Here is a 55305-nt window from a genome sequence, read left to right on the forward strand (position 1 = left end):
CGCTGTCCTATTATCCGCTGTCGCTGTGGCCGTGGGAGGAGGCGGTCAAGGCGGTCTATCAGGACCGCGTGGACGTGGTGTCCCTGTATGACAAGGTCGTCCGCTCGCCGTCGATGGAGATGCAGCTTCCCAGCGTGATTGCGCTGCGCAGCTATGTGGATCAGGACCGCAGCCCCGCCTTCACGCGCTTCAACGTCTTTCTGCGCGACGGCTTCGCCTGTCAGTACTGCGGTCAGTCGGCCGAACTGACCTTCGACCACGTCATCCCGCGCTCACAGGGCGGACGCACGACCTGGGACAATATCGTCGCGGCCTGCAGCCCCTGCAATCTGGCCAAGGGCGGACGAACGCCGCGCCAGGCGATGATGCCGATCCGCCGCGAACCCTATCGCCCCAACGCCTGGCAGCTACAGGACGCCGGCCGACGCTTCCCGCCGCACTATCTGCACCAGAGCTGGCTGGACTACCTTTATTGGGACATCGAGCTGGAGCCCTAGGGGCGCAGGACGGCGACGCCCGGGCGGCTGGTTTCGACGCGGCGACGGCGCAGGCGGCGATCCAGACGGTCGATCTCGGCCAGCGTCATGTCCGGATGGCGGCGGAAGGCCTGGCGCAACTGTTCGATCCGGCCGGGCGCCCAGGCGGCGGCGACGCCGGCCGCACCCGCCAGGAAATCGATGACGGAGACGCTTCGGCCGGTCAGGGCCTGAAGCAGTTCCGCCCCGAAGGCGGCGGCGATGACATAGAGGGCCAAGTCGTCGCGGCGCTGGTTCGGCGCGATCAGGAACAGGCCGTTGGCCACGCCATAGAAGGCGATGACGTGGGCGGCCTTGTCGTTCAGGCCGAAGACCTGTTCCAGACCCTGAAAGGGCCCCAGCATCAGGACGGCCATGCCCAAGGCCGCCAGGGCGAAGCCGAGGCGGGCGGCCATGACGATGCGACGGGGCGTGAACATGAGGCGGGTGTCCGTGACATTGATCCGCCGTCATCCTGCATCGCTGTCCGCCAAGATGCGGTGAAGCGACGTGCTGAACGCTTTACGAACAAACTATCGCAGGATCGCCCAATCCAGGGCGTGGACCCGGTCGCGTCCCAGGGCGGCGGCCATGGGCGGGGCGGCGAACAGGTCGGCGATGGCGGGATCGCGCACGTTCAACCCGCCGGTGAAGGCGCCGAAGGCCGGCAGGACGATGCGCGATCCGTCGGTGACGAAGCAAGGACGGCGCACGCCGCGTCCATAGGCGGCGACCTTGGCGGCGGGGTGAAGGTGGCCCGCGACCTCGCCACGACGATCGTCGTCGGCGCTCAGCGCCTCCGGTTCGTGGGTCAGACGCAGCGCGCCGAGCATCATGTCGCCGACGACCCGGCCGGGCAGGCGGGACGCCGTGTCCGCATCGCGAGCGAGCGCCTCGCGGTCGTGATTGCCTTCCAGCCACAGCCAGTCGCGCCCCGCCGCCAGCCGGTCCAGCCGCGCCCGGTCGTCGGCCGCCATGCGGGGAATGGCCTTGGTGTCATGGAAGCTGTCGCCCAGCAGCATGACTACGGCCGGGTTCAGCTCGACAATCTCGGCTTCCAGCCTGTCCAGCGTGGCGCGGCTGTCATAGGGCGGCAGAAGCTGGCCGCGCACGGCGAAGGCTGACCCCTTTTCCAGATGCAGATCCGCGACGATCAGGGCGCCGTGGGCCGGCACCCACATCGCTCCGGAACAGCGCAATACGCAGGCCTCGCCTGCGATCCGCACGCTCAGCGAACCGCAGATCTTGCGGGCCGGGGACAGGGTCTGGCGCAGGGCGGCGTTCATGCGGCACCCGACGGGCTGGGCGGCTCGGCGTCGTCCATGACCTCGGCGATCAGCAGGTCGGCGCTTTCGTCCAAGATCATTTCGGCGGCGTCTCCGCTGACCCGCTCGCGTCCGATCTGGACCAGAACGGGCACGCAGAACGGCGAGGCGCGGTTCAAGGGTTGGTGGCGGATGCGCCCCTCGATGCGCGCCAGCATCTGGCCCAGGCGCGCCACGTCCAGCAGGCCGGAGGCGGCGTCGGCGCGGGCGGTCTTGAGCAGCAGATGGTCAGGTTGGTGGCGGCGCAGCACGTCGTAGATCAGGTCGGTGGAGAAGGTCACCTGCCGGCCGGTCTTTTCGGCGCCGGGCTGGCGGCGCTCGATCAAGCCCGAGATCAGGGCGCAATTGCGGAAGGATCGCTTCATCATGAAGCTTTCCTCCAGCCAGGCTTCCAGATCGTCGCCCAGCATGTCCGGCTGGAACAGGGCGTCCAGATCGATCGTGTCCATCGGCTTGATCGACCAGATCGCCAGCGAATAGTCGGTCACGACAAAGCCCAGCGGCCCGACGCCCATCCGGTCCAGCCGCCTGGTCAGCAGCATGCACAGGGTGGTGTGGGCCAGATTGCCCTCGAACGGGTATGCGACCAGGAAATGCCGGCTGCCGCGCGGAAAGGTTTCCACCAGCATGGATTCGGCGTCGGGAATGACCGAGCGGGTTTCCTGCAACTCCAGCCATTCCTGCACGTCGGGCGGCAGGACACGCCAGTGGTCGCGGTCGTGGATCATCGTCCGCACCCGGTCGGCCAACGAGGTCGACAGCGGGAACTTCGATCCGCCCCATGACGGAATCTTGGGGTCGCTGTCATTGGCGTGGGTGACCAGGGCGTCGGTCCCGGTGATGCCCTGAAACGCCCAGGTCTGGCCGGCGAACTGGAAGGTGTCGCCGGGTGTCAGCTGTTCGAAATACCACTCCTCGGCCTCGCCCACCTTGCGGCCGCCGATCAGCTGGCGCGAGGCGCCGCCGCGACGGCTGGCGACGCGAACGTTCAGCGTTCCCGCCGAGACGATGGCGCCGACGTTCATGCGGTGCCGCTGGGCGATGTGCTGGTTGCGGACCTTCCAGCGGCCATCCGGCGTGCGCACGATCCGGGCGAACCGGTCGTAGGTGCGCAGCGCATAGCCGCCGGTGGCGACGAAATCGACCACCTCCTCGAACTGCTCCCAGGTCAGGTCGCGATAGGGGCCGCAGCCGGTGATCTCGTCATACAGGACCTGCATGTCGAACGGCTCGGAACAGGCGACGCCCATGACGTGCTGGGCCAAAGTGTCGAGCGTGCCGATGTGGACCGGCTCCCAGTCGAAGGCGTTGTCGGCGACGGCCTCGCGCGCCGCCTGGCACTCCAGCATCTCGAAACGGCTGGCGGGCACCAGAAGCGCACGCGACGGCTCGTCCAGCCGGTGGTTGGCGCGGCCGATCCGCTGGACCAGGCGGCTGGAGCCCTTGGGCGCCGCCATCTGGATGACCAGATCCACGTCGCCCCAGTCGATGCCCAGATCCAGCGTCGAGGTGCAGACCACGGCCCTGAGATCGCCGCGCGCCATGGCCGCCTCGATCTTGCGCCGCTGCTCGGCCGCCAGCGAGCCATGGTGCAGGCCGATAGGCAGGTTCTCGTCGTTGATGGCCCACAACTGCTGGAACACGAACTCCGACTGCCAGCGGGTGTTGACGAAGATCAGCGCCAGGGTCGAACGCTGGATGGCGGCATACACCTCAGGAATTGCGTGCTGGCCCGTGTGGCCCGCCCACGGCACCTTGCCCTCGGAGATCAGCACGTCGATGACCGCAGGCGCGCCGGGGTCGCCGCGGACGAGAGTCACCGCGTCAAGAACCCCTCCACCGCCTTCGGCGATCCCCCTCCCCATGGCATGGGGAGGAAACAGGTCGGCCAGAGTCTCCTCCCCGCTTTGCGGGGAGGGGGACCGCGAAGCGGGGGAGGGGGTCTTCGTCTCCGCATCGCCCGGCGCCAACCACCGCCGGATCAGATCGGGATCCTCGATGGTCGCGCTCAGCCCCACCCGTCGCATATCGGGCGCGAAGCTCTGCAAACGGCCCAGCCCGAGCGACAACAGGTCTCCGCGCTTGCCGCTCCAGATCGCATGGACCTCGTCCAGCACCACGCACTTCAGATCGGCGAAATAAGAACGGGCGCCTTCCCAGGCGCAGAACAGGGCCAACTGCTCGGGCGTGATCAGCAGGATGTCGGGCGGAAAATCACGCTGTCGCTGGCGTTTGGACTGTTTGGTGTCGCCGGTGCGCGTCTCGACGTGGATATTCAGCCCGATCTCGCGGATCGGGGTCATCAGATTGCGCTCGACGTCCGTCGTCAGGGCCTTCAGCGGCGACAGATAAAGCGTATGCACCCCCGACCCAGGCCCGGTCGTCGGCTTAGGTTCGCGCTCGGCCAGGTCGATCAGGCTGGGCAGAAACCCCGCCAGCGTCTTGCCCCCGCCTGTCGGCGCGACCAGCAGGGCGTGGCGGCCGGCCTCCCCCGCCGCAACCATCTCCAGCTGATGCCGCCGGGGCGACCAGCCGCGCGACGCGAACCAGTCGGCGAACAGGGGCGGAAGCGTTGCGGGAGCGGCGGCGGTCGTCACGGACGGGATATAGCATGTTCCCGTTCCGTTTCAGCCCCAGGCTCGCTATCTATCGGACGTGTCCGACGAATCCGTCATTTTCGAAACCCGCCTGAGCGGCGCCCAGCCGTGGGCGAACTTGCCGCCGGCGCTCGCCACGCCGCCGGGCGCCGGTGCGGTGTGCGATGAGGCGGGGGCCAGGAAGATCGGACGCGGGGCGGCCGAGGGGTTCTTCAGCACCGGCCCGGTGATGGCAGCGCATGCGTCGCTGACGGCGCGCCGGTTGGGGCTGACGCCGCCGCCGCGATCGACTGATCTGATGGACGTGCTGGAGCTTTACGCCTTCGTGCGGCCGGCGCGCTTCTGTGCGCCGTCGCCGACGGGGTTGGCGCTGTCGCTGGGATCGGCCGAGCCGAAATCGGCGGAGGAACAGGCGGCGGCCCTGCGCGAGGCCGCGGGACTGCTGCTGCGCGAACTGGCCGATCCGGCCTATGCCGAGCGCGAGGCGGCCTATGTCCTGGCGCTGACGATGCAGCGCGCCGGCTGGGCCTGGGGCGAGCGGGTGGTACAGGCGCTGGAGGCCGGTGGCGTGCGGGCGCGCCAGCATCGCGGGTCAGGGATGGATGTCTGGTCGCGGCTGACCGAATGGGAGGACGAGGCGCCGCGCGGCGAGGCGGGATCGGCGCCGGTCGACAGCGAGAGCGCGCGCATCCGGCTGGAGAAATTGCTTCAGGCCTCGGGTCTGGACGAGACGCGGCCGACCCAATCGGACTACGCCGCCGAGGCCGCCTTCGCCTTTTCGCCGAGGAATGAGGAGGGGCGGCCCCGCATGCTGCTGGCCGAGGCGGGGACCGGCACGGGCAAGACCCTGGGCTATCTGGCGCCCGCCTCCCTATGGGCCGAGCGGAACCAGGGAGCGGCGTGGATCTCGACCTATACCCGCGCGCTGCAACGCCAGATCGACCGTGAAAGCCATTCGCTGTGGCCCGATCCGGCCGAGCGCAAGAAGAAGGCGGTAATCCGCAAGGGGCGCGAGAACTATCTGTGCGTCCTTAATCTTCAGGACATGGTGCAGGCGGCCCAGCTGGGGAATGGCGACCTGATCGGCCTGGCGCTGGCCGGGCGTTGGGCCCTGCATACGCGCGACGGCGACATGACGGGCGGGGACTTTCCCGGCTGGCTGCCCGGCCTGTTCGCCATGCCGGCGGCCCATGCGGCGGGAGCGGCCAATCTGGTGGATCGGCGCGGCGAGTGCGTCCACGCCGCCTGTCCCCACTACCGCGCCTGTTTCGTCGAAAAGACCATCCGCGCCAGCCGCCGCGCTGATTTGGTCATCGCCAATCACGCCCTCGTTTTGACCCAAGCGGCGTTCGACGGCGCACGCTCTGCGCGGGGCCAGAAGTCGGACGGTGAGACGGCGGCGCTGAAGCGGATCGTCTTCGACGAGGGCCACCACCTGTTCGACGCCGCCGACAGCGCCTTTTCCGCCTGCTTGTCGGGCCAGGAGGCGGCCGAGCTGCGCCGCTGGATCCGGGGGCCGGAGGGGCGGGGGCGTCGCGGTCGCGGGCTGGAACAGCGGCTGGGCGACATGGTCAACGACAATGAGGCGGCGATGAAGGCGCTGCAGGACGCCATCCGCGCCTCGGCCGCCCTGCCGGGGGAAGGCGTGTCGGGCCGCGTTGCGCCAGCCTCGGGCGAGGTCAATCCGATCGGCCCGATCGAAGCCTTCCTGGCCGCCGCCCTGGACCAGCTGCGCGCCCGCACGGCGGAGACCAACACCTATGGCGGGCCCGAGTTCGGCATGGAGTGCGCGCTGAAGCCGGTGACCGATCCCGTCGCCGAAACGGCGCGTGCGGCGGCCCAGGCCCTGGCCGCCATAGAGGCGCCGTTGCTGGCCCTGTCGCGGCATCTGGAGGACATCCTCGACGACGAAGCGGCCGAGTTGGACGGATCGCAACGGTCGCGTATCGAGGGGGCGCTACGCGGGCTGGATCGGCGCGCGCGCATGACCCTGCCGGGGTGGCGGTCGATGCTGGCGGCGCTGGAAGATGGCAGCGATCAGCCCGATCCCGACTTCGTCGATTGGCTGTCGGCCGAGACGGCGTTCGGCCGCATCCACGACGTGGCCCTGCGTCGCCACTGGATCGACCCGACGGTTCCGCTGGAGGCCGCCGTGATCGTGCCGTCGCACGGGGTGCTGGTGACGTCGGCCACCCTGTCCGATCCCTTGCAGGAAGACCCTTTCGACCTGGCGCGGATGCGGACCGGCTCGGCGCGTCTGATCGAACCGCCCCGCACCCTGAAGGTCGAGAGCCCGTTCGATTATGCGGCCAACAGCCGGGTCATCGTCGTCAACGACCTGGTCAAGGACGATCCGCGCCAGACAGCGGCGGCGATGCGCGAACTGTTCCTGGCGGCGGGCGGCGGGGGCCTCGGCCTGTTCACCGCCATTCGCCGATTGAAGGCGGTCTATGAGCGGCTGGGGCCGGATCTGGCGAAGTCGGGCGTGCCTCTATATGCCCAGCACGTCGATCCGCTGGAGGTCGGGGCGCTGGTGGACATGTTCCGGGTCGAGGAGAATTCCTGCCTTTTGGGCACCGACGCCGTGCGCGACGGGGTTGACGTGCCTGGACGGTCGCTGCGGGTGCTCGCCTTCGACCGTGTGCCTTGGCCGCGCCCGGATTTGCTGCACAAAGCGCGGCGCGAACGGTTGGGAGGGAAGGGTTATGACGATGCGCTGGCCCGCGCCCGCATCGCCCAGGCGTTCGGCCGGCTGATCCGGCGCGGCGACGATAAGGGGGTGTTCCTGATGCTGGACGCCGCCACCCCCACCCGCCTGTTCGCCAGCCTGCCGCCAGGGACCGAGGTCCAGCGCATGGGCCTGGCCGATGCGGTCGAGCTGACCCGCAGTTTCCTGAACCCCGAGACGACTTAGGATGTCCAAGACCACGCCCGCGACCGTCGCCCTGACCAAGGCCGGCGTCGCCTTCGCTCTGTTTCCCTACGACTATGATCCCGACGCGCCGCGCGTGGGATTGCAGGCCGCCGAGGCGCTGGGCGTGGCGCCTGAACAGGTGTTCAAGACCCTGATGGTCCTGATCGACGGCGCTCCGGCCTGCGTCATCGTGCCGTCCGACTGCGAGGTCAGCATGAAGAAGCTGGCGGCGGTGCTGGGGGCCAAGTCGGCCCAGATGATGAAGCCTGCCGACGCCGAACGGCTGACAGGCTACAAGGTCGGCGGGGTCAGCCCGTTCGGCCAGCGAAAGGCCGTCCCCACCGCGATGGACGAAACCGCCATCCTGTTCGATCAGATCCTGATCAACGGCGGCCAGCGGGGGCTTCTGCTGGGGCTGGCGCCGGAGGATGCGCGGCGGGCGGCGAAGGCGGTGCTGGCTGACCTGACCGCCTAGAAGGGCGAGGTGCGGCGCGCTATAGGTCCGGCATGACCGACGCCTCGACGACCAAGCGACACAGCCGCAAGGGCCTGTATGCGCCCTTCATCCTGGTGCTGATCGCGCTGGCGGCCTGGACCGGATGGTGGATCTTCCTGACGCGCCAGATCGATACGCGGCTTGAGGCCCAGGTCCAGACCCTGCGTCAGGACGGCTGGGACATCCGCTTCGCCGACAAATCCATCAAGGGCTGGCCGTTTCGCACCCATGTAGCGTTGACGAACCTGATCGTTCAGGCGCCGTCGGGCCATGCGATCAAGGCGACCGAACTGGCCGCGGAGGCCAACGCCTATCAGCCGACCAAATGGGTGGTGGTGGCTCCGCAAGGCCTGATGCTGACCCGCGCCGGCAAGGGCGAGGTTGCGGTCAAGGGCGACGCCATCCGCATGAGCGCCAGCGGCATCGATCAGCGCTGGCCCAATCTGGCGCTGGAGATGGTCAATCCGGTCTTCACGGCCCAGACCGGCGCCGAACCCTTCCCCATCGCTCGCGCGGCGCGGATCGAATTCTATGCTCGGCCGCATCTGGAAGGTTCGAGCGCGCCGACCGACGACGTCGATGTCATGTTCCGGCTGGTGGACGGGCAGGGGCGGGCGGACGGCCCCGTCGAAGGCTTCGCCCAGGACGGCCGCCTGACGACACAGCTGGAGGCCGAGATCGGCCAGGCCAGCCTGCTGAAGACTGGCGGCGATGCTGCGGGCGTCTTCTCCGCCTGGACAAAGGCGGGCGGAACCTTCCGCAATGTGCGCGGCGATCTGCAGGCCGGCGACAGCCGCGCAACCCTCTTCAGCGATGTCTTGCGAGCCGATGCGAACGGCCGGCTGACCGGCCAGGTCCAGCTCCAGGCGCAAAAGCCTCTGCCCGCCCTGGCCGGCCTGATGGCGACGCGTCAGGGGCCGGTGAATCGCATCGGTGCGGCAGGGGCCGCCGCCGCAGCGGGCGCCGCCGAGGCGACGGGTAAGGAGCAGCTGCCGCTGACGCTGGTCTTCCGCGACGGCCGCACCTGGCTCGGCCCCTTCCCGCTGGCCCCGGCGCCGAAGCTGTTCTAATGGCCCTGCTGGACGAGCCCGAAGCCGACGACGTCCTGCTGGCGCTGGATCGCGCCCTGGTCGAGGCGGTGCGGGCGCGGGTCGCCGCCGGTCCGCGCGACCGAGCCGACGCCTCGGCCATCGCCCTGCGTCAACTGTTAGACGGCGCCTCGCCCGATGAGGGTGCGGCGGTCAAGGCGGTGTGGGGCCGGATCGAGGTAGCGACCGGACCCGCGCTGGTCGTCTGTGGCGGCGTGGCCCAGGCCCTGGCCACGGACCGCTATGGCCTGCGGTCGCGGCCTATGTCCGCCGACGAGGCGTTGAAGGCGGCAGAGGCCGGCTCGCGCGCCGTGATCGACCTGTCGCCCGACCGGCCGTGGTGGGGCCGCCTGCTGGCGCGGCCTGAACTGAAGATCGTCGCCGCCCTGCCGGACGACCGGCGCGGCCGGCCCCAGGCCTTCGTCGTGTGCAAGGAGATGTCCGGCCCCACGGGCGACGACCGCAGCTTCTGGGTCACCGACAGCGGCTGGTCCGAGACCAAGATCGTGGACGCCCTGGGTGACGCGGGACTGGTCGCAGATCCGCTGGCGGCGGCGGGCGGGTTGAAGCTGTTCATGCTGACGGGCTATGTGCAGGTCGACGACGGGCGGCTGAAGAGCGCGCCCGGACGAATGAGCGGCGTGATCGGCGCCGCCCCCATCTTCTGAGATCAAGGCTTTCCATGACCGACGCGACCGCGCCACACGGCCCTGCCCCCAAGCCCGGCATCCTCGACATCGCCCCCTATGTCGGCGGCAAGTCGTCCATCGCCGGCGTCGCCGAGCCGATGAAGCTGTCGTCCAACGAGAACATGCTGGGCGCGGGCGAAAAGGCGCGTGCGGCCTATGAGATGGCAGTCAAGAATATCCACATCTATCCCGACGGCCGGGCGACCAAGCTGCGGAACGCGGTATCGGAACTGCACGGGCTGGAGCCTGACAGGCTGATCTTCGGCAACGGCTCGGACGAGGTCTTCGCCCTGTTGAACCAGACCTATCTGACGGCGGGCGACAACATCGTCTGCGGCCAGTACGGCTTTCTCGCCTACCGCATCAGCGCTTTGGGTTGCGAAGCCCAGGTCAAGCTGGCTCCCGAGCCGAACTTCAAGGCCGAGGTCGATTCGCTTCTGGCCCAGGTCGATGACCGGACCAAGATCGTCTATGTCTCCAATCCGTCGAACCCGACCGGCAGCTACAATACGGGCGAAGAAATCCGTCGCCTGCACGCCGCCCTGCCGGCCCACGTCATCCTGGTCGTGGACGAGGCCTATGCGGAATATGTGACCGAGGCCGACTGGGAAACCGCCTTCCCGCTGGCCAAGGACGCCGAGAACATCGTCGTCACCCGCACCTTCTCCAAGATCCATGGCCTGGGCGGTTTGCGCATCGGTTTCGGCTATGCGCCGCTGAAAGTCGCCGAGGCCATCGACCGCATTCGGCTGCCGTTCAACGTCTCGGTGCCGGGGCTTGAGGCCGCGACGGCCGCCCTGTCGGACGAGGCGCACCAGACGGCGTCGCGCGATCTGATCTCGAACTGGAAGCCGCGCCTGACCCAGGCCCTGCGCGGCTTTGGGCTGAACGTCCTGCCCAGCGCCGGCAACTTCGTGCTGGTGTTGTTCGACAGCGCCGAGCGCGCCGCCGCCGCCAACGACTATCTGAACACCAAGGGCATCATCGTCCGCCCTGTCGGCGGCTACGGCCTGCCTCAGGCTCTGCGCATCACCATCGGCACCGAAGACCAGAACCGCGCCGTCATCGATGCGCTGAGTGAGTTCGCGGCCACCTGATCAAAGGGCAAGAAGCGGCGGCCGCATTCGCAGCCGCCGCATTGCTATCAGCCGCCGAAGCGACGGGCGATGAAGACGCCGGTGCGGACGGCGTCGTCGCTTTGCGACAGGGGGCTGTCGGCCACGTCACCGAGGCGGCGTTCATAGTTAAGCAAGGCCCCGGCGCCCCAATTGTCGCCGACCGGGACCAGCAGGACCAGGCTGGCGCCCGCGCCCTGAAGCCCGCCGCCGGGGGAATAGGCGCTGATGCCGTTGGCGGCCGCCTCGGCGGTGCTGACGCCATAGTAGGCATCGGCCAGTTTGGAATCGCCGCCGCGCACATAGACCGAGGCGTTCAGCAGGCCGACCGACGTCACGCGCTGATGACCGACGGAGGCATAGTATTCCGTGCCCTCGCTGACGTCGGACACGTCGCGGCTGATCCGACCGCCGACGACCACATTGCCGGGCAGACGCTTGTAGGCGTAAGCGGCCAGGTCGGCGCCGAAGCCCGGACGATCCAGCGTCAGGCCTTCGATATCATCGGCCGAGAAGCGCGGGCGCAGTTGCAGGCCGGCGCGGAAGTCGTCGGTCTTGATCGCGTTCCAGCCCAGGCCGTCGATCGGGTTCAGATAGACCAAGTCGCGATAATTGGCCGAAACCCACGGAGCGACCGTCGTCTTGGAGCCCGTGTCGCCGTTGGAGTCATTGCGATAGAGGACGCCCGCGCCGAGATCGACGGTCCAGTTCTGGGGGGCGGGCCTGATCTGCTCGTAGGGTTGCGACTGGGCCAAGGCGGAGCCGGCGACAGCGGCGAAGGCGACGGAGAGCAGAAGGGGGCGAAGCATCGGGCGTTTCCATGAATGGCGCCCGAGCGGGGAGGTCAGGCCGGTTCAGAATGCGCAAGCTGGGCCTTCGGCTCCAGCAGCGCCAACGACGCCGTCTCTATGCGACTTTCCAGCAACGCCATCATCGCGCCGCGCTTCAGCTGGGCCGGAATCGGCTCAAGGAATTCGAAAACGACCGTGCCGGGATACCGGCGGAAACCATGAGCCGGCCAGTGGACGCCAGAGTTGGTGGCGACGGGCCAGCAGGGGCCTTCCAGATCGCGATAGATGGCGGCGACGCCGGGCTTGTAGTCGCCTGGCACGCCCGGATCGTTGCGCGTGCCCTCGGGGAAGATGACGATCTGGCGGCCTTCGGACAGGCGGTCGCGCGCCTGTCGCGTCATGTCCTTCAGCGCCTTGGCGTGGCCCGCGCGATCCACGGCGATCATCTTGGCCTTCCAGGCGAACCAGCCGAAGAAAGGCAGGGGCATCAGCTCCTTCTTCATCACGAAACAGGCGTCGGGCAGGACGGCCAGCAGGGCCACGATGTCCAGCATCCCCTGGTGTTTGGACGCGATCAGGGCGGCGCCGGACGGGGCGTGCTCCAAACCGCGCACCTCGACCTTGACCCCCGCGATCCAGCGCAGGCCGAACAGGACGATCTTCGCCCACAGCTTGCACACGCCCTGTACATAGCGGTGCGGCAGCAGCAGGACCGGCGACAGGCCGATGGCGATGATCGGCATCGACAGATAGAGCCAGGCGGTGAAGATCAGGGAACGCAGGGTGTTCACTTAGGACGCGGCCTTTTCGTCAGGGGCGGTTTCGCTCTCCGCCGGTACGGCGGCGGGCCGGTCGCGGGTGATGCGGCGCACGCCCTCACGCCCCAGGACGGCGAGGTATTTCATATATTCCAGCGTCATCCGACGCGCGGTCACCGCCGCCCGCCACCAGCGCGCATTGTCCAGCGACGGGGTGGAGATGGCGTAGGGCGTCAGTTTCACGCCCGGCAGCTGGCCCCGGATTTCGACCAGCGAACGCGGCATATGATAGTCGGAGGTCACGACGATCAGGCTGCGATAGCCCTTGGCGCGGCTCCAGGCGGCGATCTCCTGGGCGTTGCCGACGGTGTCCTCGGCCTCGAAACCCAGATCGACGCAGCAGTTGAACAGGCGGCTGGAGCCGGGGGTCAGCTCGCGCAGCTCCTGACGGCGCACCTCGCGATTGACGCCGGAGATCAGCACCCGCTCGCCCTTGCCCTGTTCCAGCAGGCGGATGGCGGTGTTGACCCGTTCGGACGACGGACCGGTCAGGGCCACGATGGCGTCGGCGCGGGCGGGGTCGTCGGCCGGCGTCAGTTCGCGCACCCGGTGGGCGAAGGCGAACAGGCCGACCAGCCAGATCAGACCGGCGATGAAGATGACGCTCAACAGTCTCATGCGCCCCCTCCCTCTGTCGGCCGTCCTGAAGCCAGCATTCGCATGGCGGCGAATCTCGCCGCGAGAACCGCAACCGTAGCCGCGAGCAGCGGGCAAGGCGAGAGCAACGCCAGGTCGCTCCAGCTGATCGGCAGGGCCGCCGTCAGGCCGCCCGATCCGCCGATGAACCGCAGGAGGATCAGAAGAACCGCCGCCAGTCCGGCGCCGATCGCGCCCGCGCCAGCCGCCATCAGGCCGAACCGCCGCTGGAACAGCCAGGCGATGGCGCCGTCTGTCGCGCCGTTCAGGCTCAGGGTCTCGATCACGCCTTGACCGGCCGCCAAGCCTGCCCGGGTCGCATATGCGATAGCGGCGGCCGCCGCGAAGGCGACGGCCAGGAAGGCGGCGCCGGCCAGGACCGTGATCATGCCGGCGGACCGCTCGACCTCGCCGCGCCACAGGCTGTGATCGTCCACCGTGGCGTCCAGTCCGGCCTCGGCCAGGGCGCGGCTCAGGGTGACGGCGCTGGCGGGGGCGTCGCGGTTCAGCCGCACGGTCACCAGATGAGGCAGGGGCAGGTCGGGCAGGACCGCGTCGCCCAGCCAGGGGCGCAGCAGGTCCTCGGCCGCCTTGCGGCTCAGGGCGGCGGCCTCCTCCACCCCATCGACGCCCGACAGGGTCTCGGCCGCGCGGGCGGCGGCGGTGTCGCCGGTTTCGCCGACGCGGGGGCGGACCTGGACGGTGGCCTCGGCGCCCAGCTGTCGGGCCCAGCCGTGCGCGGCGCGGTCGGCGGCCGAGGCGGCGACGGCGGCGAGGCAGGCCAAAAAGCACAGGACGGCGATGACGGTCATCAGCCACGGCTCGCCGGCCGCGGCGGGCGGCAGCAGGCCGGGCCGGCGGCTGGAGAGGCTGAAGTCGGACAGGCGGATCATGCGGCGGCCCGCGAGGGTTCGCCGAGCCGTCCGGCCTCCAGCCTCAAGACGCGCGCGCCCGACCGCTGGGCTAGAGCCTCGTCATGGCTGGCGATCAGGACGGTGGCCCCCAGCTTGTTCAGCGACTGGAACAGCCGCAGCAGCTTGTCGGCCATGACGGCGTCCACGCTGCCGGTCGGTTCGTCCGCCACGATCAGGCCGGGGCGGGTGATGACGGCGCGGGCGATGGCTAACCGCTGCTTCTCGCCGCCGGACAGGGCGGGGGGACGGGCCTCCATCCGGCGACCCAGGCCCACCCATTTCAGCATCTCGCGCACGTCGTCGGCGTACTCGGCCTCGGACCCGCCCGCGAGACGTAAGGGCAGGGCGACGTTGTCGAAGGCCGACAGGTGGTCCAGCAGGCGGAAATCCTGGAACACCACGCCCATCCGCCGCCGAAAGGCCGGGATGTCGCGACGATCGATCCGCGTGACATCCGATCCGAACAGGCGGAGGGTTCCCGTTCGGGGTTGGTCCGCCAGCGTCAGCAGACGCAGCAATGAAGACTTTCCGGCCCCGGACGGCCCGGTAAGAAAGTGGAAAGAGCCGCGCGGCAAAATGAGGTTAACGTCCCGCAGCACGTCGGGCGCGCCGACATAGCCGAAGCCGACGCCGGACAGGCGAACGGTCTCGGTCATAGCGGCGGGTTCGGCAGGCGAGGACGGCATGGTATGTGTTTCAGGAACAGGGCGCGGCGTCGCGCCTTACGGGAGGGGGCGACAGCCTCGCAGTCAGCCACATGATACTGACCTGCCCCGCCTGCGCCACCAGCTATTTCATTCGTGACGAAGCCGTAGGCCCCGAAGGCCGCAAGGTGCGCTGCCAATCGTGCGGCGAAGTCTGGCGCGCCACGCCCGACGAGCCGCTGGAACTGACCTTGGCGCCCGACCCGGCGGTCGCCGCCGCCGCCACGCCTGCAACCCCGCCCGAACCCGATCCCGCACCGACCGCCGCCAGCCTGGCCGAAACGCCGGCGCCGGAGTTGCCCCGGGCGTTCCGCGCTCGCGCCGATCGCCAGAAGAAGCTGCGCCGCGCCGCCACCCAGGGCGTGATCTGGGCGGGTCTGGCCAGCGTCTTCATCGGCCTGATCGTTTCGGCCTTCCTGTTCCGTGTCGAGATCGTTCAGGCCTTCCCCCGAGCCGCTTCGGCCTACAAATTCTTCGGCGCGCCGGTCAATCCGGTCGGGTTGGACTTCGAAGCCCTCACGGCCAAGGCTGCGCCGAACCATCCCGGCATGGTCGTGGTGTCCGGCGCCATCCGCAATGTGCGCGACGTAGAGATCGTCTCGCCGCCGATTCGCGTGGCGCTGCTGGACGCCGCCGGCGCCGAGGTCGGGTTTAAGATCGTAAAGATCGACGCGGCGCCGATCCTGCCGGGCAAGGTCCAGGGCTTCGCCGCCCTGATCCCCGATCCGGGCGGCCACGGGGCCGGGATCGGCGTCGACTTCGCGCCGGCCAGCCCGGCGCCTGCCAAACCCCCAGCTGAACACGGCGGACATGATGCGAAGGCCGCGCCCGCGCACGCAGCGCAGCCCGCCGCCGAAACCTCGCAGGGGCTGCGCTCGGCGACGGCGCCCGGCGCCGAGGCGCCGAACACGGCCGCGCCGATCGACGCGCGGCCGGTCGGGGCTGTGGACAAGGGGCATGGTGAGGCGGTATCGGCCTCGCATCATGGCTGATCCCTCCCCGACGCCGACCGTTCTTCTGTCCGAGGCCGAGGTGGCGCGCATCGTCGCCGACCTGGCCCAGCGCATCGCGCCCGTCATCGACGACGACACGGTCGCCGCCGTGCTGCTGACCGGCGGCCTGTGGTTCGCGGCCGACCTGACCCGCGCCCTGTCGCGCGTTGGCCGCAACGTCCGTTTCGACGCCCTGTGGCTGGCCTCCTATGGCGACGAGCAGACCAGCCGGGGCCGGATCGACGTCTATGCGCCGTTCCAGCGCCCGATCGCGGGACGCCGCGTCCTGATACTGGACGACGTGTTCGACACCGGCCTGTCGCTGGCCGAAGCGGTGCGCATCGCCAAGGACGCCGGCGCGTCCGAAGTCCTGACCTGCGTGTTCGCCAGGAAGCCCTGGCCCAAGCCCCGCGCGCCCGAGCCGGACTTCGTCGGTTGGGAGGCGCCGAACCGCTTCCTGGTCGGTTATGGCCTGGACCACGCCGGCACGCTGAGGGGCCTGCCGGACATCTGCGCCCTGGACTGAGTTTCAGACGCGGCGACAGCGGGGATAATCCGTCCGGGGCTGAATTTCGGCCCGGTTCGGCGTTGACTCTCCGACACCCTTCCGTATATGTCGCCGCTCTTCGCCGCCGGGGCCCTCTCCGGGGGCGTATCTTTTTTTGCGTTTGCGCTGAGGCTTCAACATGTACGCGGTGATCAAGACCGGCGGCAAGCAGTACCGGGTCCAACCGGGCGACACCATCGTCGTCGAAAAGCTCGACGGCGACGCCGGCGCTGAGCTGAAGTTCGACAGCGTCCTGATGCTGGGCGGCGACAAGGGCGTGACCCTGGGCGCCCCCCTGATCGACGGCGCCTTCGTCGGCGCGACCCTGGTCGAGACCCGCAAGGGTGAGAAGATCAAGATCTTCAAGAAGACCCGTCGCCAGGGCTATCGCCGCACGAACGGCCATCGCCAGATGGAATCGGTCCTGCGCATCACCGGCATCGAAGGCGCCGGCGAGACCGCCAAGTGGGACGGCAAGGTCGATCTGACCACCAAGGCCGAGATCAACCTGCGCGCTCGCAACCTGGCCGCTCGTGACGCCACCTCCTCGCTGGGTTCGACCGAGACGGTCGTGACCGACGTGGACGGCGCCGAGGTCAAGGGCGTCGTGGTCGAGAGCTCGGCTCCCGCCAAGAAGGCTCCGGCCAAGAAGAAGGCCGCGCCCAAGGCTGAAGCCGCCGGCGACGAAGCCTAAGACATTCACCGGCGCCTCGGCGCCAGACCTAAGTTACGGACGCGCTCAAGTAGGCCGAAAGGCCGGTAGCGCACCAAGAAAGTACGGAGCGGCAAGATGGCTCACAAGAAATCCGGTGGTTCGTCGCGTAACGGTCGCGACTCTGAGTCGAAGCGCCTTGGCGTGAAGAAGTATGGCGGCGAGCGCGTGCTGGCCGGCAACATCATCGTGCGCCAACGCGGCACCACCTTCCACGCCGGTGAGAACATGGGCATGGGCCGCGACCACACCCTGTTCGCCCTGACGAACGGCGCTGTGAAATTCACCACCAAACGTGGCGGCCGTTGTTACGTGTCGATCCTCGCGGCCAATGACGACGCCGCTCAGGCGATGGCCGCCGAGTAACGCAGTCTGGACCTTCCCGGATCGCGTTGCTCCTGCCAGCAGCCGATCCGGACCAGGGATGATAATCCGCGGGGAGTCTGGATCACCAGGCTCCCCGTTTGCGTTTCCCCGCCTCGAAGACCGTCCGAGCCCTTTAAGGAGATGGTCGACAATCCGAGGCAACGCCCATGTGCGTCATCGAAACCTCTCCTGTCGTCGAGACCCGGCGCCTGATCCTGCGCGCGCCCGCGCCCCAAGATGCGCCGCGCATCGCCGCCCTGGCCAACGACCTGGACATCGCGCGCATGACCAAGCGGATGCCGCATCCGTTCCAGATGCGCGACGCCGACGACTTCGTGCTGCAGGTGGCCTCGCAGGATCCCAGGCGAGCCAACACCTTCGTCATCGACCATGAGGACGTGGGGCCCATTGGCGTTATCGGCCTGTTCGAGGGCGAGGACCGGGTGCCGGAAACCGGATACTGGATCGGGCGTGAATACTGGGGTCGGGGCTTCGCCACCGAGGCGCTGGACGCCGCCCTGGTCTGGGCCAGCCGCAAGTGGAAGCGTCGGGCGCTGGTCGCAGGGCATTTTGCCGACAATCCGGCCTCTGGCCGCGTGCTGGAAAAGGCCGGCTTTCTCTACACCGGCGAGACGCGCCGGGCGTGGAGCCGGGCGCGTCGGGCTGAGGCGGATACGCGCATGATGGTGTGGCTGGCCTGACGGCCAGCCCGCAGGATCAGCCGCCCGCCAGGGCGGGGCCATAGACGGCCGCGACGGCGACGGCGCCCACCACCAGCATGGCGCCCGCGCCGGCGATGAAGGTGGCGATGGTCTTGGACCGGCGACGCCGCATGCCGCCCGCCTTGTATTTGCGGATGATGACCGACGGCCCTCGCGTAAAGGCCTCGGATCCTATGATATTGTGTTGGGACAAGAAAAAAGCTCCCCGAACTCTCGCACAGAAGCAGCGATCAGTCCGGGGCGCTCGTGGTCAGAAGATGGCGATCCGCGTTACCGGGGTCGCATCTTCGTGAGAAGGGGTATGCGGGTCACAGGGTGACGGAGACGACCCGGCCGCCGCGCGTCTGCACCGACTGCATCAGCACCAAGGGCGCGTCGCCCGAGGTGACCGGCACGATCAGGAACCAGCCGCCGTCAGGCAGGCCGTCGAAGCGGAAACGGCCGTTCTCGCACCGCTCGGAGCGGACATAGTTGCGATAGTCGGCGTTGGCGTCGGCGACGGTGCGGGCGCGGACGACGGCGGCAGGCACGGCTGCGCGCTGGGTCGAACCGTACAGGGTGCGAATGCGGGCGCGGGTGTAGGGGGTGTCCGGCGTCAGGCCGACACTGGCGACGCAATCGAAGGCCTTGCCGTCCCGGGCGAAGGCGATCTGGCCCTGGATGCTGTTGCGGCCGGGCATTTGGGACCAGCCGAAATCGGCCTCGTTGAAGGCGGCGGGGCCCCCGTTCGGCAGGCCGCCGCCGGCAGTGGGCGCACAGGCGGAGAGGGCTGCGGCGGTCAGGGCGAGAGCCAGGCCAGGGGCGGCGAACGAACGGATCGACATGGGGCTTCCTCCGGGATTTCGGGGTCGTGGGGGACGACTTCCCCCACTATCGCACGACAGGCCGGGCGACTTCCACGCTCAAGATTCCCCCTCTGGACCCGGACCCGACAACGCGCGAAACAGGCCCGACAACGCGCCCAGTCGTCGAGGCGCGACAGCTCGGAAACGCCCCGCATGACCGTCACCTTCGCCGATATCCAAGCCGCGCGCACCCGGATCGCCGGCGCGGTCGACCGTACCCCGACCCGCTATTCCAGGAAGCTGTCGCAGCTGACGGGGGCCGAGGTCTGGGTGAAGTTCGACAATCTGCAATTCACCGGCAGCTTCAAGGAGCGCGGCGCCCTGAACCGGCTGCTGATGCTGAGTCCCGAGGAGATGAAGCGCGGCGTGGTGGCCGCCAGCGCCGGCAACCACGCCCAGGCCCTGGCCTATCACGGCGGACGGCTGGGCGTGCCGGTGACCATCGTCATGCCCGAGGGCACGCCCTTCGCCAAGATCAACGGCACCCGCTCGCACGGGGCTACCGTGGTGATCGAGGGGCTGGACTTCACCGGTTCGACCGAGGCGGCCAAGCGGCTGGAAGCGGAAAAGGGCTATGTCTTCGTCTCGGCCTTTGACGACGAAGGCATCGTGGCGGGCCAGGGGGTCTGCGCGATCGAGCTTCTGGAGGATGCGCCCGAGGTTGAGGCCCTGATCATCCCCATCGGCGGCGGCGGGCTGATTGCGGGCTGCGCCATCGCGGCCAAGGTGATGAAGCCGGACATCAAGGTCTTCGGCGTCGAGGCCGCCCGCTATCCCTCCTTCACCGCCAAACGGGCGGGCCAGCCGCCGGTCTGCACCGGCCAGACCATCGCCGAGGGCATCGCCATCAAGGCCGTTGGCGACATTCCCTTCGCCTTGGCCGACCCGCTGGTGGACGAGGTCTTCGTCTGCGAGGAAGCCGACTTCGAACGGGCCGTCGCCACCTATGTCACCTATGAGAAGACGGTGTCCGAAGGCGCGGGCGCCGGCGGTCTGGCGGCCCTTCTGGCCTATCCCGACCGGTTCAAGGGGATGAAGGTCGGGCTGGAGCTGTGCGGCGGAAACATCGATGCGCGGATGCTGGCGGTCGTCTTAAACCGCGAGATGGTCCGTGAGCGGAGATTGATCGTCTATCGCATTCTGGGCGACGACCGGCCGGGCATGTTGTCGGCCATGGCGGCGGTGATCGGCGGTCTGGGCGGCAACATCATCGACGTGGTCCACAACCGCCTGGCGCTGGACGTGCCGGCCAAGGGCGCCGAGTTCGACATCATGGTCGAAACGCGCGATAGCGCCCACGCCGACGAGATCGGCGAGGCCTTGAAGGAACGCGGCTATGAACTTCGGATGGGGTAAGGCGGCAATCGTCGCGGCCTTCTTGCTGTCGGGCTGCGGCCAGGCCGAGCCGGTCGATCCGAACGCGGGCAAGGCCGAGGCGGCCGCCTTCATGGCCAAGAACGCCAAGGAAGAGGGCGTCCAGACCCTGCCCAGCGGCCTGCAATACAAGGTGGTGCAGGCAGGACCGGCCGGCGGTGTCAGCCCGGACCGCAACGACCTGGTCAAGGTCGATTACGAGGGCAAGCTGGTCGACAACAGCGTGTTCGACAGCTCCTTCGCACGCGGCGCGCCGGCGGTGTTCACGCCCGAGGAGGTCGTCAAGGGCTGGACCGAGGCGCTGCAAAAGATGCGCGTCGGCGACGAATGGCTGCTCTATGTCCCGCCGGAGCTGGGCTATGGCGAGCGCAGCAGCCCCAAGATCCCGGCGAATTCGGTGCTGATCTTCCGGCTGAAACTGCTGGACGTGGCCAAGGTGCCGGGCGGCGGATCGGGCGTCGGCACGGCGATGGGGTGACGGCTGCCGTCTCCTCCCTGCGACGCGGGGAGGTGGCGCGGCGCTTCTTTAGCGCCGTGACGGAGGGGGTCTCCACCGCATCGCAGGCGCCTGTGGGGCGTCGAGAGCCCCTCCACCCCTTCGGGGTCCCCCTCCCCATTCCATGGGGAGGAGACGAAAAGTGCACTGCGAATTTTTTGAGTGCACTTTCGTGCAGATTTTTGCGAGCGGTTTGCAGTTCTCCGGCGAATGTCAAAGACCAGGCGGGCAGTATAGCTCAGCGCGCGAGGGCGGCAGGGTAGCGGTCGCTGGTCGTCTTCAGGGCTTTGAAATCGCTGCGGTTCGTTATGGCGGTTATGCGGGTTGAGCGGTTTCGGACCGTCGCCATTCGGCCATAACCTGAGGGTCGGTCTCGGCCGTTGCGCCGGCCAAGGCCGCGAACTCGCCGGACGGCGTCAGTTGCGACAGCGCCCAGACGGCGGCGCCGCGCACCAGGGGCGAGGGGTCGGTCAGCAGGGCTTTCGTCGGGGCGATCAGGCTTTCGTCACCCGAGTTACCCACGGCGTAGAGGACGTTCCTGAGGAAGCGATCACGGCCGATCCGCTTGACCGGGCTCTTGGTGAACAGGGCTCGGAAGGCGGCGTCGTCGAGCGCCAGCAGGTCGTGCAGGCGCGGGCTTTCCAAGGCTTCCCGCGGCAGCAGGCGAATTTCGCGGGCTTCCTGCGCGAACTTGTTCCACGGGCAGACCGCCAGACAGTCGTCGCAGCCATAGATGCGCGATCCGGTCAGGGTGCGGAACTCGACCGGCCAAGGGCCCGCGAACTCGATGGTCAGGTAGGACAGGCAGCGCCGGGCGTCGAGCTGGAACGGGGCGGGGAAGGCGTTCGTCGGGCAGGCGTCGAGACAGGCGGTGCAGCGGCCGCAGTGTTCGGTCTCGGCCGCGTCGGGCTCGATCTCGGCGGCGGTCAGGATGGTGCCCAGAAACAGCCAGTTGCCGTGGGTGCGGCTGAGCAGATTGGTGTGTTTGCCCTGCCAGCCCAGGCCGGCGCGCTGGGCCAACGGCTTTTCCATCAGGGGGGCGGTGTCGACGAAGACCTTGATGTCGGCGCCGTTGCGGGCCGCGATCTGACCCGCCAGCTGTTTCAGCCGGCCCTTGATGACCTCATGATAGTCGTCGCCGCGCGCATAGACCGAGATGTAGCCGGATGACCGGTCGGCCAGCTGATCCAGCGGGTTCTGCTCAGGGCCGTAGTTCATGCCCAGGACGATGGCGGTCCTGGCCTCGTCCCACATGACGGTCGGATGCTGGCGGCGATCCAGCGTCGTTTCCATCCATTCCATGTCGCCATGCCGACCCTCGTCCACGAAATGACGCAGCCGCTCGCCCGCCGGCCAGGCGTCGACCGCCGAGGCGAACCGGCAGACATCGAAGCCCAGCTCGGCCGCGCGCTGGCGGATGAAGGTTTTCAGGCGGTCGGACACGGGGCGGGGGATAGCACGTATTTTCGTCACCGCCCGACGCAAAGGGCAAACGCTTCTCCCTCCCCGTCCGGAGAGGGTCGTCGCGCAGCGACGGGGTGGGGGCGGCCCGGCTGGGCCGCACGTACTTGGAATGAAGACATATCGTGGGACGTCGCCTTGCCGCCCCCACCCGACCTCGCTGCGCTCGGCCACCCTCCCCGGACGGGGAGGGAAAAGATTTGCGCTATCGCCTCAAAAATCCAGATCCGCGTACCAGGCCGAGGGCGGCACGCCGACGAAGCGATCGCCGAGCAGGGGGCGGAAGCAGGGGCGGGATTTGAGCTTGGAGTACCAGGTCTTCAGACCGGGCCAGGTCTTCCACTGGATTTCGCCGAAATAGTCCAGCACCGACAGGTGGGCGGCGGCGATCAGATCGGCCTGGGACAGGCGGCGGCCGGCCAGCCAGTCGCGCGCGGCGACCAGGTCCTCCAGCATAGCGAGGTGGGATTTCAGGGCGTCGCGCCCGTCGCGCAGGGCGCGGGCCTCGGGCGGCCCCAGCTTCAGCAGTGGTTTTTCCATCCGCTCGTGCAGCAGAACGGCGTCGACTTCGTCCATGAAGCGGCGCTCGAACCAGCCGGTCAGACGGCGCGCCTCGGCCCGTTCGGCCAGATCGGCGGGCAGCAGCACCGGCCCCTTCTGCTGATCCTCGATCCACCCCAGGATGGCGGGCAGTTCGCACAGCACCAGCGGACGGCCGCGATCCATCGTCTGGATCACCGGCGGCAGGCCGGACGGATTGAAGTCATTGACCGGGCAATCGTCCTCCCACGGACGGACCGGGGTGTCGGTCCATTCGATCCGCGCCTCTCCCAGCGCCAGTCGCGCGGCGCGCGAGGCGGGCTGGAAGGCGAAGTGGAAGAGAACGCAAGGGTCGGCCATCTGCGGTTGATGCGCCCGGACCCGTTAATGCGCGTTTACTGCATTGAAATTGGACGCAAGGTCAGGACCATGGCCCCTTGGGCGCTGGGCCGGTCGGCGCGGGCGCGGTTTGCGGCTCGGCGGGAGCCGCGGCCGGGATCGCAGGCTGCGGACGGGCGTGGCCGCGCGGGTCGGCGTGGATGAGGATGTCGGCGGTGGGATATTGGGCCAGCACCCGGTTCTCGGCGGCGACGACGATGGCGTGGGCGGCGTCCAGCGTCTGGTGCGCGTCCAGGTCGACATGCATCTGGACCATCATCACCTGACCGGACATGCGGGTGCGCAGCTGGTGCACGCCGAAGACCTGGGAGTCGGCGAGGACGGCCTTGGTGATGGCGGCGCGGTCGGCCTCGGGCACGGCGCGGTCCAGCAGGTGATCGGCGGCGGCCTTCAACATGCCGGTCGCGCCCCAGAACAGCCAGACGGCGACGACGATGCCCGCCGCCGCATCCAGCCCCGGAGCGCCCAGGAAGGCGCCTGAAATCACGCCGATCAGCACCACGACGTTGGCGGCGAGGTCCGCCGCATAGTGGGCGCGGTCGCCGGCGACGGCGACGGAGCCGGTCTTCTTCAGCGTCTGCGTCTGCATCCACACCAGCCAGGCCGTGATGACGATGGTGGCGACCACGATCCCGCTTGCCCACGCGCCGGCGGTTACGGGACGGGGGTCGAAGATGCGCTGCACCCCCTCCCAGGCGATGAACAGGGCCGAGGCGAAGACCAGCCCGGCCTGGACCAGGGCGGACAGGGCCTCGCCCTTGCCGTGGCCATAGCGGTGGTTTTCGTCGGCCGGGGCGGCGGCCCAGCGCACGGCGAAGAAGGTGGTCAGGGACGCCGCCAGATCCAGCACCGAATCCGCCAGGGTCGCCAGGATGGAGACCGAGCCTGAGGCGCCGAGCGCGAACGCCTTCATCGCGATCAGCACCACCGCGACCCCGACAGACAGGCGGGTGATGCGGCGCGTGGCCAGATGGGCGTCGTCAAGCGAGGCGGGGGCGGGGGCGGGCGTCGTCATTATCGGCTTCTTCTCGCGCAATCGTGGCTGAAAGCCAACCGCTGGCCCAAACGGGTCGTTCCGTCAGAAACGATCATGCTCTAGGGGGAAGGCATCCGGGCGCGGCGCGTTCCGGGCGCATTGGTTTTCGAGGGTCTCATGTCGGACTGGCTTGCCGCCATTATTCTGGGTCTGGTCGAGGGGCTGACCGAGTTCATTCCGGTCTCGTCCACCGGCCATATGCTGCTGCTGGGCCATTTCATGGGCTTCGAGAGCGCGGGCAAGACCTTCGAGATCGTGATCCAGCTGGGCGCATTGCTGGCCATCGTCAGCGTTTACTTCAAGAAGCTGTGGACCCTGGCGACGCGCTGGCCCTTCGACGCCGAGGCGCGCCGGTTCCTGATCGGGCTGCTGGTCGCCTTCGCGCCCGCCGTCGTGATCGGTTTCCTGGCCTATGACTTTATCAAGACCGTGCTGTTCGAGACGCCGCAGGTGGTGTGCATCGCCCTGATCGTCGGCGGGGTGATCCTGCTGCTGCTGGACCGGATGGACAAGAAGCCCAAGTGGCTGGACGCCGAGGCTTATCCGATGCGCATCTATTTCCTGATCGGCCTGTTCCAGTGCCTGGCCATGATCCCCGGCGTGTCGCGCTCCGGCGCCACCATCGCCGGCGGACTGCTGCTGAAGACCGACAAGCGGTCGGCGGCTGAGTTCAGCTTCTTCCTGGCCCTGCCCACCATGGGGGCGGCGGTGGCCTATGACCTGCTGAAGAACCACAAGACGCTGGATTTCAGCGACATCGGCCTGATCGTCGTGGGCTTCGTCGTGGCCTTCATCTCGGCCCTGGCCGTGGTGCGGTTCCTGCTGGATTTCGTATCCAAGCGCGGCTTCGGCGTCTTCGCCTGGTGGCGGATCGTGGTCGGGGTCGTGGGTCTGGTGCTGTTGCAGGCGGGGTTCTGAGACCATGACCACGCTTCTGTACGGCCGCCCGCCGGTCGTCTTCGATCCGCCCGGCGACGCAATCCAGACCTCGCCCCTGATTCCGGACTCGGCTGCGCTGGAGGCGCAGGAACCGAGCTCGGCCGACAGCGTCATGATCTACGCCCCGCCCGGCGTGCTGGAGCGGCGCTATGTGCTGGCCCTGGCGCTGAAGGCGCTGAAGGTCGGCGGACGGCTGGACGTCATGGCGCCCAAGGACAAGGGCGGATCGCGCCTGGCCAAGGAGTTGAAGGCGTTTGGGGTCGAGGTCGCCGAGACGGCCAAGGCGCACCATCGCCGCTGCATCGTCATTCGGCCCGAAACGGTCGAGGGGCTGGACGAAGCCATCGCCGCGGGCGAGCCGCAGATCGTGCCGGGGCTGGAGGCCTGGTCGCAGCCCGGCGTGTTCGCCTGGGACCGGATCGATCCGGGCTCGGCGCTGCTGGCCGAACATCTGCCGGCGATGAAGGGCGAGGGGGTCGATCTGGGCTGCGGCTACGGCGCGCTGTCGATCGTGGTGCTGCGCTCTCCCGCCGTGAGCAAACTGAAGATGGTCGATCTGGATCGCCGCGCCATCCAGGCCGCTCGACGCAATATCGAGGACGACCGCGCCAAGGTCTGGTGGTCGGACGCCCGCACCCTGGAAGCCAAGGGCGACAAGGATTTCGTCGTCAGCAATCCGCCCTTCCACGACGGTGGGGCCGAGGACCGGCGGTTGGGTCAGGCCTTTATCCGCAAGGCGGCCGAGCTGCTCAAAAAGGGCGGCGTCGCCTGGGTCGTCGCCAACCGGCACCTTCCCTATGAGGCCGAGTTGAACACGGCGTTCAAGCGGGTGCGGCTTGTCGCCGAGGCGGGCGGCTACAAGCTGTTTGAGGCGGTGAAGTGACCGCGCTCAAGCAGTCCGAAGGGCGGTAGCGCATGAAGAAAACCCCGACGTCGAGGGTCGATCGTCTGCTGGGCTCGATGGGCTATGGATCACGCGCCGAAATGGCGCGGATGGCCAAGGCGGGCGGCATCGTGCTGGACGGGGCGGACCTGACGGACGTGTCCAAACGCATTGCGGTGACGCCGGACCTGCCCACGCGAATGGAGATCGACGGCGAGCCGCTGGACCCCGTGCAAGGGCTGGTGATCCTGCTGAACAAGCCGCTGGGCATGACCTGCTCGCACAAGGAAGAGGGGGCGCTGGTCTATGACATCCTGCCGGGACGGTGGCGGGCGCGCGATCCCGCCATCTCGACCATCGGACGTCTGGACAAGCAGACGACGGGCCTGCTGCTGCTGACCGACGACGGCGATCTGCTGCACCGGGTGATTTCGCCCAAACGCCATGTGGCCAAGGTTTACCGGGCGGGTCTGGCGCGACCGCTGACGGGCACGGAAGGCGCGCTGTTCGCCTCGGGCGAGCTGGTGCTGGAGGGCGAGGACAAGCCGTTGGCGTCGGCGGTGCTGGAGGTGGTGTCGCCGACCGAGGCCCTGCTGACGGTGACGGAGGGCCGCTATCACCAGGTGCGCCGGATGTTCGCCGCCGCCGGCAACCACGTCGAGACCCTGCATCGCGAACGGCTGGGCGGACTGGTCCTACCCGCCGATCTGGCGCCCGGTCAGTGGCGCCTCGCGACGGCGGATGAGGTCGCCTCGATTTTCACGACGCCCGAGAGCCTGGGTTGAAGCTCTTGACGCCTGCGGGATCGAACGCGCAGGTCGAGGGATGACCACTAAGATCAAGATCTGCGGCCTGACCACGCCGGACACGCTGGATGCCGCGCTGGATGCTGGGGCGGATTTCGTCGGCTTCGTGATGGTCAAGGCCAGTCCGCGGTACGCGGGGCCGGCCTTGGCGAAGCGGCTGGTGGATCGGGCGCGCGGCCGAGCGAAAACCGTATTGTTGTTTGCCGACATGGTCGGTCCTGAGATGGACGATCTGGTTCATGATCTTCGGCCCGACATGATCCAGCTGCATGGTCGCGAAACGCCGCTTCAGGTTCGCAACGCACGGGCCGACTGGGAAATTCCAGTGATCAAGGCGGTGGGGGTGGCCGGCGCAGAGGACTTGGTCGGACTGGAAGCGATGGAAGCGTCGGCAGACCACCTGCTGCTGGACGCCAAAGCGCCCAAGGGAGCCTTCTACAGTGGAGGGCATGGGTTGGCTTTCGACTGGACCCTGCTGGCGGACCGGGCGTTTCGCCATCCGTGGTTCCTGGCGGGCGGTCTCAACCCGGACAATGTGGCCGAGGCGCTGAGGATTACGGCTGCGCCCATGGTCGATGTGTCCTCTGGCGTCGAAAGCGCGCCGGGTGTTAAGGACGCCGACCGGATCGCGACCTTCATCCAAAACGCGCGCCGGTCGTAATTGCGACGCCTCTCCGCGTGAAAGTCGAAACCGTGAACGCCCAAACTCCCATCGTGGCCCCCATCCAAGCCGCCGATTCCGCCCAGCCGCTGTCGAACGCCTACGCCTGGCCGGATGCGCAGGGTCGCTTCGGTCCGTATGGCGGTCAGTTTGTGGCCGAGACCTTGATGCCGCTGATCCACGAGCTGGACGCGGCCTATATGGCGGCCAAGGCGGACCCCAGCTTCCAGGCCGAGCTGGACAGCTTTCTGACCCACTATGTCGGTCGCGAAAGCCCGCTGTATTTCGCCGAGCGCCTGACCGAACATTTCGGCGGCGCCAACATCTGGCTGAAGCGCGAGGACCTGAACCACACGGGCGCGCACAAGATCAACAACTGCATGGGCCAGATCCTGCTGGCCCGTCGCATGGGCAAGACCCGCATCATCGCCGAGACCGGCGCGGGTCAGCACGGCGTGGCGTCGGCGACCGTGTCGGCGCGCTTTGGGTTGCCCTGCACCGTCTATATGGGCGCGGTGGACGTAGAGCGGCAGCAGCCGAACGTGTTCCGCATGCGTCTGCTGGGTTCGGAGGTCTTCTCGGTCACGGCCGGCGCCGCGACCTTGAAGGACGCGATGAACGAGGCGATGCGCGACTGGGTCACCAACGTCTCGGACACCTATTACATCATCGGCACGGCGGCGGGTCCGCACCCCTATCCGGCCATGGTGCGCGATTTCCAGTCGGTGATCGGCAAGGAGATCAAGAGCCAGTCGATGGCCCGGATGGGCAAGCTGCCCGAAGCGGTGGTCGCTTGCATCGGCGGTGGCTCGAACGCCATCGGCGCCTTCCACCCCTTCATCGAGGACGAGAGCGTGCGCCTGATCGGCGTCGAAGCGGCCGGCCATGGTCTGGATACGCCGGATCACGCGGCCTCGCTGAAGGGCGGGCGGTCGGGCGTGCTGCACGGCAATCGGACCTATTTGCTTCAGGACGAGGACGGCAACATCGTCGAGGGGCACTCGATCTCGGCCGGGCTGGATTATCCGGGCATCGGGCCAGAACACGCCTGGTTGCACGACATCGGCCGGGCCGAATACCGCTCGGCGACAGACAATGAGGCGCTGGAAGCGTTCCAGCTGTGCTCCAAGTTGGAAGGCATCATTCCGGCGCTGGAGCCGGCCCACGCCCTGGCGCGGACGGGCGAAGTGGCGCGCGAAGTCGGCAAGGGCGGCGACGTCGTCCTGCTGATGTCGGGGCGCGGCGACAAGGACATCTTCCAGGTCGCCAAACATCTGGGAGTGAACCTGTGATCCATACTCTTGTTGCGGCGACCGCCGTCCTGAGCCTGTCCGCCGCCGTTGTGCAGGCCCAGACGCCTAGCCCGACACCGGCCCCCTCTGCGCCGCAAGGCGGTCCGGCCGACGTTGGCCTGCTGCCGGGCGCGGAGCTGTCGCCCGATTGCGGAGGGCTGAACAATCTGACGGGGCGGGCCTGGTGCGTGACCGCGCAGCTGGGCCAGATCGGCGCTCTGGCCGACGCCTATATCGCCGATCTGGAAACCAAGAACTGGCTGGCCGCCGGCGGCGACGACAACCGCGTCGTCTTCATCAAGCGCCGCGAGGCCGGCGGCTGCGACGGCATGCAGATGGTCGCCTTCTACGACACCACCAAGACCGCCGTCGCCGAACTGCCTGGCTATCTGGGCTTCGCCACCATTCCGGGCGACGTGTGCGCGGCTGCCGCGGCCGCGACACCGCCTGCCGCCGCCGGATCTCCGCAACAATGACCACCGCCCGTATCGACGCGCGCTTCAAGGCGCTGAAGGCCGAGGGCCGTGCGGCCTTCATTCCTTACGTCATGGGCGGCGATCCGTCGCGCGAAGACGCGCTGGCGATCCTGAACGGCCTGCCGGCTGCGGGCGCGGACATCATCGAACTGGGCTTTCCGTTCAGCGATCCGATGGCCGAGGGGCCGCCGATCCAGCGGGCGGCGATCCGGGGCATGGCGGCGGGGTTCGGCCTGCGCTCGACCATGGATCTGGCCAAGGAATTCCGTAAGGGCGACGACGCCACGCCCATCGTGCTGATGGGCTATCTGAACCCGATCGAGAGCTTGGGCTATGACGCCTTCGCCGCCTATGCCGCCGACTGCGGCATCGACGGGCTGATCGTGGTGGATTGTCCGCCGGAAGAGGCCGGGCCACTGATCGAGGCGCTGGACAAGGTGTCGATCTCGCTGATCCGCCTGGCGACGCCGACCTCGGATGACGACCGGCTGAAGATCGTTGTCCAGGGCACCTCGGGCTTTGTCTATTATGTCGCCGTCGCGGGCGTGACGGGCGTCAAGGAAGCGAACGCGGATGTCGTGGCGCCGGCCGTGGAGCGGGTGCGCAAGGCCTCGGGCCTGCCGGTCGCGGTCGGCTTCGGGGTCAAGACGCCTGAACGGGCCGCCGAGATCGCCCGCGTCGCCGATGCGGTGGTCGTCGGCTCGGCCCTGGTGGACGAGGTGGCGGCGGCGCTGGAGACGAACGAACCCGTCGCGGCGCGCGTTCTGGCCCGGGTGAAGGCGCTGGGCGATGCGGTTCGATCCGTCGCCGCTAGTGCTTCCGTGGCGGAAACCGTCTAAGAGCGCGCGGATGAACGACAAGACCAAGCCTCAGGAAAAGCGCGGCGGCTGGCTGAGCCGCTTTGCGCCCGGCGTCCGCAAGATCGTGTCGCGCCGCGACACCCCGGACAATCTCTGGGTCAAGGATCCCGACAGCGGCGAGATGCTGTATCGCTCGGACCTGGAGGCCGCCCTCTGGGTGACGCCGTCGGGCCGGCATATGCGCATCGATGCGCCGACGCGCCTGAAGGCCACCTTTGACGGCGGCGTCTTCCAGGCCATCGACACGCCGGACGTGCCGGAAGATCCGCTGAAATTCTCGGACGGCAAATCCTACAAGGATCGCCTGAACGCCGCGCGCAAGGCCGCGGGCCGCAAGGACACCATGGCCATCGGCTATGGTTCGGTCGGCGGTCAGGACGCGGTCGTGATCGTTCAGGATTTCACCTTCATGGGCGGGTCGCTGGGCATGGCGGCGGGCGAAGCCTTCATCAAGGCGGCGCGCGAGGCGGTGAGCCGCAAGGTTCCGCTGGTCTGTTTCACCGCCGCCGGCGGCGCGCGGATGCAGGAGGGCGCCCTGTCGCTGATGCAGATGGCGCGCACCACCCTGGCAATCGAAGAGCTGAAGGACGCCAGACTGCCTTACGCCGTGGTCCTAACGGACCCGACGACGGGCGGGGTGACGGCCTCCTACGCCATGCTGGGCGATGTGCATCTGGCCGAGCCGGGGGCCCTGATCGGCTTCGCCGGACCGCGCGTGATCGAGGCGACCATCCGCGAGAAACTTCCGCCCGGCTTCCAGCGCGCCGAATACCTGCAGGAGAAGGGCATGGTGGACCGGGTCGTGACCCGCGCCGATCTGCCGCGCACCCTGGGTCAAATCCTGTCCATGCTGATGGACGGCGCCCGCGCCGCCGCCTGAGACCGTCTGAAGGGCCAGTCGATCGCGGTCGAGGCCCACAGGCACCACCAGACGATGACCGGCTGAAACAGCAGGCGCGGGCCGTGATAGGCCCAGCCTAACACTGCGCCCGACGTCATAAAATTCACGGCATGCTGGATGTTGGCCGGATAGACGCAGATGGCGTAGGCGGCCAGCGCCCAGCCCGCCGCAATCCGCAGGCGCGGGATCATCAAACCCGCCGCGCCCAGCAGTTCGGCGATCCCCGTCAGGGCCACGACCAGGGCCGGCTGCGGAACCCACGCCGGCGTGATCCGCACGAAAGGGCTCGGGACCATAAGGTGCAGCACCCCTGCGCCCAGGAAGGCGGCCACGAGGACGAGGCGAGCCGCCGTTCTGATCTGCGGCCTGGAAGTCATGTCGCGGTTCTCGAAATCAGGGGGTAAAGGAGGCGGATGGATCCCGTCTCCGAACGACTACGCGCGCGCCACCCCCAGCGGATCGACCTTTCGTTGGAAAGAATGCGCGTGCTGTGCGCGGCCCTTGGCGATCCGCAGCACAAGCTTCCGCCGGTGATCCATGTGGCGGGCACCAACGGCAAGGGGTCGACCGTGGCCCTTATCCGCGCCATCGCCGAGGCGGCGGGGTTGAAGGTACACGCCTACACCTCGCCCCATCTGGTGCGGTTCAATGAACGGATCCGGCTGGCCGGAACGCTGATCGAGGACGACTATCTGAACGCGATCCTAGACCGGATCGAGGCGATCATGGCCAAGACGGACAGCGAGGCCACGGTGTTCGAAAGCACCACCGCCGCCGCCTTCCTGGCCATGTCCGAGACGCCCGCCGACCTGGCCATCATCGAAGTGGGTCTCGGCGGGGTGCTGGACGCGACCAATGTGATCGAGCGGCCGCTGCTCAGCGTCATCGCCCCGATCGACTACGACCATGCGGAGTTCCTTGGCACGGATCTGGCCGCCATCGCCTCGGAAAAGGCGGGTGTGCTGAAGGCTGGAGCGCCGGCCGTGATCGCGCGCCAGAAGGAAGAGGCGATGGCCGCCATCGAACGGCGCGCCGCCGACGTCCATGCGCGGCTGACCGTGCTGGGAGTCGACTTCGACGCCTGGGCCGAGCGGGGCGGTCTGGCGTTCCAGACGGCCGAACTGTTCATGGACCTGCCGGCGCCGGCTCTGGCAGGCGCGCATCAGATCGACAATGCGGCCCTGGCCGTGGCGGCGGCGGTCGAGCTGGACCTGCCCGAGGCCGCGATCGCCGAGGGGCTGAAGCGCGTGCGCTGGCCCGCGCGTCTGCAACGGATTTCGGCGGGGCCATACGGCGCTGCTGCCAAGGCGGCGGAGGCGGAGCTGTGGCTGGACGGGGGGCATAATCCCCATGCGGCGCGGGCGCTGGCGGCGTTTCTGGCCGAGCGTCAGGCGCGGGCGCCGCGTCCACTGGCTCTGATCTTCGGCATGTTGAATAACAAGGACGCGGGCGGTTTCTTCGCTGCGCTGAAGGACAGCCAGGCCACCGTCTTCACCGTCGGCTTCGACGGGGCTGCAGCCGAGCCGTCGGCCCTGGCGGCCGTGGCGCGCGGGCATGGTCTGGCGGCGACGCCTGCGGGATCGGTTTCTGAGGCGCTGGACCTGGCGCTACGCCTGGGCGCGGGCCGTGTCGCCATCTGCGGATCGCTGTATCTGGCCGGCGAGGTCTTGGGCGCCAGCGAGGAAACCTGGCCGGTCTAGCGCGTCATCCAGGGCTTGGACTTGCCGGCGGCGATGCGGGCGGCCTGTTCGCGCTGGAAGCGACCGCCGCGCGGCGGCTTGGCGCGCGCATCCAGCCTGGCGTTTTTCAGGCGCAGGGCCTTCTGGACCGGGGTCTCGCCGGGGATGTCGTCAGCCGGGTTCGGGGTGTCTTCGTCGCTCATGGCGCCATCCTAGCATGAAAAACGCCCGCCGGTCGGACCGGCGGGCGCTTGATCTGACAGGGTCGAAAGGGCTCAGGCCTTGACGCCGGCCTCGGCGAGCCATTCGACGATCTTGCCCTTGGGCATGGCGCCGACCTTCATCGAAGCCATCTGGCCGTCCTTGAATAGCATCAGGGTCGGAATGCCTTTCACGCCCAGCTTGGACGGAGTCATGGGGCTGTCGTCGATGTTGATTTTGGCCACGGTGACCTGACCGCCCAGTTCGTCGGCGATCTGTTCCAGCGCCGGGCCGATCTGTTTGCAGGGGCCGCACCATTCGGCCCAGAAGTCGACCAGGACGGGGGTCGAGGATTTCAGGACGTCGGCGTCAAAGCTCTCGTCGGTGACTTTTACAGTCGCCATGAATGGCTCCTTGGGCGCTTCGCTCGGCGCGCGGCGCCTCGCTGCATGAGCGCGTGTTGGTGTTGGCCGGATGTGTCCGGGTTCGATGGCAGATGTGGGAGCGAATCGCGGGCAATTCAACTGCCCGCGAGCGCCGCCGCCAGCAGGGTTTCCGGAATGGGCATCAGCTTGGGGCCGTCGGTCCAGACCAGGGCGGCCTCGACCGGGCGATCGGGATAGAGGCGCTTCAGCACGGCGACATAGACGGCGGCCTGCAGCACATAGGCGGGATCGACCGCCTCGACGGCGTCTGGCGCAGGGCGGTTGGTCTTGTAATCGACGACCAGAACCTTCTCGGGCGTGACCACCAGCCGGTCGATGCGGCCGTTGATGGCGACGCCGGGCGGCAGGTCGGGCGTTGATCCCGTCAGGGCGACCTCGGCGCGGGAGCCGGGACCGAAGACGGGGGCGAAGCGGGCGTCGTCCAGCACGGAGAAGGCGGCGGCGATCATCTCGGCGCGCTGGGCCTCGTCCAGATCGGTCTCGCGCGCCAGAAGGCGCCGGGCGGCGTCCGGGCGGTCGGCGGGCGCGATCTCGGGCAGGCGTTCCAGCAGCCGGTGGATCAGGTCGCCGCGCCGGAACCGGCCCAGCGCGGCACCGCCCGCCTCGGTCCTGGCCAGGGGCGAGGGGGCGGGAATGCGGATCGCGCCGCCCTCCATCCGCGACGGCGAGGCGAAGCGGGCGGCGGCGTCGGCCGGCGGCGGCGAGGCGGCCCAGGCGGGCAGGGCGGCGGCGAGCCGGATTTCATCGGCGGCGACCGGGCGACGCTCGGGATCGACGCCATAGCGACGCACGCCGTTGTCGATTTCGCGCACCTGATCGCCCAGGCGGTCGAAGGTTTCCGAGAGGATCGACCACCAACTGCCGGCCTCGGCCCCCCGGCTTGAGGCGCGGCCCATGACGATGACGCGGTCCCGCGCGCGGGTCAGGGCGACATAGAGCAGGCGCAGGGTCTCGTCGTCGGTGCGGGCCTGGCGTGCGGCGCGGGCGTCGGCCGAGGCCGGGCAATCGTCCTTCGCCGAGCCGGGCGCCATCAGCCAGGCCTCGCCTTCGCCCTCCGGCGTAACGGCGGGCATCAGGGACGGACCTTGCGCCTTCGCCTTCATGGTGGTGTCGGGCAGGATGACGATGGACGCCTCCAGACCCTTGGCGCCGTGGACGGTCATGACGCGGACCTCGCCGCGCGCGCCTTCCAGTTCGCGCTTCACCTCGACGTCGGCGGCCTCCAGCTGCGCGACGCAGGTCTCCAGATCGATCGCGCCCCGGTTCTCGGCGGCCAGCACCTGGTTCAGGGTCTCGTCGATGGCTTCTTCCGCCTCGCGGCCCAGCCGGGCCAGGATGCGGGCGCGGCCCGACCGCCCCGTATCGTCCACCCGGTTCAGGGCCTGGGAGAAGAAGGCGAAGGGATCGCCGCCGCGCGCGCCGATGGCGGCCTGCAGCGCATCGCGCGCGCGAGTCCATTCGGGGCGTTCGTGCGCCCGGTCGCGCAGGTCGCGCCACAGCTGGCCGGCCTTGCGGTCTTCGCGCCCGGCCAGCGCGTAGAGGCCGTCCTCGTCCACATCGCACAGCGGGCTGCGCAGCACCTCGGCTAACGACAGGTCGTCGTCGGGGAAGAGGGCGAAACGCGCCAGCGAGATCAGGTCGTCGAAGACGATATGGCTGGACAGCTTCAGCCGGTCCGCCCCGGCGACCGGCAGGCCTTCGGTCTTCAACGCGCGGATGATCTCTTCAAAGGTGGCGTCGCGGCGGCGGACCAGGATGATGTAGTCGCCGTATCCGGCGGGACGCAGGTCCCGCGTGCTGCGATCAAAGACGGCGACGCCGCTTTCGACCTGGCGGCGGATCTCGCGGGCCAGGTCGCGGGCCAGGCGCTTGCGGGCGCTGCCGGCGCTTTCCTGATCGACGGGATCGTCCCAGGCGTCGGTTTCTGGCGCGGGTTCGTCCAGGAACAGGGGCCACAGGTCGATGGCGCCGTGCTGGCCGATGCGGGCGGGCAGGTGTCGGGCGATGTCGCCCTGCGGGCCGGTCAGGGCGCGGGTGCGGTCGGGGTTGGCGAAGACGGCGTCGACGAAGGCCAGCACCTCTTCGGTCGAGCGGTAGGAGGTGTTCAGTTCCGGCCCGGCGAACGGTTCGCCGGCGCCCTCGGCCAGAGCAAGGAAGGCGCCGCGTTCCTGGCGCAGCCGTTCGGGCCGGGCGCCCTGGAAGGAATAGATCGACTGCTTCTCGTCGCCGACGGCGAAGACGGTGCGGCCGGACTTTTCGCCGGAGTAGAACTCGCCGGTCAGGGCGCGGACGATGGCCCATTGTTCGGGGGCGGTGTCTTGGGCTTCATCGATCAGAACGTGATCGACCCCGCCGTCCAGCTTGTACAGCACCCATGCGGCGGCCCCGCTTTGGGTCAGCAGGGCGGCGGCGCGCGCGACCAGGTCGGGGAAGTCCAGCGCCCCGCGCTGGGCCTTGGCGGCTTCGTAGAAGGCGGCGTGAGCGCGGGCCAGGGTCAGGACCTTGACCGTATCGTCGGCGACCTTGGCCTTGCGCAGGGCCTCGCGCGTGGCGAGGAATTTGGTCTGGAGGTCCAGCAGCCAGCCGACTGCCCCTTGGGGCGCCGACTTGGTGCCCATTTTGGCGCAGGGGTCGCCCTTCTCTGTGCAAAAGACTTTCGAGAGAGCCGAGAAACCAGCGTAAGGGGGAGCGGCGACGCTCATAGCGGCGGCGGTTTGCTGGTCCTTGGTCGATCCGGTCGCCATGGCCTCGGCCATGCGGTTCCATTCGCCGGGATCGATGAAGGCGACGAAGTCGCGCTCCAGGTCCTCCGGGCTGCGATCGCGTTCGGCGCCGGTCAAGAACCAGGGATCGGGCGCGGTTCCCGCCTCGGCCCGGTCGATATAGTCCAGCAGATCGGCGCGCTTGGCCTCGATCATCGACAGCAGGGCCTGGAACCGCTGCCAGTCCAGCTCGACGGCAAAATGGCTGTAGGCCTGGCCGATGGGGCCGTCCGGATCGGCGACGGCGGCGCGGGCCAGATCTTCGCGCGCGGCGTGGCTGAGGGCGGTCGCGGCCTGGTCCTCCAGCACGGTGAAGCGGGGCGAGACCCCGGCCTCCAGCGGGAACCGGCGCAGCAGCTTTTCGCAAAAGGCGTGGATGGTCTGGATCTTCAGGCCGCCCGGCGTCTCCAGCGCTCGGGCGAACAGCTTGCGGGCGCGGGACAGGGCGGCGTGATCCATCGCCTGCGGGTCGCCGTCGTCCAGCCGGGCCAGTTCGCGCGACAGGGCGGCGTCGTCCAGCACGGCCCAGCCGCCCAGCTGGTCGAACAGTCGGGCCTGCATCTCGGCGGCGGCGGCCTTGGTGTAGGTGACGCAAAGGATAGCGCCGGGATCGACCTGATCCAGCAGCAGCCGCGCCACCCGGTTGACCAGTGTGGTGGTCTTGCCCGAGCCGGCGTTGGCGGTGACGAAGACGGTCAGGCGCGGATCGGCCGCGATGATCTGAGGGGAGGGGGCGGTCATTCGCTGTCCTCGCCGTCGCCGATCACAGACCATTCCCAGACGCGGGCCAGATGATCGTAGTTGCCGCCCTGATTGCCCATGAACTGAGGCGCGGCCCAGGACACGTAAGGCGTATTCTCGTCGTCGAAGCGGGCGACGCGGCGCTTCAGCCCGTCCAGCGCAGCCTGCGCCAGGTCGGCGGCCTCAAGACCCGAGGCGCGGGTGACGACTTCGCCCGCCGTTTTTCGCCCGACCACGCGGACATAGGTGAGTTCGTCGGGCGTGACCGGGCCGTTGGTGTCCTTGAACCCGCCGTCGGCCAGGATGGCGGCAGTCAGGGTCAGTTGCGGGGCGAAGCCGGACTTGACCTGTTTGGCGGACGGCGCCGCACCGGTCTTGAAGTCCATGACCGCCGCGCCGTCCGACGCCAGTTCGATGCGGTCGGCGAAGGCCTTGACGGTGAAGGGGCCGGCTGGGGCGTCGAAGGTCATCGTCCCCTGCTGTTCCACCAGGATATCGACGCCGCGCGCCCGACGCCGTCGCTCGAACTCGGTCAGCCAGCGGGCGCAGTTGCGGGCCAGCGGCGCCTCGCGGGCCATGGCCGCATCCTCGAACCCGCGTGCGCCCAGTTCGCGCAGCAGATGGTCGTGCAGGATGGCCTCGCAATCGTCGGGCAGGTCGTTCGGCCAGTCCAGCGTCAGCCGCTCGATGGCGGCGTGGACGGCGTTGCCGCGCGCCAGCGCTTCGGCAGACGCGCCGGGCCGCTCCATCGCCTCCAGCCCCAGCACCCACAGGGCGTAGATGGCGTAGGGGTCGCGCACCCAGCGTTCGATGCGGGTGACGTAGAGGCTGCGCGGACGGCGATGCACGGGCGGGCGCGGCTCTGGGCGTTTGGCGAACTGCGGCGGGCCGGGCGGCGGCGCATCCAGGGCGCGGGCCCAGTCGATGACGGCGGCCGGGCGGGCGATGGCGACGGGCGTTTCGACAGCGTTCGCGCCGCGCGTCAGCATCTCCAGTCGCCACAACCAGCGCGAGCGGACGGCGGGCTGGCCGCCGCGCCGCTCGCTGTGGATCAGGATGACTTCATCGGCGCAGGCGGCCTGGACAAAGTCCTGCGCCGTCTGGCCCAGGCGGCGTTCGGGCGGGGGCAGGCCCAGAGCCTTGCGCATCGGGCGCGACAGGAAGGGATCGGTCGGGGCCGCCTGGGGCCAGACGCCCTCCTCCAGCCCGGCCAGAATCATCCGGTCCGCCCTGACCAGACGCGCTTCGATAGCGCCGAGAATGCGCAGCGACGGATGTGTCGCCCCGCCGGTCCGCACGACGTTTTCCTTGACCAAGGACGTGACCAGTTCGGCCAGTTCCGCGCGGCGGATGCGGCCAAGCGACGCCCCGCCGTCGATCAGGCCGGACAACAGGGCGGCGGCGGCCTCGCCGTCGGGGCCGGCCCAGGCGTTCTGGCCGGCCAGGGTTTCGATCAGCCGGGTCAGGGCCGAGGCGGCGACGTGCAGACCCGCATCGGGGGTGAACACGGCGGTCGCGGCCTCGACGGCGGCCTGAAGCTGATCGACCAGGCGGGTCGCGGCCGACAGCCGGACCTGTTTCCATTCCGGCGGCGCCTTGCCGCGCCGGTCGGGCTGCACCGCTTCCAGCAGACGGCGATGGATGGCGGCGAAGTCGCGTGGACGGGGGCCGCGCAGGGCGTGTTCCTCCAACGCGGCGACGGCTGCCGCTTGAGAGGCGTCGCCCAGGTCGAACCGGACCAGCGGATGTTTGACGACGGCCAGCAGCAGATGCGGCTGGACCGGATCGGCGATCCAGCGGGCGCACAGATCGACCAGGGCGCCGGCGGGCAGGCGCGACAGAGGGGCGCCGGCGGACGAATCGGGGATGACGCCCCAGCGCTCCAGCCGGGCGGTAACGCGACGGCCCAGGGCCTGATCTGGCGTGACCAAGGCGCAGGTCTTGCCCGGCGTTTCCAACGTCTCGCGCATCATCAGGGCGATGGCGGCGGCGGCCTCTTCCTCGGCGCGGACGGTCAATAGGGACAGGCCCTGAAGCCCTTCGGCGATGGGGTCGCGCGCCTCGCTGCGCGCGGCGGCGGATGAGCGGATGTCGCGGATGGCGCGGCGCCAGTCGTCGGTAGCCTCGGCGGGACGCAGGGCCTCGTTGAACAACCGCTGGCGCGCCAGTCCGCGCGCCTCGACGGCCGCGGGAACGGCGGGACGGAACCAGGGGCGGACGCTCTCGCGCGCGATCTCGCAGCGGTCCAGCAGCCGCTTCATCGCGCTTTGCGGATGCTGTTTGTCCAGCCGGTCCCAGACGCCGGCGTCCAGATCCAGGTCGAGGCCGGGCAGGACGACGCAGCCCAGCGGCGCCCGGGCCACGGCCTTCAGCACGTCGCCGGCGGCGGGGACGGTGCCGGTCGAACCGGCGGCGATGACGGGCTGGCGCGGCGGCTCGCGGTCCCACAGGTCGGCGAGGCGGCGCAGCAGGGTCGCGCGACGCCAGGCCGGATCGACCAGACCCAGTTCGGCCAGACGCTTCGGCCAGGCCTCGACCGCCAGACCCAGAAACTCGGCCGACCGTTCCCAGTGTTCGGCCATTTCGCCGTCGACCAGTGTGGCGATCCGCTCCGGGTTCTGAACCTCTTCCAGTTGGCAGGAATCGAGGAAGCCGCCCAGCGCATCGGCCAGATCCAGCGCGCGCATCGGGCTCAGGAACGCATCGAACTGTTCGACGATCATCCGCGCCATCTCGAACCGGCGGGTCAGGGCGGGGATGGCGGGCGGCAGGTCCATACCCAGGGCGCCGGGCGTAAAGGGCGGCTCGTCCTCCTCCAGATCGCCCAGCGGCCGCACCTGAGGCAGCAGGATGGGGCGACCCTGCGACAGCTTGGACAGGGTGCCGGTGAAGGCGCGCGCCGCCCGGCGGTTGGGCAACAGGATAGTGGCGTCCGACAGGGTTTCGGGCGGCAGATCGCCCAGCCAGGCCAGGACGCCGGCGGCCAGGTCTTCAAGGAACGGCCGGTGCGCGGGGATGGCGTACCACCGCGGCGTGTCGCCGAGGAAGGGATCGAACAGGCTCACGCCTCTCCCGCCAGTTTCGCTTCGGCCTCATCGCGCGCCTGCGGGTCGCCGACGTGCATCCAATCGCCGTCCAGGACGCAGCCGAACAGACGTCCTTTAGCGGCGGAGTTGCGCCAAAGGGGGCTGAGGGAGAAGGGGCCGTCGGGGCCGTGATCGGCATAGCCGGGGCGGGTGATGTGGACGCCCATATAGGCGAACGGCGCGGAAGGGGCGTCGCCCCGGAAGGTTAGCTTTCCGTCGTCGGCCATGAAGAAATCGCCGTCGCCCCCAAAGCCGATGGAGCCTTCGCGGCGGGCCAGCAGCAGGACGGCGTCCATCGTCTCGGGGTTCCACAGGCGGATCAGATCAGTGAGGGCGTCGCCTCGGTCGATCCAGACGCTGTCGATGTTGGCGACGAAGACGGGCTCCTCACCCAGCAGGCCGTGGGCCTTCTTCAGCCCGCCGCCGGTCTCCAGCAGCTCGGCGCGTTCGTCGGAAATCACGATTTCGGGGCCGCGTCCGCGCGCCGCAAGATGCGCTTCCAGCCGGTCGGCGAACCAGTGGACATTCACTACCGCCTTTTCGACGCCGGCCTCCGCCAGACGGTCCAGCACATGGTCGATCAGGGCGCGGCCCTGCACCTCGACCAGGGCCTTGGGTCGGTCGTCGGTCAGGGGGCGCATGCGCGTACCCAGGCCGGCGGCGAGCACCATTGCGGTCTTTGGAGCACGGGTCATGCACGCACCTCGGCAGGAACGTGGCGGTCAAACCAGCGGGCGACGGGCGCCAGAGCCGGCTGGTCCAGATTGGCGTTCAGATGCCGCCACATGCGCGGCAGAAACTGGCGGTATCGCGGTTTTCCATCGCGCGCGATCAGCCGGGCGAAGATGCCGATGATCCGCGCCTCGTTCAGGGCGGCGAGGCCGGCGTAGTCGGCCATGAAGGCGACGCGGTCGACGCCGGGGCGCAGGGCGAAATAGCGGTCCAGGGCCTCGGCCTCCAGCGCCGGCGACACGTCTCGGCGGGCGTCCTGCAACAGGGAGTGCAGGTCCCAGGACGGGTGGGCGCGCACCGCGTCCTGGAAGTCGATCATGCCGACGCGGGCGGCGCCGTCGCGCTGGGGCAGCCAGATCAGGTTCTCGGCGTGATAGTCGCGGTGGGCCATGACCGAGGCCCCGGCCGCGCCCGAGGCGACGATGGGCGCCCAGGCCGCGCGCCAGTCGGCGATGGCGGCGGCGTCGAAGCGGACGCGGTCGTCGAGCTTCGGCAGCCATTCGACGAACAGATCGGCCCCGCCCTGAAGCGCCGTCTCGTCATAGGTCAGCAAAGGCCAGTCACCGCCGGGGCCGTGCAGGGTCTGCGGCGGGGTTCCGGCATCATGCAGGACAGCTAAGGCCTCGATGGCGGCCAGATAGAGGGGCGTCTCGTCGGCGCCGTCTCCGATCACGCGGGCGAACAGGTCGTCGCCGAAATCCTCCAGCACGGCCAAGCCGTTGGCGGCGTCCAGCGACGGGATTTCGGGGGCGGACAGGCCCAGAGACTTCAGATGGGCGGCGACGGCGGCGAAGGCCTCGATCCGGCCGGCGGACAGGCGGGCCACGGCGTTCCAGCCGGCGGCGTGACGCTGTTCGGGCGTCCAGCGCGGATCGCACGGCTGGCTTTCGGCGGCGGGGGCCTGATCCATCAGCATCAGGGTCGGACCGGTCGTCGGCGTCAGCCGCTCGTAACGCCGCGTCGAGGCGTCGCCGGGCAGGGGGGCGCGCACGGCGTCGGCCAGACCGGCGGCCTTCAGGAAGTCGATACGGAGGGTTTCGCGGTCAGACATGCAGTTCCTTCAGCCCCGTTTCCCACCGGCCTACGCCGGAAACGGTCGCAAGGCGGCCGTCGTCCTGTTCGGAGATTTCGATAATCAGCTGATCCGGCCCCAGGAACCGGCCTGGCTCCTCGCCCAGACGCTCGGGCCATTCGATGACGGCGCATCCCTCGTCCAGCGCCTCGTCCAGACCGATCTCGAACGCCTCTTCCGGTCGGGTCAGGCGATAGAGGTCGAAATGGGCGACGGGCGGGTCGCTTTCGTAGAACTGGACCAGGGTGAAGGTCGGACTGGGCACGTCTTCGTCCGGCGTGGTCAGGGCGCGGATCAGGCCGCGCGCCAAGGTCGACTTGCCCATGCCCAGCGGCCCGTACAGCAGGACACTGTCGCCCGGCGCGAGCAGGGGGGCAATGGTCTGGCCCAAGGCTGTAGTAGCCTCGGCGTCGGGTAGGGGGATCTTCATGCGAACACCGTGTCGGCATCGGCGGCCAGGGTGCGTTCGGTGAAATGTTTCAGCGCCTCGGCGGCCTTGGCGGCGTCCACGTCCAGCCGGTCTGCGGGAATGGGCAGACCGACATCGACGCCGAACGGCTTGCCTTCCTTGTTCAGCAACTCGTGGAACAAGGTCACGTCGCGCAGCTCCTGCGAGACCTTGTCGAACAGGTGGAACAGGCGGCTGTAGGGGCCGGTGACATGCATGGGGATCACCGGCGCATCGTATTTACGCGCCATCGAGGCGGCGGTCGGCGCCCATTCGGGATCGGTCAGGACGCCGTTCTTCTCGCGCGCCAGACGACCGGCGGGGAACATGACGACGCAGCGTTCGGCCTCGAACGCCTCCTTGGCGGCGTTCAGGGTGGCGCGGGTCTTTTCGCGGGTGCGTTTGTCGTGGACCCATTCGACGGGGATGATGGTCTCCTTCAGCCGGGGCGAGACGCGGATGGCGTCGGCGTTGGCGAAGAAGATCATGTCGCTGCGGCGCCGTTTGATCGCGTCGAACACGGCGACCCCGTCGGCGATGCCGGTGGGGTGGTTGCAGACGACGACGCAGCGGCCGGTCGCGGGCAGGCGGTCCAAGTTCGTCGTCGTCACCTTCAGCTTCAACAGGTCCGAGACGTAGTCGAAGGTCTCGGTCCCCGACAGGTCGCGGATGGCGTCGGCCATTCGCACCGCCGCCCCATAGCCCAGCACCCCGTAGAGCGCCGGCCGCACGACCGGCCACAGCGGCGAGGCGGTGAGGCGCGGCGCGCGCTCGGCGATCAGCACATCGACGATGTGGGGCCGGCGTCGGGCGGGGAGCGGTGTTGCGGTCATGAATGAACGCTTGTCGCCGGTTCGGTCGGAGGGGGCAAGATGCGCGGCGTCCTGTGCGCTTGGCGATCCGTCAGGCGGTCCCTATCACTGTCGAAAACCTGTGGGGAATGAAGACATGACGCGTACACGCTGGATGGCGGCGGTCGCCTTTGGAAGCCTGATCCTGGCTGCTACGCCCAGCCTGGCGCAGCAGGCCTCGTCCGCGCCGGCCGCCGCCGCCGGCGCCCCAGCGCCCGCATCGCGCGGCCTGTCGCTGAAAGATCTGGCGATGATGGAGCGAGTCAGCGAGCCGCGCGTCTCGCCGGACGGCCGCCAAATCCTCTACGCCGTGCGCACCACCGACTGGGACGGCAACAAGGGCGTCAACGGCCTGTGGCTGGTGGACGTGTCGGGCGGCGAGCCGCATAGGCTGGCGATTTCCGAAGGCGGCGCCTCGGGCGCGCGCTGGGCGCCGGACGGCGGGGCGATCTATTTCCTGTCGTCGCGGGGCGGATCGAACCAGGTCTGGCGCACGGATGCGGCCGGGATGGCGGCGGCCCAGGTGACGACCCTGCCTTTCGACGTGTCGGGGTTCCGCATCGCGCCGGACGGCAAGTCGCTGGTCCTGGCCGTCTCGGTCTTCGTCGATTGCGACACCCTGGCCTGCACCAAGACGCGGCTGGACGCCCGAGGTAAGTCGACGCTCCAGACCTATGACCGTCTGCCGCTGCGCGACTTCGATCACTGGGTCGATACGCGCCGCACCCATCTGTTCGTCCAGCCGCTGAACGGGTCGGGTTTGAGTGGCGGCGAACCGCGCGATCTGATGGCGGGCCTGGACGCCGATGTCTCGGCCGGCGATTCCAGCTTCGACATTTCGCCGGACGGCCGGACCCTGGTCTACGGCACGCAGACGCAAGGCGGGGGCGAAGCCTTCACCAGCAACAGCGACGTCTTCCGCGTGGCGCTCGACGGCGGCGCGCCGGTCAATCTGACCGAGGCGAACAAGGGATCGGACGGCAATCCGGTCTTCTCTCCGAACGGTCGCCAACTAGCCTGGCTGTCGGCGCCGCGCGAGAACGTCGGCGGGGATCAGGCGGCGGTCTGGGTGGCTGACGCCGACGGCACCGGCGCGAGGAAGCTGACCGACTGGGATCGCGGCGCGGGCGGCCTGCAATGGCGCACCGACGGCCGGTCGCTGCTGGTCTCGGCGGCGGACGAGGGCCAGAACCGGCTGTTCTCGGTCGACGCCCGCACCGGCCGGATCACGCCCCTGACCGGAAACGGCACGGTCGGCGCCTATGAGGAGAGGGCCGGTGTTCTGGCCTATGCCCACGAAAGCTTCGTCGCCCCGACGCAGATCTTCATTCAGACGCGCGGCGAACCCCGCCAGATCAGCCGCCAGAACGCCGAGGTGCTGGCGCAGCTGGACCTGCCGAAAGGCGAGGCCTTCACCTTCGCCGGTTGGAATAACGAGCCGGTGCAGGGTTGGGTGTTCAAACCGGCGGGCGCGGTCGAAGGTCGGCGCTATCCGGCGGTCTATCTGATCCACGGCGGGCCGAAATCGCCCTGGACCGAAAACTGGTCCTACCGCTGGAATCCGCAGGTTTATACGGCCGCGGGCTATGCGGTGGTGATGATCAACTTCCACGGCTCGCCCGGTTACGGCCAGGCCTTCACCGACGCGATCAACGATCACTGGGGCGACCGGCCGCTGGAGGATCTGGAGAAGGGCTGGGCGGCGTTGTCGAGCAATCCGTGGATCGACGGCGACCGGGCCTGCGCGCTGGGCGCCTCCTACGGCGGCTATATGGTCAATATGATCGCCGGAAAGTGGAACGGGCCGTGGCGCTGCCTGGTGAACCACGCCGGGGTGTTCGACGTGCCGCAGCTGATGAACGCCATGGATATCGGCAACTTCATCTGGGAGTTCGGAGGACCAAGCTGGGAGCGCAAGGCCGTCTATGACGCCTTCAATCCTGAGACTTACGCTGGCGATTGGAAGACGCCGATGCTGGTGCTGCATGGCTCCAAGGACTTCCGCGTGCCGATGGAGCAGGGGCTGGCGACCTTCTCGGCGCTTCAGCGTCAGGGCGTGCCCAGCCGGTTCGTCCATGTGCCGGACGAGAACCACTGGGTGCTGAAACCTCGCACCTGGGTCGACTGGCAGCAGGAAATCCTGGATTGGGTGGGCCGCTATACGGCGCCGGCGGGCTGAGCGACCCATTGACGCGCCTTGGCAGGGTGCTACGCCTCGCGGCCAGAAAGCTTCGCGAGGAAGATCTTGATGCGTCACCGTTCCCTTCTGTCCGCTGCCTGCGCGGCTGTTGCGCTGATGAGCGCCGCGCCTGCCCTTGCCCAGGTGCCGCCCGCGCCGGTTCCGGCCGCGCCCGCGACGCCTGACGCCTTCACCTATCAGGACATGATCTCGGCCAATCGGCTGGGCGATCCGCAGGTGTCGCCGGACGGCCGCTATGTCGTGTATTCGGTCACGACCACCGATGTTCAGGCCAACAGCCGCGCCGGCAGCCTGTGGATCCTGGACCTGAACGCACCGGACACGGCGCCGCGCCGCCTGGCCATCTCGGATCAGGGCGCCAACACCGCGCGCTGGGGCGGGGACGGCAATCTGTACTTCCTGTCGGGCAAGTCGGGCGCGAGCCAGGTCTGGCGCGTGGCCTCGCCCACGTCGGCGCCGGTTCAGGTGACGAACCTGCCCACCGACGTGAACGCCTATCGGATCAGTCCGTCGGGCGACAAGGTGGCGGTGTCGCTGGCCGTCTATCCGAACGCGGCCGACCTGAACGCCTCGGTCCAACAGGGCAAGGCCATCGCCGAGCAGAAGACGACGGGCCAGGTCTATGACCGCATGTTCGTGCGTCACTGGGACACCTGGAACGACCACACCCAGAACCACCTGTTCGTCCAGTCGATCGGCCGCGACGGCAAGGCTACGGGCACGCCGACCTGGATCACCAAGGGCTTTGACGGCGACACGCCCTCCAAGCCCTTCGGCGACGAGAGCGAGTTCGTCTTTACGCCGGCGGGCGACGCCGTGGTCTTCTCGGCGCGTCTCGCCGGTCAGACCGAGCCGTGGAGCACCAACTTCGACCTGTGGAAGACCAACGGGCTGTCGGGCGACGGCACCTTCACCAACCTGACCGACGGCAACGACGCCTGGGACACCGGCCCGGTCTTCTCGCCGGACGGACGGACCCTGGCCTATCGCGCCATGGCGCGGCCGGGCTTCGAGGCTGATCGCTATCAGATCGTGCTGATGGACGTCGAAACGGGCCAGAAGCGCGAGATCGCCTCGAACTGGGATCGCTCGGCCGACACGCTGCAGTGGTCGCGCGATGGCCAGACGCTGTACACGATGGCGGGCGACGTCGGCTCGACCAAGCTGTTTTCGGTGGATACGCGCAACGGCGTGGTGACGCCGATCACGGGCGCGGGCCACGTCTCGGCCTTCCAACAGACGCCCTCGGGCTTCGTCTTCGCCCAGGACAGCCTGCGCGAGCCGGGCGACCTGTATTTCAAGACCTATCTGGGTCGCGAAATGCCGCGTCGTCTGACGCAGTCCAACCCCGGCTTCTCCGCCAAGCAGTTCGGGGAGTATGAGCAATTCAGCTTCGCCGGCTGGAACAACGAGACGGTCCACGGCTATGTCATCAAGCCGGCCGGCTATGTCGAGGGCCGCAAATATCCGGTCGCCTTCCTGATCCACGGCGGGCCACAAGGTTCGTTCGGGGACGGCTGGTCCTATCGCTGGAACCCCGAGACCTATGCGGGGGCGGGCTATGCGGTGGTGATGATCGATTTCCACGGCTCGACCGGCTACGGCCAGGCCTTCACCGACGCGATCAGCCAGCACTGGGGCGACCGCCCGCTGGAAGACCTGCAGAAGGGCTGGGCGGCGGCTCAGGCGAAATACAGCTTCCTGGACGGCGACAACGCCTGTGCGCTGGGCGCCTCCTACGGCGGCTATATGATCAACTGGATCGCCGGCAACTGGTCGAACGAATTCAAGTGCCTGGTCAATCACGACGGCGTCTTCGACACCTTCGGCATGGGCTATTCGACCGAAGAGTTGTGGTTCACCGAATGGGAATACGGCGGCACGCCGTGGGACAAGCCGGAGGGCTATCAGAAGTTCAACCCGGCCAACCACGTCGATAACTGGAAAACGCCGATGCTGGTGGTTCAGGGCGACCGCGACTTCCGCATCCCGACCGCGCAAGGGTTGTCGACCTTCACCGCCCTGCAACGGCGCGGCATCGACAGCCGCCTGATCGTCTTCCCCAACGAAAACCACTGGGTGCTGAAGCCGGCCAACAGCCTGCAATGGCACAATGAGGTGTTCGGCTGGCTGAACAAATATCTGACGCCGACGCAGTAAGAGGCGTCCGTCCAGACGACAAAAAGGGGCGCGGTCCGACGACCGCGCCCCTTCTTCATGCGCGTTTGGTCGGGATCAGAGCGCGGCGCGCTGCATCGGCGCGCCGGCCAGGCGGTCATATTGATGCGCGGTCATGCAGCGCGGTGCGGCCCAGCGCTGGCCCGACTGATAGGCGGAGACGGCCTGTTGAGCCGTGACGAAGGTGGGCGTTGCGCCGTGGTCGCGCTGATAGGCTGTGCGTGAGGCCACGTCGGTTCCGCAAACCTTGACGGTTTGCAGCACGGCCGCGCGCTCGGCGGGGCGCGGACTTTGCGCCAGCGCCGGCGTCGTTGCGGCCGCCAGGGCCGCAGCGATCAGGGCGGGGGTCAGGAAACGGGTCATCAGCAGTCCTCCACGGCCTGAATTTAGATCAGGACTCTGACGAATTATGCGCCGATCTTGAAGTTTGTAAAGGTTATGCGACAGTTTCGCGTCAGATCGACGACAAGCTGACCCTGCGGCGCCAAACCGGGGCTGGTGCGTTTTCTTTGGCTGACGGAGACGAGCGATTGTCGAACCCACGGAATTGGCGCACTTTTCGGGCCGACCTGAACCAGCGGGCGTGGGCTCCGGCCGGGGCGCGTTTGCGCACCTGGCGCGACTGGGTGCGCGACAACGATCCCGTCTATGCGGCGGCTCGACGACCGGGGGCGGCGGAAAAATGGACGGCGGGCGTGGTGCTGGTCGTCGTGGCGGCCGTGGTTCTTTTCCTGGCCCTGTTCGACTGGAACATGCTGCGCGGGCCCATCGGCCGCTGGGCCTCGGTCAAATACGAACGCGAAATCGCCCTGACCGGCGATCTGGACGTCAATCTGTTCAGCTGGACGCCGTCCGCCGTGGTGCGGGGGCTTAAGATCGGCGGTCCCGACTGGGCGCGCGATCGCGACACGGCCGACGTCGATGAGGTCCAGGCCTCGGTGCGCCTTCGAAAGCTGCTGGCCGGTCAGGTTGAGATGCCCCTCCTGAGCTTCACTCGGCCCCGGGTCGTGCTGATCTCCACCAAGGACGGCCGCAAGAGCTGGCAGTTGAATCCCAACAAACCTGACGACGGCGAAGGGCTGAATCTGCCGGTTATCCAGCAACTGGTCATCAAGGACGGGCGGCTGACCTTCGAGGAACAGAGGCGCGGACTGACGCTGGAGGCGGCGGTCAATGCGCGCGAGGCGTCCAGCGGCCAGGCCGGTTTCGTGCTGGACGGGCGCGGCGATGTGCGCGGCGCACCCATGACCGTCAGGATCGAGGGCGGCCCCTTCATCAACATCCGGCGCGACCGTCCCTATCGGTTCGAGGCCGATGTGACCGGGGCGGACTCGTCCCTTGTCGCCAAGGGGGCGATCACCCGACCGTTCGATCTGGGGCGGTTCGACGCGACCATGACGATCCAGGGTCGCAATATGTCGGACCTCTATCTGCTGACCGGCGTCGCCCTGCCCAATACGCCGCCCTACCGGCTGTCGGGCGCGCTGAATCGCGATCGGCGGATCTGGACCTTCAAGGATTTTGACGGACGTGTCGGCGCGTCCGATCTGTCGGGCGAGGTCAAGGTCCAGTCGGGCCAGCGTCTGCGCGTCGACGCCGACCTGACCTCGCGTCGTCTGGACATCGACGACCTGGCCGCCGTTTTGGGCGCGCGGACTCGAACCAATGCGGCGGGCACCGACACCGAGGCGCCGGTCTTGGTCGGCGGCAAGCTGCTGCCGGACGCCAAGCTGCAGACCGAGCGGCTGCAGACCATGGACGGTAGCCTGTCCTATCGGGCCGGATCGGTGAAGGCGAACGCCTTCGACGTGCGTCAGGTGAACCTGGGCGCCGACCTGAAGGACGGCATCCTGAAGCTGGATCCGATCAGCTTCGACTTCAATCGCGGCGCACTGAACGGCACGGCACGGATCGATGCGACCAAGGACACCCCCTACAGCACGGTCGATCTGCGTTTGGCCGGCTATCCGCTGGAATCCATCATCCCGGCCCGCAACGGCTCGGCGCCCGTCACCGGCAGGGCGCTGGGGCGGGCGAAGCTGGAGGGACCGGGGGCCTCGATCCATGATTTCGCCGCCGCGTCGAAAGGATCCCTCAGCCTGGTGGTGCCGAACGGCAAGATGCGGGCGGCCTTCGCCGAACTGCTGGGCATCAACGCCAGCGCCGGGTTGCTGAAGCTGCTGAGCGGAGATCAGTCCGAAAGCCAGATCCGCTGCGCCGTCGCCGATTTCAACGTCAGCGGAGGCACGGCGACCGCCCGCACCTTCGTCATCGACACCGATGTGGTGCTGGCCCAGGGCAAGGGCAGCATCAACCTGGGCGCCGAGACGATGAACCTGCGGATCGAGGGCGAATCCAAGAAGCCGCGGCTGTTGCGCCTTTGGGCGCCGATCACCGTGTCCGGCCCCCTGACCGCGCCCAAGGTCGGGGTCGATGTCGGTTCGGTCGTGTCTCAGGGCGGTCTGGCGGGCCTGCTGGGCGCGGTCGTGGCGCCGGTGACGGCCCTGTTCGCCTTCGTCGATCCGGGCCTGGCCGAGGACGCCGATTGTGGCCGGCTGATCGCCAACGCCCGCTGATCGTTGATGACGACCGATCCGGCGATCCGAGCGTATTGTGGGTGATGGAGCCTTCTACATGACACGCCGTGGACTGTTCGTGCCTGCCCTTGGGCTTCTCGCCGCCGCCTGCTCGCCGCTGAGCCTGCTGAATACCCTGGGACCGAGGGACGGCGGCGTGCGACGCGTCGCGCGCGACATTCCCTATGGCGACGATCCGCGCCAGCAGATGGATCTCTATGCGCCGACCGCGCCTGGCCACTATCCGACGCTGGTCTTCTTCTATGGCGGCGGCTGGGATTCGGGCTCGCGCAGCCAGTATGGCTGGGCGGCGCAAGCCTTGGCGGCGCGCGGATTTGTGGTCGCCCTGCCGGACTACCGCGTCGTGCCCCAGGTCGTCTTCCCGGCCTTCATAGAGGACGCGGCCGCCGCCACGGCCAAGGCGGCAGAGGTGGTCGGTCCGTACGGCGGCGATCCGGCGCGGCTTGGCGTGCTGGGCCATTCGGCGGGCGCGCATCTGGCGATGATGATCGCCCTGGACCGGCGCTACATGGCCGCCGTCGGCCGTCCCGATCTGATCAGGGCGGCGGCAGGTCTCGCGGGCCCTTATGACTTCTTGCCGTTCGATGTGGCGGCGTCGCAGAACGCCTTTGGTCGTGCGCCGGACCCGACCCTGACCCAGCCCGTCACCTTCGTCCGCGCCGACGCCCCGCCGATCTGGCTGGGCCACGGCACGGCCGACACAGTGGTCCACGACGAGGATACGGTCATTCTAGATGAGCGGATGCGCGCGGCTGGCGGTCGGTCGCAAGCCAAGCTCTATCCGGGCCTGGACCACGCCGACCTGATCGCGACCTTCTCGCCCCTGTTCCGCAAGAAGGCGACGGTGCTGGCCGATGTGACGGACTTCTTCCACCGTCAGCTGGGCTGAACCGACGAAGAATGGTGCGGGCGGCCGGGGTCGAACCGGCACTCCTTTCGGAACTGGATTTTGAGTCCAGCGCGTCTACCAATTCCACCACGCCCGCAGCGGAAGGACCGCCTCATGCCACAGAGGGGCGAGGCGGGTCTAGTGGTCCTTCAATGTTCAGTCATGGAGAAGGTCATTCTCATCGTAAAGACGCCTCCCTCTTGAACCGGCGCCCCGTCGATCCGTTCGACACGGCCGCTCGGCACCATTCGCAACGCATGGCGCCCAAAGCCCGAGCGTGGAGGGTTTTCATCCAATAGAGTGCAATCTTTCGGTCGGCCGCGTCGATCAACGGAACACTGTATCAACGCTTCGGCGTAATTCGCCGATGGCAAGTTCGGCGGCGGCGTTATCCGTGGGGGAATGGCCCAAACGACATCCAAGGGGCGAGGATCGTAGATTGCGTCGGCAGCGTTCTCCAACGCCACGCCGCACGCCGTCATCACCGCATCAAGGGCCGTGTGGTCGCGCGGAAGGGTAAGTTCGTAGCGTTGGGCTCGGCGATCAGCTTCTGCAGGAACGCGTATCGAGAAGCTTTCTGACGAACGAAGGTGGCGCGCGTAGATCGACGGCGCTGGAGCGAGGACGACAGAACCGTTGCTGTTGGGAGCGACTGACCACGTTGAGGATACCAGAGCCGGCGCGCGAAGGCTGACATCAAGTTTACGAGTCGCTGCGGATCCGGTCATCGTGGGCAATCCTCCCAATGCGAACACGAACCGTCCATTCCGACAGGCCGCCGAGAGCGTCACCCCGACATCGTATTGAATAGAGGCCGCTTCCAGCCCGTCATTTTTCGTAGCAGTCCAGGTCAGATCAGGCGCGACGGCCTCTTGGGCGAGCGCCAGCAGCAGGGCGGTGATCACGCCACGACCTCCACATGCCCGTCCGTGCCGCCGGATTGGATGCGGCGGGCGCGGATGTACATTTCGACGCGCTGCATGACGATCAGGCCCATGGCGAAGACCAGGAAGGCGTCGGTGACGGCCAGGGCGTTCAGATGCCAGGCGGCGGCATGGCTTTCGATCAGGTCGCGCAGCAGAGACCGGCCGGCGAACAGCACGACCAGCAGAATCAGACCCAGCGGCGAGGCCTGGGCCATCAGGGAACCGTCCGGCTCCTTTTCGATGGTGACGGTCTTGCCGCGATACCAGCCGGCGACGCCGCCCAAGATCCCGCCGATGGCCAGAACCGTCCAAGCGTCGGGACCGAACGGTGCATGGGCCATGTTCGGGTTCTGGGCTGTGCCCCACAGGCCCAAGCCGATCAGCGGCAGGACGATGGCCGGCATGACCCACAGCAGTTGCGGCTTCAGCACCCGCTTCCGACGGTTCTTCAGCAGCACCACCACCAGCATGATCGGGATCATGAGCAGCGGGATCAGTTTTTCAGGCGGCACGTCGTCTCTCCCCAAAGACAGGATGCGGCCTCCCCCGAGGCCGCTGTCAGCACCCTAGCGGCGTCAATCCGCGCTGGATAGCGGCGCGACCGTCTGTTCGATGGCGCCGAAGATCGAATGATGACGGTCGTCCAGCATCTCGATGCGCACCGTGTCGCCGTGTTTCAGGAAGGGCGTCTCGGCCGCGCCGCGCAGGATCGTCTCGACCGTGCGGACCTCGGCGATGCAGGAGTAGCCCAGGCCGCCTTCCGAGACCGGCTTGCCGGGGCCGCCGTCGGCGTCCTTGTTCGACACCGTGCCCGAACCGATGATGGTGCCGGCGCCCAGCGAGCGGGTCTTGGCCAGATGGGCGATCAGGGTTCCGAAGTCGAAGGTCATGTCGACGCCGGCGTCGGCCTTGCCGAAGTCCTGGCCATTCAGTTGCACCGACAGGGCGCCGTGCAGCTTGCCGTCCTTCCATCGGTCGCCCAGCGCCTCGGGCGTGACCAGAACGGGCGACAGGGCGCTGGCGGGCTTGGACTGGACGAAGCCGAACCCCTTGGCCAGTTCGGCCGGGATCAGGTTGCGCAGGCTCACGTCGTTGACCAGGCCGACCAGGCGAATGGCGTCGAGCGCCTGTTCGCGCGTCGCGCCCTGAGGCACGTCGCCGACGACGACCACGATCTCGGCCTCCAGGTCGCAGCCCCAGGCCTCGTCGGCCAGCGGGATCGGATCGCGCGGCGACAGGAAGCCGTCGGAGCCGCCCTGATACATCAGCGGGTCGGTCCAGAAGCTCTCGGGCATTTCGGCGCCGCGCGCCTTACGAACCAGTTCGACGTGGTTCACATAGGCCGAGCCGTCCGCCCACTGATAGGCGCGGGGCAGGGGCGAGGCGGCGTCGCGTTCGTGGAAGCGGCCGCGCGGCACGGCCTCATGCTCCAGGCTTTCGGCCAAGGCCTCGAGGCGGGGGCCGCAGCGGTCCCAGTCATCCAGCGCCGCCTGCAGCGTCGGGGCGATCAGGAAGGCGTCGGTGAACCAGTTTAGGTCCTGAGAGACGACAACGAGGCGGCCGTCGCGGCCGTGCTTGAGCGAGGCGAGTTTCATGACCAAGGCCTAGACCGGATTTGCGATGTTGGGAACGGCGGAATCAGTCGGCGGCCGTCAGCAGGGCGCGGGCCTCGGCGCCGGTGCGGGCGGCGCGGTCGCGGACCTCGACCTCGACGATGACGCCGCCCTCAGGCTCGACGGCCCACAGGTAGCGACGCTCGACCTCGACCGTGCGGCCGGACGGTGCGAAGCCTTCGTAACTGTCGCCCCAAGGGGTGATCTTCCTGACCTCGACGAAGGGCATGGCGCAGGCGGCGTCCAACTCCTCGTTGGCCATCACGGTCAGTTCGTCATCGGATGCAGGCATGGGTCTCGGTCTTAGAAAAAAAGAGGCTAATTCGTCTAATTGGTCTGAGCGGGCGCTCAGGGTTCGTCGGCGTAGATGGCGACGCGGGCGGGGTCGGTCGAGGAGGCCGCGCCGCGATACATGCCCGAGGTGGACATGGCGAAGGCAGGGCGGCCATCCAGGCCCATGACGATGACGCCGCCCTTGCCGCCCAGCCTTTCGGCGTCAGCGATCTCCGCCTGACCGGCGGCCTGCGTCGCCGCCCCTCCTGCAATCCGCGCGCAGATGTCGCGGGCGACGGTGGCGCGGATGAAATATTCGCCGTCGCCGGTGGCGGACACCGCGCAGCCGTCGGTGTTTGAGGCGTAGGTTCCGGCGCCGATGATCGGCACGTCCCCGACCCGGCCCCAGCGTTTGGCGGTCATGCCGCCGGTCGAGGTGGCGGCGGCGAGACGACCCTGGCTGTCCAGCGCCACCGCGCCGACCGTGCCGAACTTTTTCTCATTCAGGGGCGGGGCGATTTGGGCCTGGGCGCCTGGTAGAGGCGCGCCGACGGGGCGTTCGGGGATAGGTTGTCCGGCCTCGGTCAGGGCCTTGACCAGCCCCTGCCAGCGCCGCTCGGTGAAGAAGAAGGCTGGATCGACCTGCTCCAGCCCGACCGAGGCGGCGAAGGCGTCGGCGCCGGGGCCGATCAGCATGACGTGGTGCGACCGCTCCATCACCGCGCGGGCGGCGGCGACGGGATGACGGGTGGTGGTCAGGCCGGCGACGGACCCGGCGGTCAGGTCCGATCCGTTCATGATGGCGGCGTCCAGCTCGTTACGGCCGGCCGCAGTGAATACCGCCCCGCGCCCGGCGTTGAACAGGGGATCGTCCTCCATGACCTGAACGGCGGCCTGGACCGCATCCAGCGCCGAGCCGCCGCTTTTCAGCACGGCCGAACCGGCGTCCAGCGCGCCTTGCAGCGCCGCGCGATAGGCCGCGTCCTGCTCCGGCGTCAGGCTGGACCGCTCGATCACGCCGGCCCCGCCGTGGATCGCCAGCGACCAGCGGGGGGCGGCGTCCTGGGCCTGGGCCGAGGAAAAACACAGTGCAAAGAGTGCAATCAGTCCAGAATAGGCGGCGCGCATAGTGAAATTCCTTCGGGGGTCAAAAACAGAGTGCAATCTGTGCACTTTGCTCAGAGACGCCGGTCAGGAGCAGTCTAACCCAGCGCGCGAGCGTGTCAGGTCGATTGGTCGAAGAAAATCGCAAAGGTCGAAAGATCAGTGGGTTGGTTCTCGGCGATAGGATGGCTTGCCGATGAGGGACGGAGCCGCCCGTGAGCGCAAGGCTGCTTTCAGCCTAATAGGGTAGGCTAATCGACCCATTGTAGACATTGGTGGCGGCGGCGATAGTTTGCTGATGAAGCGCACGATCCTCGGCATCCTAACCTGCTCGGCGGCTCTTGCGGCATGTGTGCCCGCCAAGAACTCGATCGATATTGACACGTCGGGATCGCCAAACGTCTCTGGTGTGGGGGTCCTGTGCGATAAGGAAACACCTTTGATTGTGCGCGGAGATCACCTGATCGCTACGGTGCCGATCACTTGTGAAGGGGTCGGTGAAATTCGGCTGCGTTTAGGAGATGGTGCCAGCGCGACCTGCCAGGTCGGCTATGTTACCCCCGGAATAGGCCAAGAGTTCTACTTCGTGCTCCAACG

General features: G+C 68.4%; 55 protein-coding genes and 1 tRNA gene (2 of these 56 only partly in view). 27 read left to right on the forward strand and 29 right to left on the reverse strand.

All coding sequences use genetic code 11. From position 1 onward, the window contains the following. Window positions 1–497, forward strand: partial view of an HNH endonuclease gene (locus tag QRN13_RS01350; protein ID WP_026108602.1) — the 3' portion only. 64 nt of this gene lie to the left of the window's left edge; the window shows 497 of its 561 coding nt (coding positions 65–561); the start codon falls outside the window, past its left edge; it ends in the stop codon at window positions 495–497. Here the strand turns inward: QRN13_RS01350 and QRN13_RS01355 are convergent. The 3 genes from QRN13_RS01355 to QRN13_RS01365 form a co-directional block, all read right to left on the reverse strand. Beyond that, complete coding sequence (locus QRN13_RS01355) at window positions 494–955, reverse strand: VanZ family protein (RefSeq protein WP_284876536.1); 462 nt, start codon at window positions 953–955, stop codon at window positions 494–496. The genes QRN13_RS01350 and QRN13_RS01355 overlap by 4 nt on opposite strands. Before the next feature lie 93 nt (window positions 956–1048). Beyond that, window positions 1049–1801 (reverse strand): ligase-associated DNA damage response endonuclease PdeM, encoded by a 753-nt coding sequence (gene pdeM / locus QRN13_RS01360; RefSeq protein WP_284876537.1) that lies wholly within the window; start codon window positions 1799–1801, stop codon window positions 1049–1051. Continuing rightward, window positions 1798–4344, reverse strand: coding sequence for a ligase-associated DNA damage response DEXH box helicase (locus QRN13_RS01365; protein ID WP_502868567.1), 2547 nt, complete (start codon window positions 4342–4344; stop codon window positions 1798–1800). Before QRN13_RS01365 ends, pdeM begins: the two co-directional genes overlap by 4 nt. 151 nt (window positions 4345–4495) lie before the next feature. Here QRN13_RS01365 and QRN13_RS01370 point away from each other — a divergent pair, with 151 nt between their 5' ends. From QRN13_RS01370 to hisC, 5 genes are read left to right on the forward strand one after another with little or no spacing between them, the layout of a single operon-like run. After that, window positions 4496–7351, forward strand: coding sequence for an ATP-dependent DNA helicase (locus QRN13_RS01370; protein ID WP_284876539.1), 2856 nt, complete (start codon window positions 4496–4498; stop codon window positions 7349–7351). Window position 7352: 1 nt separating this feature from the next. Beyond that, complete coding sequence (ybaK, locus tag QRN13_RS01375; RefSeq protein ID WP_284876540.1) at window positions 7353–7826, forward strand: Cys-tRNA(Pro) deacylase; 474 nt, start codon at window positions 7353–7355, stop codon at window positions 7824–7826. Between the two features lie 32 nt (window positions 7827–7858). Further along, the gene (locus QRN13_RS01380; protein WP_284876541.1) at window positions 7859–8917 is read left to right on the forward strand and encodes a DUF2125 domain-containing protein; all 1059 of its coding nucleotides are present in this window, start codon (window positions 7859–7861) and stop codon (window positions 8915–8917) included. Next, a complete protein-coding gene (locus tag QRN13_RS01385) occupies window positions 8917–9603 on the forward strand; it encodes a hypothetical protein (RefSeq protein WP_284876542.1) in 687 nt (228 codons plus the stop codon). Before QRN13_RS01380 ends, QRN13_RS01385 begins: the two co-directional genes overlap by 1 nt. Before the next feature lie 14 nt (window positions 9604–9617). After that, a complete protein-coding gene (gene hisC / locus QRN13_RS01390; RefSeq protein ID WP_284876543.1) occupies window positions 9618–10721 on the forward strand; it encodes a histidinol-phosphate transaminase in 1104 nt (367 codons plus the stop codon). A gap of 47 nt (window positions 10722–10768) precedes the next feature. Here hisC and QRN13_RS01395 read toward each other — a convergent pair whose 3' ends face one another. The 5 genes from QRN13_RS01395 to QRN13_RS01415 are packed head-to-tail and all read right to left on the reverse strand — an operon-like array spanning window position 10769 to window position 14554. Further along, window positions 10769–11548, reverse strand: coding sequence for a MipA/OmpV family protein (locus QRN13_RS01395; RefSeq protein ID WP_284876544.1), 780 nt, complete (start codon window positions 11546–11548; stop codon window positions 10769–10771). A gap of 35 nt (window positions 11549–11583) precedes the next feature. Continuing rightward, on the reverse strand, window positions 11584–12321 hold the full coding sequence (locus tag QRN13_RS01400) for a lysophospholipid acyltransferase family protein (protein WP_066552743.1): 738 nt from the start codon (window positions 12319–12321) through the stop codon (window positions 11584–11586). Beyond that, the gene (locus tag QRN13_RS01405) at window positions 12322–12966 is read right to left on the reverse strand and encodes a YdcF family protein (protein WP_066627937.1); all 645 of its coding nucleotides are present in this window, start codon (window positions 12964–12966) and stop codon (window positions 12322–12324) included. It abuts the gene before it with no gap. Further along, the gene (locus QRN13_RS01410) at window positions 12963–13877 is read right to left on the reverse strand and encodes a cell division protein FtsX (RefSeq protein WP_084375396.1); all 915 of its coding nucleotides are present in this window, start codon (window positions 13875–13877) and stop codon (window positions 12963–12965) included. The genes QRN13_RS01405 and QRN13_RS01410 overlap by 4 nt, the downstream gene beginning before the upstream one ends. Next, complete coding sequence (locus QRN13_RS01415; RefSeq protein ID WP_284876545.1) at window positions 13874–14554, reverse strand: cell division ATP-binding protein FtsE; 681 nt, start codon at window positions 14552–14554, stop codon at window positions 13874–13876. Before QRN13_RS01415 ends, QRN13_RS01410 begins: the two co-directional genes overlap by 4 nt. Before the next feature lie 101 nt (window positions 14555–14655). Here QRN13_RS01415 and QRN13_RS01420 point away from each other — a divergent pair, with 101 nt between their 5' ends. The 5 genes from QRN13_RS01420 (at window position 14656) to QRN13_RS01440 (ending at window position 17920) form a co-directional block, all read left to right on the forward strand. Beyond that, on the forward strand, window positions 14656–15594 hold the full coding sequence (locus QRN13_RS01420; protein WP_284876546.1) for an MJ0042-type zinc finger domain-containing protein: 939 nt from the start codon (window positions 14656–14658) through the stop codon (window positions 15592–15594). After that, a complete protein-coding gene (locus tag QRN13_RS01425; RefSeq protein WP_055754434.1) occupies window positions 15587–16120 on the forward strand; it encodes a phosphoribosyltransferase in 534 nt (177 codons plus the stop codon). The genes QRN13_RS01420 and QRN13_RS01425 overlap by 8 nt, the downstream gene beginning before the upstream one ends. Window positions 16121–16280: 160 nt before the next feature. Continuing rightward, window positions 16281–16835, forward strand: coding sequence for a 50S ribosomal protein L21 (gene rplU / locus QRN13_RS01430; protein WP_017506418.1), 555 nt, complete (start codon window positions 16281–16283; stop codon window positions 16833–16835). 96 nt (window positions 16836–16931) lie between these two features. Beyond that, window positions 16932–17219: a 50S ribosomal protein L27 gene (rpmA, locus tag QRN13_RS01435; RefSeq protein WP_039244031.1), complete on the forward strand. Its 288-nt coding sequence runs from the start codon at window positions 16932–16934 to the stop codon at window positions 17217–17219. Window positions 17220–17386: 167 nt separating this feature from the next. Continuing rightward, the gene (locus QRN13_RS01440; RefSeq protein WP_045810625.1) at window positions 17387–17920 is read left to right on the forward strand and encodes a GNAT family N-acetyltransferase; all 534 of its coding nucleotides are present in this window, start codon (window positions 17387–17389) and stop codon (window positions 17918–17920) included. Between the two features lie 16 nt (window positions 17921–17936). On the opposite strand, the gene QRN13_RS01445 is transcribed toward QRN13_RS01440, so the two are convergent. Then, the gene (locus QRN13_RS01445) at window positions 17937–18134 is read right to left on the reverse strand and encodes a hypothetical protein (RefSeq protein ID WP_039244035.1); all 198 of its coding nucleotides are present in this window, start codon (window positions 18132–18134) and stop codon (window positions 17937–17939) included. 115 nt (window positions 18135–18249) lie between these two features. Then, window positions 18250–18765 carry a hypothetical protein gene (locus QRN13_RS01450; protein WP_055807750.1) on the reverse strand — a complete coding sequence of 172 codons (516 nt, stop codon included), beginning with the start codon at window positions 18763–18765 and terminating at the stop codon, window positions 18250–18252. A 174-nt stretch (window positions 18766–18939) separates the two neighbouring features. Here QRN13_RS01450 and QRN13_RS01455 point away from each other — a divergent pair, with 174 nt between their 5' ends. Together QRN13_RS01455 and bamJ are read left to right on the forward strand one after the other, a co-directional pair. After that, a complete protein-coding gene (locus QRN13_RS01455) occupies window positions 18940–20142 on the forward strand; it encodes a threonine ammonia-lyase (protein ID WP_284876547.1) in 1203 nt (400 codons plus the stop codon). Beyond that, window positions 20123–20638, forward strand: coding sequence for a BamJ family beta-barrel-assembly machinery protein (gene bamJ / locus QRN13_RS01460; RefSeq protein ID WP_284876548.1), 516 nt, complete (start codon window positions 20123–20125; stop codon window positions 20636–20638). Before QRN13_RS01455 ends, bamJ begins: the two co-directional genes overlap by 20 nt. A gap of 333 nt (window positions 20639–20971) precedes the next feature. Here bamJ and queG read toward each other — a convergent pair whose 3' ends face one another. The 3 genes from queG to QRN13_RS01475 all read right to left on the reverse strand — a co-directional run bounded on the left by queG (window position 20972) and on the right by QRN13_RS01475 (window position 24071). Then, window positions 20972–22099, reverse strand: coding sequence for a tRNA epoxyqueuosine(34) reductase QueG (gene queG / locus QRN13_RS01465; RefSeq protein ID WP_284876549.1), 1128 nt, complete (start codon window positions 22097–22099; stop codon window positions 20972–20974). Window positions 22100–22330: 231 nt separating this feature from the next. Beyond that, window positions 22331–23017 (reverse strand): FtsZ-binding protein FzlA, encoded by a 687-nt coding sequence (fzlA, locus tag QRN13_RS01470; RefSeq protein ID WP_284876550.1) that lies wholly within the window; start codon window positions 23015–23017, stop codon window positions 22331–22333. A 61-nt stretch (window positions 23018–23078) separates the two neighbouring features. Beyond that, entirely contained in the window at window positions 23079–24071 is a 993-nt protein-coding gene (locus QRN13_RS01475) for a cation diffusion facilitator family transporter (protein ID WP_284876551.1), read from the reverse strand. A 138-nt stretch (window positions 24072–24209) separates the two neighbouring features. Here QRN13_RS01475 and QRN13_RS01480 point away from each other — a divergent pair, with 138 nt between their 5' ends. The 8 genes from QRN13_RS01480 to accD all read left to right on the forward strand — a co-directional run bounded on the left by QRN13_RS01480 (window position 24210) and on the right by accD (window position 30889). Then, complete coding sequence (locus QRN13_RS01480; protein ID WP_055754691.1) at window positions 24210–25010, forward strand: undecaprenyl-diphosphate phosphatase; 801 nt, start codon at window positions 24210–24212, stop codon at window positions 25008–25010. A 4-nt stretch (window positions 25011–25014) separates the two neighbouring features. Next, on the forward strand, window positions 25015–25914 hold the full coding sequence (locus QRN13_RS01485) for a class I SAM-dependent methyltransferase (RefSeq protein WP_284876552.1): 900 nt from the start codon (window positions 25015–25017) through the stop codon (window positions 25912–25914). A 32-nt stretch (window positions 25915–25946) separates the two neighbouring features. Continuing rightward, complete coding sequence (locus QRN13_RS01490) at window positions 25947–26699, forward strand: pseudouridine synthase (RefSeq protein WP_165115242.1); 753 nt, start codon at window positions 25947–25949, stop codon at window positions 26697–26699. Window positions 26700–26739: 40 nt separating this feature from the next. After that, a complete protein-coding gene (locus tag QRN13_RS01495; RefSeq protein ID WP_165115244.1) occupies window positions 26740–27381 on the forward strand; it encodes a phosphoribosylanthranilate isomerase in 642 nt (213 codons plus the stop codon). Window positions 27382–27470: 89 nt separating this feature from the next. After that, a complete protein-coding gene (trpB, locus tag QRN13_RS01500; protein WP_284876588.1) occupies window positions 27471–28673 on the forward strand; it encodes a tryptophan synthase subunit beta in 1203 nt (400 codons plus the stop codon). Further along, window positions 28670–29149 carry a hypothetical protein gene (locus QRN13_RS01505; protein WP_284876553.1) on the forward strand — a complete coding sequence of 160 codons (480 nt, stop codon included), beginning with the start codon at window positions 28670–28672 and terminating at the stop codon, window positions 29147–29149. The genes trpB and QRN13_RS01505 overlap by 4 nt, the downstream gene beginning before the upstream one ends. After that, the gene (gene trpA / locus QRN13_RS01510) at window positions 29146–29988 is read left to right on the forward strand and encodes a tryptophan synthase subunit alpha (protein WP_284876554.1); all 843 of its coding nucleotides are present in this window, start codon (window positions 29146–29148) and stop codon (window positions 29986–29988) included. The genes QRN13_RS01505 and trpA overlap by 4 nt, the downstream gene beginning before the upstream one ends. Window positions 29989–29998: 10 nt before the next feature. Continuing rightward, complete coding sequence (gene accD, locus QRN13_RS01515) at window positions 29999–30889, forward strand: acetyl-CoA carboxylase, carboxyltransferase subunit beta (RefSeq protein WP_161640606.1); 891 nt, start codon at window positions 29999–30001, stop codon at window positions 30887–30889. Here accD and QRN13_RS01520 read toward each other — a convergent pair. Then, entirely contained in the window at window positions 30844–31287 is a 444-nt protein-coding gene (locus tag QRN13_RS01520) for a DoxX family protein (protein WP_284876555.1), read from the reverse strand. The two genes, accD and QRN13_RS01520, sit on opposite strands and share 46 nt — an antisense overlap. 36 nt (window positions 31288–31323) lie before the next feature. Between QRN13_RS01520 and QRN13_RS01525 the strand changes: the two genes are divergently transcribed. Continuing rightward, window positions 31324–32610, forward strand: a complete 1287-nt coding sequence (locus QRN13_RS01525) for a bifunctional folylpolyglutamate synthase/dihydrofolate synthase (protein ID WP_284876556.1) — start codon at window positions 31324–31326, stop codon at window positions 32608–32610. Here QRN13_RS01525 and QRN13_RS01530 read toward each other — a convergent pair. The 8 genes from QRN13_RS01530 to QRN13_RS01565 all read right to left on the reverse strand — a co-directional run bounded on the left by QRN13_RS01530 (window position 32607) and on the right by QRN13_RS01565 (window position 42910). Next, a complete protein-coding gene (locus tag QRN13_RS01530; RefSeq protein ID WP_066552684.1) occupies window positions 32607–32792 on the reverse strand; it encodes a hypothetical protein in 186 nt (61 codons plus the stop codon). The genes QRN13_RS01525 and QRN13_RS01530 overlap by 4 nt on opposite strands. Before the next feature lie 72 nt (window positions 32793–32864). After that, complete coding sequence (gene trxA, locus QRN13_RS01535; protein ID WP_017506226.1) at window positions 32865–33194, reverse strand: thioredoxin; 330 nt, start codon at window positions 33192–33194, stop codon at window positions 32865–32867. Window positions 33195–33310: 116 nt separating this feature from the next. Then, window positions 33311–36739, reverse strand: coding sequence for a double-strand break repair helicase AddA (gene addA / locus QRN13_RS01540; RefSeq protein WP_284876557.1), 3429 nt, complete (start codon window positions 36737–36739; stop codon window positions 33311–33313). Then, window positions 36736–39804, reverse strand: a complete 3069-nt coding sequence (gene addB / locus QRN13_RS01545; protein ID WP_284876558.1) for a double-strand break repair protein AddB — start codon at window positions 39802–39804, stop codon at window positions 36736–36738. The genes addA and addB overlap by 4 nt, the downstream gene beginning before the upstream one ends. Beyond that, window positions 39801–40520, reverse strand: a complete 720-nt coding sequence (gene murU, locus QRN13_RS01550; RefSeq protein WP_284876559.1) for an N-acetylmuramate alpha-1-phosphate uridylyltransferase MurU — start codon at window positions 40518–40520, stop codon at window positions 39801–39803. The genes addB and murU overlap by 4 nt, the downstream gene beginning before the upstream one ends. Beyond that, the gene (gene amgK / locus QRN13_RS01555; RefSeq protein ID WP_284876560.1) at window positions 40517–41608 is read right to left on the reverse strand and encodes an N-acetylmuramate/N-acetylglucosamine kinase AmgK; all 1092 of its coding nucleotides are present in this window, start codon (window positions 41606–41608) and stop codon (window positions 40517–40519) included. Before amgK ends, murU begins: the two co-directional genes overlap by 4 nt. Further along, window positions 41601–42059 (reverse strand): tRNA (adenosine(37)-N6)-threonylcarbamoyltransferase complex ATPase subunit type 1 TsaE, encoded by a 459-nt coding sequence (gene tsaE, locus QRN13_RS01560; protein ID WP_284876561.1) that lies wholly within the window; start codon window positions 42057–42059, stop codon window positions 41601–41603. The genes amgK and tsaE overlap by 8 nt, the downstream gene beginning before the upstream one ends. Then, a complete protein-coding gene (locus QRN13_RS01565) occupies window positions 42056–42910 on the reverse strand; it encodes a 1-acyl-sn-glycerol-3-phosphate acyltransferase (protein ID WP_284876562.1) in 855 nt (284 codons plus the stop codon). The genes tsaE and QRN13_RS01565 overlap by 4 nt, the downstream gene beginning before the upstream one ends. Before the next feature lie 115 nt (window positions 42911–43025). Here QRN13_RS01565 and QRN13_RS01570 point away from each other — a divergent pair, with 115 nt between their 5' ends. Beyond that, the gene (locus QRN13_RS01570) at window positions 43026–45107 is read left to right on the forward strand and encodes a S9 family peptidase (RefSeq protein WP_284876563.1); all 2082 of its coding nucleotides are present in this window, start codon (window positions 43026–43028) and stop codon (window positions 45105–45107) included. 69 nt (window positions 45108–45176) lie between these two features. Then, window positions 45177–47288, forward strand: coding sequence for a S9 family peptidase (locus QRN13_RS01575; protein WP_284876564.1), 2112 nt, complete (start codon window positions 45177–45179; stop codon window positions 47286–47288). A 75-nt stretch (window positions 47289–47363) separates the two neighbouring features. On the opposite strand, the gene QRN13_RS01580 is transcribed toward QRN13_RS01575, so the two are convergent. Then, window positions 47364–47669: a hypothetical protein gene (locus QRN13_RS01580; RefSeq protein WP_284876565.1), complete on the reverse strand. Its 306-nt coding sequence runs from the start codon at window positions 47667–47669 to the stop codon at window positions 47364–47366. 242 nt (window positions 47670–47911) lie between these two features. Between QRN13_RS01580 and QRN13_RS01585 the strand changes: the two genes are divergently transcribed. Both QRN13_RS01585 and QRN13_RS01590 read left to right on the forward strand, forming a co-directional pair. Continuing rightward, window positions 47912–49882 (forward strand): AsmA family protein, encoded by a 1971-nt coding sequence (locus QRN13_RS01585; protein ID WP_284876566.1) that lies wholly within the window; start codon window positions 47912–47914, stop codon window positions 49880–49882. 58 nt (window positions 49883–49940) lie between these two features. Continuing rightward, window positions 49941–50792, forward strand: coding sequence for an alpha/beta hydrolase (locus tag QRN13_RS01590; RefSeq protein ID WP_284876567.1), 852 nt, complete (start codon window positions 49941–49943; stop codon window positions 50790–50792). A gap of 12 nt (window positions 50793–50804) precedes the next feature. Here QRN13_RS01590 and QRN13_RS01595 read toward each other — a convergent pair. The 6 genes from QRN13_RS01595 to QRN13_RS01620 all read right to left on the reverse strand — a co-directional run bounded on the left by QRN13_RS01595 (window position 50805) and on the right by QRN13_RS01620 (window position 54732). Beyond that, window positions 50805–50889, reverse strand: a tRNA-Leu gene (locus QRN13_RS01595). Between the two features lie 52 nt (window positions 50890–50941). After that, window positions 50942–51697 (reverse strand): hypothetical protein, encoded by a 756-nt coding sequence (locus tag QRN13_RS01600; RefSeq protein WP_284876568.1) that lies wholly within the window; start codon window positions 51695–51697, stop codon window positions 50942–50944. Beyond that, window positions 51694–52230, reverse strand: coding sequence for a CcdC protein domain-containing protein (locus tag QRN13_RS01605; protein WP_284876569.1), 537 nt, complete (start codon window positions 52228–52230; stop codon window positions 51694–51696). The genes QRN13_RS01600 and QRN13_RS01605 overlap by 4 nt, the downstream gene beginning before the upstream one ends. 63 nt (window positions 52231–52293) lie before the next feature. Beyond that, on the reverse strand, window positions 52294–53313 hold the full coding sequence (locus QRN13_RS01610; RefSeq protein ID WP_284876570.1) for a fumarylacetoacetate hydrolase family protein: 1020 nt from the start codon (window positions 53311–53313) through the stop codon (window positions 52294–52296). Window positions 53314–53356: 43 nt separating this feature from the next. Further along, window positions 53357–53623 (reverse strand): hypothetical protein, encoded by a 267-nt coding sequence (locus QRN13_RS01615; protein WP_017506239.1) that lies wholly within the window; start codon window positions 53621–53623, stop codon window positions 53357–53359. Between the two features lie 56 nt (window positions 53624–53679). Continuing rightward, window positions 53680–54732, reverse strand: coding sequence for an isoaspartyl peptidase/L-asparaginase family protein (locus QRN13_RS01620; protein ID WP_284876571.1), 1053 nt, complete (start codon window positions 54730–54732; stop codon window positions 53680–53682). Window positions 54733–55006: 274 nt separating this feature from the next. Between QRN13_RS01620 and QRN13_RS01625 the strand changes: the two genes are divergently transcribed. Next, on the forward strand, window positions 55007–55305 hold the 5' portion of the coding sequence (locus QRN13_RS01625) for a hypothetical protein (protein WP_284876572.1). It continues 37 nt past the right edge of the window; only the first 299 of its 336 coding nucleotides appear in the window; it begins with the start codon at window positions 55007–55009; its stop codon lies off the right edge, out of view.

Origin of the sequence: Brevundimonas sp. MEB006b (assembly GCF_030209705.1) — a bacterium.
GTDB lineage: Bacteria > Pseudomonadota > Alphaproteobacteria > Caulobacterales > Caulobacteraceae > Brevundimonas.

Bases quoted from the DNA above. Each gene is read 5' to 3' on its own strand.
- addA (WP_284876557.1), bottom strand. From the start codon at position 36,739: ATGACCGCCCCCTCCCCTCAGATCATCGCGGCCGATCCGCGCCTGACC.
- QRN13_RS01490 (WP_165115242.1), top strand. From the start codon at position 25,947: ATGAAGAAAACCCCGACGTCGAGGGTCGATCGTCTGCTGGGCTCGATG.
- QRN13_RS01610 (WP_284876570.1), bottom strand. From the start codon at position 53,313: ATGAAACTCGCCTCGCTCAAGCACGGCCGCGACGGCCGCCTCGTTGTC.
- murU (WP_284876559.1), bottom strand. From the start codon at position 40,520: ATGACCCGTGCTCCAAAGACCGCAATGGTGCTCGCCGCCGGCCTGGGT.
- ybaK (WP_284876540.1), top strand. From the start codon at position 7,353: ATGTCCAAGACCACGCCCGCGACCGTCGCCCTGACCAAGGCCGGCGTC.
- QRN13_RS01450 (WP_055807750.1), bottom strand. From the start codon at position 18,765: ATGTCGATCCGTTCGTTCGCCGCCCCTGGCCTGGCTCTCGCCCTGACC.
- QRN13_RS01395 (WP_284876544.1), bottom strand. From the start codon at position 11,548: ATGCTTCGCCCCCTTCTGCTCTCCGTCGCCTTCGCCGCTGTCGCCGGC.
- QRN13_RS01420 (WP_284876546.1), top strand. From the start codon at position 14,656: ATGATACTGACCTGCCCCGCCTGCGCCACCAGCTATTTCATTCGTGAC.
- QRN13_RS01415 (WP_284876545.1), bottom strand. From the start codon at position 14,554: ATGACCGAGACCGTTCGCCTGTCCGGCGTCGGCTTCGGCTATGTCGGC.
- QRN13_RS01385 (WP_284876542.1), top strand. From the start codon at position 8,917: ATGGCCCTGCTGGACGAGCCCGAAGCCGACGACGTCCTGCTGGCGCTG.
- QRN13_RS01590 (WP_284876567.1), top strand. From the start codon at position 49,941: ATGACACGCCGTGGACTGTTCGTGCCTGCCCTTGGGCTTCTCGCCGCC.
- QRN13_RS01485 (WP_284876552.1), top strand. From the start codon at position 25,015: ATGACCACGCTTCTGTACGGCCGCCCGCCGGTCGTCTTCGATCCGCCC.
- QRN13_RS01440 (WP_045810625.1), top strand. From the start codon at position 17,387: ATGTGCGTCATCGAAACCTCTCCTGTCGTCGAGACCCGGCGCCTGATC.
- QRN13_RS01620 (WP_284876571.1), bottom strand. From the start codon at position 54,732: ATGCGCGCCGCCTATTCTGGACTGATTGCACTCTTTGCACTGTGTTTT.
- pdeM (WP_284876537.1), bottom strand. From the start codon at position 1,801: ATGAACGCCGCCCTGCGCCAGACCCTGTCCCCGGCCCGCAAGATCTGC.
- trpA (WP_284876554.1), top strand. From the start codon at position 29,146: ATGACCACCGCCCGTATCGACGCGCGCTTCAAGGCGCTGAAGGCCGAG.
- QRN13_RS01475 (WP_284876551.1), bottom strand. From the start codon at position 24,071: ATGACGACGCCCGCCCCCGCCCCCGCCTCGCTTGACGACGCCCATCTG.
- QRN13_RS01525 (WP_284876556.1), top strand. From the start codon at position 31,324: ATGGATCCCGTCTCCGAACGACTACGCGCGCGCCACCCCCAGCGGATC.
- QRN13_RS01380 (WP_284876541.1), top strand. From the start codon at position 7,859: ATGACCGACGCCTCGACGACCAAGCGACACAGCCGCAAGGGCCTGTAT.
- QRN13_RS01580 (WP_284876565.1), bottom strand. From the start codon at position 47,669: ATGACCCGTTTCCTGACCCCCGCCCTGATCGCTGCGGCCCTGGCGGCC.
- fzlA (WP_284876550.1), bottom strand. From the start codon at position 23,017: ATGGCCGACCCTTGCGTTCTCTTCCACTTCGCCTTCCAGCCCGCCTCG.
- rpmA (WP_039244031.1), top strand. From the start codon at position 16,932: ATGGCTCACAAGAAATCCGGTGGTTCGTCGCGTAACGGTCGCGACTCT.
- trxA (WP_017506226.1), bottom strand. From the start codon at position 33,194: ATGGCGACTGTAAAAGTCACCGACGAGAGCTTTGACGCCGACGTCCTG.
- QRN13_RS01570 (WP_284876563.1), top strand. From the start codon at position 43,026: ATGACGCGTACACGCTGGATGGCGGCGGTCGCCTTTGGAAGCCTGATC.
- accD (WP_161640606.1), top strand. From the start codon at position 29,999: ATGAACGACAAGACCAAGCCTCAGGAAAAGCGCGGCGGCTGGCTGAGC.
- QRN13_RS01530 (WP_066552684.1), bottom strand. From the start codon at position 32,792: ATGAGCGACGAAGACACCCCGAACCCGGCTGACGACATCCCCGGCGAG.
- QRN13_RS01425 (WP_055754434.1), top strand. From the start codon at position 15,587: ATGGCTGATCCCTCCCCGACGCCGACCGTTCTTCTGTCCGAGGCCGAG.
- QRN13_RS01615 (WP_017506239.1), bottom strand. From the start codon at position 53,623: ATGCCTGCATCCGATGACGAACTGACCGTGATGGCCAACGAGGAGTTG.
- QRN13_RS01455 (WP_284876547.1), top strand. From the start codon at position 18,940: ATGACCGTCACCTTCGCCGATATCCAAGCCGCGCGCACCCGGATCGCC.
- QRN13_RS01480 (WP_055754691.1), top strand. From the start codon at position 24,210: ATGTCGGACTGGCTTGCCGCCATTATTCTGGGTCTGGTCGAGGGGCTG.
- QRN13_RS01565 (WP_284876562.1), bottom strand. From the start codon at position 42,910: ATGACCGCAACACCGCTCCCCGCCCGACGCCGGCCCCACATCGTCGAT.
- QRN13_RS01355 (WP_284876536.1), bottom strand. From the start codon at position 955: ATGTTCACGCCCCGTCGCATCGTCATGGCCGCCCGCCTCGGCTTCGCC.
- rplU (WP_017506418.1), top strand. From the start codon at position 16,281: ATGTACGCGGTGATCAAGACCGGCGGCAAGCAGTACCGGGTCCAACCG.
- QRN13_RS01575 (WP_284876564.1), top strand. From the start codon at position 45,177: ATGCGTCACCGTTCCCTTCTGTCCGCTGCCTGCGCGGCTGTTGCGCTG.
- QRN13_RS01365 (WP_502868567.1), bottom strand. From the start codon at position 4,344: ATGGTTGCGGCGGGGGAGGCCGGCCGCCACGCCCTGCTGGTCGCGCCG.
- QRN13_RS01405 (WP_066627937.1), bottom strand. From the start codon at position 12,966: ATGAGACTGTTGAGCGTCATCTTCATCGCCGGTCTGATCTGGCTGGTC.
- tsaE (WP_284876561.1), bottom strand. From the start codon at position 42,059: ATGAAGATCCCCCTACCCGACGCCGAGGCTACTACAGCCTTGGGCCAG.
- bamJ (WP_284876548.1), top strand. From the start codon at position 20,123: ATGAACTTCGGATGGGGTAAGGCGGCAATCGTCGCGGCCTTCTTGCTG.
- amgK (WP_284876560.1), bottom strand. From the start codon at position 41,608: ATGTCTGACCGCGAAACCCTCCGTATCGACTTCCTGAAGGCCGCCGGT.
- QRN13_RS01495 (WP_165115244.1), top strand. From the start codon at position 26,740: ATGACCACTAAGATCAAGATCTGCGGCCTGACCACGCCGGACACGCTG.
- QRN13_RS01520 (WP_284876555.1), bottom strand. From the start codon at position 31,287: ATGACTTCCAGGCCGCAGATCAGAACGGCGGCTCGCCTCGTCCTCGTG.
- QRN13_RS01410 (WP_084375396.1), bottom strand. From the start codon at position 13,877: ATGATCCGCCTGTCCGACTTCAGCCTCTCCAGCCGCCGGCCCGGCCTG.
- hisC (WP_284876543.1), top strand. From the start codon at position 9,618: ATGACCGACGCGACCGCGCCACACGGCCCTGCCCCCAAGCCCGGCATC.